This is a genomic window from Cytobacillus oceanisediminis (assembly GCF_004366035.1).
In the GTDB taxonomy this organism is placed as follows: Bacteria; Bacillota; Bacilli; order Bacillales; family Cytobacillaceae; genus Cytobacillus; species Cytobacillus oceanisediminis_C.
In genome coordinates, this window is record NZ_SOEE01000009.1 from 114798 (window position 1) to 171151 (window position 56354).

67 protein-coding genes, 2 pseudogenes and 1 riboswitch (2 of these 70 cut by a window edge) are annotated in these 56354 nt (G+C 41.0%); of the genes and pseudogenes, 13 read left to right on the forward strand and 56 right to left on the reverse strand.

Annotated features, from left to right (window positions below; genetic code table 11):
* Positions 1-532, reverse strand: the 5' portion of a protein-coding gene (gene bla / locus DFO72_RS21685; protein WP_181782375.1) for a class A beta-lactamase. The gene continues 365 nt to the left of window position 1, outside the view; the window shows 532 of its 897 coding nt (coding positions 1-532); its start codon is at positions 530-532; its stop codon lies beyond the left edge, outside the window.
* Positions 533-808: 276 nt separating this feature from the next.
* Between bla and DFO72_RS21690 the strand changes: the two genes are divergently transcribed.
* The 3 genes from DFO72_RS21690 (at position 809) to DFO72_RS21700 (ending at position 4043) form a co-directional block, all read left to right on the forward strand.
* A complete protein-coding gene (locus tag DFO72_RS21690; RefSeq protein WP_113884194.1) occupies positions 809-2590 on the forward strand; it encodes a BlaR1 family beta-lactam sensor/signal transducer in 1782 nt (593 codons plus the stop codon).
* 34 nt (positions 2591-2624) lie between these two features.
* On the forward strand, positions 2625-3011 hold the full coding sequence (gene blaI / locus DFO72_RS21695) for a penicillinase repressor BlaI (protein ID WP_113884195.1): 387 nt from the start codon (positions 2625-2627) through the stop codon (positions 3009-3011).
* A 231-nt stretch (positions 3012-3242) separates the two neighbouring features.
* Positions 3243-3336, forward strand: a riboswitch (glycine riboswitch).
* A 104-nt stretch (positions 3337-3440) separates the two neighbouring features.
* On the forward strand, positions 3441-4043 hold the full coding sequence (locus tag DFO72_RS21700) for a trimeric intracellular cation channel family protein (protein ID WP_113884196.1): 603 nt from the start codon (positions 3441-3443) through the stop codon (positions 4041-4043).
* 41 nt (positions 4044-4084) lie between these two features.
* Here the strand turns inward: DFO72_RS21700 and DFO72_RS21705 are convergent, their stop codons facing one another.
* The 4 genes from DFO72_RS21705 to DFO72_RS21715 form a co-directional block, all read right to left on the reverse strand.
* Entirely contained in the window at positions 4085-5290 is a 1206-nt protein-coding gene (locus DFO72_RS21705; protein ID WP_113884197.1) for an amidohydrolase, read from the reverse strand.
* Between the two features lie 221 nt (positions 5291-5511).
* The gene (locus tag DFO72_RS21710; RefSeq protein ID WP_113884198.1) at positions 5512-6612 is read right to left on the reverse strand and encodes a YkvI family membrane protein; all 1101 of its coding nucleotides are present in this window, start codon (positions 6610-6612) and stop codon (positions 5512-5514) included.
* Positions 6613-6884: 272 nt separating this feature from the next.
* Positions 6885-7043: a hypothetical protein gene (locus DFO72_RS29645; RefSeq protein ID WP_166672536.1), complete on the reverse strand. Its 159-nt coding sequence runs from the start codon at positions 7041-7043 to the stop codon at positions 6885-6887.
* 219 nt (positions 7044-7262) lie between these two features.
* Positions 7263-7841, reverse strand: coding sequence for a LysE family transporter (locus DFO72_RS21715; protein WP_113884199.1), 579 nt, complete (start codon positions 7839-7841; stop codon positions 7263-7265).
* A gap of 122 nt (positions 7842-7963) precedes the next feature.
* Here DFO72_RS21715 and DFO72_RS21720 point away from each other — a divergent pair, with 122 nt between their 5' ends.
* The gene (locus DFO72_RS21720) at positions 7964-8875 is read left to right on the forward strand and encodes a LysR family transcriptional regulator (RefSeq protein WP_113884200.1); all 912 of its coding nucleotides are present in this window, start codon (positions 7964-7966) and stop codon (positions 8873-8875) included.
* Positions 8876-8962: 87 nt separating this feature from the next.
* Here the strand turns inward: DFO72_RS21720 and DFO72_RS21725 are convergent.
* The 3 genes and pseudogenes from DFO72_RS21725 to DFO72_RS21735 all read right to left on the reverse strand — a co-directional run.
* Positions 8963-9325, reverse strand: a pseudogene (locus tag DFO72_RS21725) (DapH/DapD/GlmU-related protein); the annotation flags it as partial.
* A 66-nt stretch (positions 9326-9391) separates the two neighbouring features.
* Positions 9392-10615, reverse strand: coding sequence for an MFS transporter (locus tag DFO72_RS21730; RefSeq protein ID WP_113884201.1), 1224 nt, complete (start codon positions 10613-10615; stop codon positions 9392-9394).
* A gap of 13 nt (positions 10616-10628) precedes the next feature.
* The gene (locus DFO72_RS21735) at positions 10629-11666 is read right to left on the reverse strand and encodes an ROK family transcriptional regulator (RefSeq protein ID WP_113884202.1); all 1038 of its coding nucleotides are present in this window, start codon (positions 11664-11666) and stop codon (positions 10629-10631) included.
* 314 nt (positions 11667-11980) lie between these two features.
* On the opposite strand from DFO72_RS21735, the gene DFO72_RS21740 reads away from it, so the two are divergent.
* Positions 11981-12496: a hypothetical protein gene (locus DFO72_RS21740; RefSeq protein WP_113884203.1), complete on the forward strand. Its 516-nt coding sequence runs from the start codon at positions 11981-11983 to the stop codon at positions 12494-12496.
* A gap of 297 nt (positions 12497-12793) precedes the next feature.
* Here DFO72_RS21740 and DFO72_RS21745 read toward each other — a convergent pair whose 3' ends face one another.
* The 15 genes from DFO72_RS21745 to DFO72_RS21815 all read right to left on the reverse strand — a co-directional run bounded on the left by DFO72_RS21745 (position 12794) and on the right by DFO72_RS21815 (position 30081).
* On the reverse strand, positions 12794-13723 hold the full coding sequence (locus DFO72_RS21745) for a bifunctional helix-turn-helix transcriptional regulator/GNAT family N-acetyltransferase (protein WP_113884313.1): 930 nt from the start codon (positions 13721-13723) through the stop codon (positions 12794-12796).
* Between the two features lie 166 nt (positions 13724-13889).
* Positions 13890-14099, reverse strand: coding sequence for a hypothetical protein (locus DFO72_RS21750; RefSeq protein WP_113884204.1), 210 nt, complete (start codon positions 14097-14099; stop codon positions 13890-13892).
* Between the two features lie 156 nt (positions 14100-14255).
* Positions 14256-14963, reverse strand: a complete 708-nt coding sequence (locus DFO72_RS21755; protein WP_113884205.1) for a DNA alkylation repair protein — start codon at positions 14961-14963, stop codon at positions 14256-14258.
* Positions 14964-15012: 49 nt separating this feature from the next.
* Positions 15013-15708, reverse strand: coding sequence for a peptidase E (locus DFO72_RS21760; RefSeq protein ID WP_113884206.1), 696 nt, complete (start codon positions 15706-15708; stop codon positions 15013-15015).
* A 115-nt stretch (positions 15709-15823) separates the two neighbouring features.
* Positions 15824-17068, reverse strand: coding sequence for an MFS transporter (locus tag DFO72_RS21765; protein WP_113884207.1), 1245 nt, complete (start codon positions 17066-17068; stop codon positions 15824-15826).
* A gap of 383 nt (positions 17069-17451) precedes the next feature.
* On the reverse strand, positions 17452-18555 hold the full coding sequence (xylF, locus tag DFO72_RS21770; RefSeq protein ID WP_113884208.1) for a D-xylose ABC transporter substrate-binding protein: 1104 nt from the start codon (positions 18553-18555) through the stop codon (positions 17452-17454).
* Positions 18552-20093 carry a response regulator gene (locus DFO72_RS21775; RefSeq protein ID WP_113884209.1) on the reverse strand — a complete coding sequence of 514 codons (1542 nt, stop codon included), beginning with the start codon at positions 20091-20093 and terminating at the stop codon, positions 18552-18554. The genes xylF and DFO72_RS21775 overlap by 4 nt, the downstream gene beginning before the upstream one ends.
* Entirely contained in the window at positions 20068-21528 is a 1461-nt protein-coding gene (locus tag DFO72_RS21780; RefSeq protein WP_113884210.1) for a sensor histidine kinase, read from the reverse strand. The genes DFO72_RS21775 and DFO72_RS21780 overlap by 26 nt, the downstream gene beginning before the upstream one ends.
* Positions 21525-22502, reverse strand: a complete 978-nt coding sequence (locus DFO72_RS21785) for a sugar ABC transporter substrate-binding protein (RefSeq protein WP_113884211.1) — start codon at positions 22500-22502, stop codon at positions 21525-21527. The genes DFO72_RS21780 and DFO72_RS21785 overlap by 4 nt, the downstream gene beginning before the upstream one ends.
* A 209-nt stretch (positions 22503-22711) precedes the next feature.
* On the reverse strand, positions 22712-23887 hold the full coding sequence (locus tag DFO72_RS21790) for a sugar ABC transporter permease (protein WP_113884212.1): 1176 nt from the start codon (positions 23885-23887) through the stop codon (positions 22712-22714).
* Between the two features lie 12 nt (positions 23888-23899).
* A complete protein-coding gene (locus tag DFO72_RS21795; RefSeq protein WP_113884213.1) occupies positions 23900-25420 on the reverse strand; it encodes a sugar ABC transporter ATP-binding protein in 1521 nt (506 codons plus the stop codon).
* Positions 25421-25502: 82 nt separating this feature from the next.
* Positions 25503-26615 (reverse strand): sugar ABC transporter substrate-binding protein, encoded by a 1113-nt coding sequence (locus tag DFO72_RS21800; RefSeq protein ID WP_113884214.1) that lies wholly within the window; start codon positions 26613-26615, stop codon positions 25503-25505.
* A gap of 234 nt (positions 26616-26849) precedes the next feature.
* Complete coding sequence (locus DFO72_RS21805) at positions 26850-27623, reverse strand: TerC family protein (protein WP_113884215.1); 774 nt, start codon at positions 27621-27623, stop codon at positions 26850-26852.
* Between the two features lie 133 nt (positions 27624-27756).
* Positions 27757-28614: a manganese catalase family protein gene (locus DFO72_RS21810; protein ID WP_113884216.1), complete on the reverse strand. Its 858-nt coding sequence runs from the start codon at positions 28612-28614 to the stop codon at positions 27757-27759.
* 252 nt (positions 28615-28866) lie between these two features.
* On the reverse strand, positions 28867-30081 hold the full coding sequence (locus DFO72_RS21815) for an erythromycin esterase family protein (protein WP_113884217.1): 1215 nt from the start codon (positions 30079-30081) through the stop codon (positions 28867-28869).
* A 152-nt stretch (positions 30082-30233) separates the two neighbouring features.
* On the opposite strand from DFO72_RS21815, the gene DFO72_RS21820 reads away from it, so the two are divergent.
* Both DFO72_RS21820 and DFO72_RS21825 read left to right on the forward strand, forming a co-directional pair.
* Entirely contained in the window at positions 30234-30557 is a 324-nt protein-coding gene (locus DFO72_RS21820; protein ID WP_113884218.1) for a DMT family transporter, read from the forward strand.
* A gap of 1 nt (position 30558) precedes the next feature.
* Positions 30559-30906 carry a DMT family transporter gene (locus DFO72_RS21825; RefSeq protein ID WP_113884219.1) on the forward strand — a complete coding sequence of 116 codons (348 nt, stop codon included), beginning with the start codon at positions 30559-30561 and terminating at the stop codon, positions 30904-30906.
* Between the two features lie 59 nt (positions 30907-30965).
* On the opposite strand, the gene DFO72_RS21830 is transcribed toward DFO72_RS21825, so the two are convergent.
* The 9 genes from DFO72_RS21830 to DFO72_RS21870 form a co-directional block, all read right to left on the reverse strand.
* Positions 30966-31805, reverse strand: a complete 840-nt coding sequence (locus tag DFO72_RS21830) for a MurR/RpiR family transcriptional regulator (protein WP_113884220.1) — start codon at positions 31803-31805, stop codon at positions 30966-30968.
* A gap of 163 nt (positions 31806-31968) precedes the next feature.
* Complete coding sequence (locus DFO72_RS21835) at positions 31969-32661, reverse strand: N-acetylmannosamine-6-phosphate 2-epimerase (protein ID WP_113884221.1); 693 nt, start codon at positions 32659-32661, stop codon at positions 31969-31971.
* A 24-nt stretch (positions 32662-32685) separates the two neighbouring features.
* Entirely contained in the window at positions 32686-34218 is a 1533-nt protein-coding gene (locus DFO72_RS21840; RefSeq protein WP_113884222.1) for a maltose/glucose-specific PTS transporter subunit IIC, read from the reverse strand.
* Between the two features lie 33 nt (positions 34219-34251).
* Positions 34252-34434, reverse strand: a complete 183-nt coding sequence (locus tag DFO72_RS21845; protein ID WP_113884223.1) for a hypothetical protein — start codon at positions 34432-34434, stop codon at positions 34252-34254.
* 156 nt (positions 34435-34590) lie between these two features.
* Positions 34591-35142 (reverse strand): GNAT family N-acetyltransferase, encoded by a 552-nt coding sequence (locus DFO72_RS21850; RefSeq protein WP_113884224.1) that lies wholly within the window; start codon positions 35140-35142, stop codon positions 34591-34593.
* A gap of 124 nt (positions 35143-35266) precedes the next feature.
* Entirely contained in the window at positions 35267-36385 is a 1119-nt protein-coding gene (locus tag DFO72_RS21855; RefSeq protein ID WP_113884225.1) for a sensor histidine kinase, read from the reverse strand.
* Positions 36375-37058, reverse strand: coding sequence for a response regulator transcription factor (locus DFO72_RS21860; RefSeq protein WP_113884226.1), 684 nt, complete (start codon positions 37056-37058; stop codon positions 36375-36377). Before DFO72_RS21860 ends, DFO72_RS21855 begins: the two co-directional genes overlap by 11 nt.
* A 20-nt stretch (positions 37059-37078) precedes the next feature.
* On the reverse strand, positions 37079-37642 hold the full coding sequence (locus tag DFO72_RS21865; RefSeq protein WP_113884314.1) for a VanZ family protein: 564 nt from the start codon (positions 37640-37642) through the stop codon (positions 37079-37081).
* Positions 37643-37829: 187 nt separating this feature from the next.
* Entirely contained in the window at positions 37830-38021 is a 192-nt protein-coding gene (locus DFO72_RS21870; protein WP_113884227.1) for a hypothetical protein, read from the reverse strand.
* Between the two features lie 159 nt (positions 38022-38180).
* Between DFO72_RS21870 and DFO72_RS21875 the strand changes: the two genes are divergently transcribed.
* Complete coding sequence (locus tag DFO72_RS21875; protein ID WP_113884228.1) at positions 38181-38651, forward strand: SRPBCC domain-containing protein; 471 nt, start codon at positions 38181-38183, stop codon at positions 38649-38651.
* A gap of 44 nt (positions 38652-38695) precedes the next feature.
* Here DFO72_RS21875 and DFO72_RS21880 read toward each other — a convergent pair whose 3' ends face one another.
* The 3 genes from DFO72_RS21880 to DFO72_RS21890 all read right to left on the reverse strand — a co-directional run bounded on the left by DFO72_RS21880 (position 38696) and on the right by DFO72_RS21890 (position 40058).
* Entirely contained in the window at positions 38696-38899 is a 204-nt protein-coding gene (locus tag DFO72_RS21880) for a ChaB family protein (protein ID WP_113884229.1), read from the reverse strand.
* Positions 38900-38996: 97 nt separating this feature from the next.
* Positions 38997-39323, reverse strand: coding sequence for a hypothetical protein (locus tag DFO72_RS21885; RefSeq protein ID WP_113884230.1), 327 nt, complete (start codon positions 39321-39323; stop codon positions 38997-38999).
* A gap of 258 nt (positions 39324-39581) precedes the next feature.
* Positions 39582-40058, reverse strand: a complete 477-nt coding sequence (locus DFO72_RS21890) for an Lrp/AsnC family transcriptional regulator (protein WP_113884231.1) — start codon at positions 40056-40058, stop codon at positions 39582-39584.
* A 208-nt stretch (positions 40059-40266) separates the two neighbouring features.
* Here DFO72_RS21890 and DFO72_RS21895 point away from each other — a divergent pair, with 208 nt between their 5' ends.
* On the forward strand, positions 40267-41196 hold the full coding sequence (locus DFO72_RS21895; RefSeq protein ID WP_113884232.1) for a DMT family transporter: 930 nt from the start codon (positions 40267-40269) through the stop codon (positions 41194-41196).
* 96 nt (positions 41197-41292) lie between these two features.
* Here the strand turns inward: DFO72_RS21895 and DFO72_RS30085 are convergent, their stop codons facing one another.
* From DFO72_RS30085 to DFO72_RS21905, 3 genes are read right to left on the reverse strand one after another with little or no spacing between them, the layout of a single operon-like run.
* Complete coding sequence (locus tag DFO72_RS30085) at positions 41293-42036, reverse strand: BCCT family transporter (protein WP_309472969.1); 744 nt, start codon at positions 42034-42036, stop codon at positions 41293-41295.
* Positions 41927-42547, reverse strand: a complete 621-nt coding sequence (locus tag DFO72_RS30090; protein ID WP_309472970.1) for a BCCT family transporter — start codon at positions 42545-42547, stop codon at positions 41927-41929. Before DFO72_RS30090 ends, DFO72_RS30085 begins: the two co-directional genes overlap by 110 nt.
* The gene (locus tag DFO72_RS21905) at positions 42474-42770 is read right to left on the reverse strand and encodes a hypothetical protein (protein ID WP_243856234.1); all 297 of its coding nucleotides are present in this window, start codon (positions 42768-42770) and stop codon (positions 42474-42476) included. The genes DFO72_RS30090 and DFO72_RS21905 overlap by 74 nt, the downstream gene beginning before the upstream one ends.
* Before the next feature lie 568 nt (positions 42771-43338).
* On the opposite strand from DFO72_RS21905, the gene DFO72_RS21915 reads away from it, so the two are divergent.
* Positions 43339-43779: a cell wall hydrolase gene (locus DFO72_RS21915; protein ID WP_113884233.1), complete on the forward strand. Its 441-nt coding sequence runs from the start codon at positions 43339-43341 to the stop codon at positions 43777-43779.
* 58 nt (positions 43780-43837) lie between these two features.
* Here DFO72_RS21915 and DFO72_RS30095 read toward each other — a convergent pair whose 3' ends face one another.
* The 7 genes from DFO72_RS30095 to spxA all read right to left on the reverse strand — a co-directional run bounded on the left by DFO72_RS30095 (position 43838) and on the right by spxA (position 47555).
* A complete protein-coding gene (locus tag DFO72_RS30095) occupies positions 43838-44065 on the reverse strand; it encodes a hypothetical protein (protein WP_243856235.1) in 228 nt (75 codons plus the stop codon).
* Between the two features lie 222 nt (positions 44066-44287).
* Complete coding sequence (locus DFO72_RS30100) at positions 44288-44572, reverse strand: ABA4-like family protein (protein ID WP_243856236.1); 285 nt, start codon at positions 44570-44572, stop codon at positions 44288-44290.
* A 20-nt stretch (positions 44573-44592) separates the two neighbouring features.
* Positions 44593-44760, reverse strand: a complete 168-nt coding sequence (locus DFO72_RS30105; protein ID WP_243856237.1) for a hypothetical protein — start codon at positions 44758-44760, stop codon at positions 44593-44595.
* A gap of 569 nt (positions 44761-45329) precedes the next feature.
* Positions 45330-45815: a hypothetical protein gene (locus DFO72_RS21930; RefSeq protein WP_113884234.1), complete on the reverse strand. Its 486-nt coding sequence runs from the start codon at positions 45813-45815 to the stop codon at positions 45330-45332.
* Positions 45816-46252: 437 nt separating this feature from the next.
* Positions 46253-46582, reverse strand: coding sequence for an IDEAL domain-containing protein (locus DFO72_RS21940; protein WP_113884236.1), 330 nt, complete (start codon positions 46580-46582; stop codon positions 46253-46255).
* Positions 46583-46666: 84 nt separating this feature from the next.
* Positions 46667-47080: an RrF2 family transcriptional regulator gene (locus DFO72_RS21945; protein WP_113884237.1), complete on the reverse strand. Its 414-nt coding sequence runs from the start codon at positions 47078-47080 to the stop codon at positions 46667-46669.
* Between the two features lie 79 nt (positions 47081-47159).
* Positions 47160-47555 (reverse strand): transcriptional regulator SpxA, encoded by a 396-nt coding sequence (spxA, locus tag DFO72_RS21950; protein ID WP_076260056.1) that lies wholly within the window; start codon positions 47553-47555, stop codon positions 47160-47162.
* A 226-nt stretch (positions 47556-47781) separates the two neighbouring features.
* On the opposite strand from spxA, the gene DFO72_RS21955 reads away from it, so the two are divergent.
* Both DFO72_RS21955 and DFO72_RS30755 read left to right on the forward strand, forming a co-directional pair.
* Positions 47782-49215 carry a PLP-dependent aminotransferase family protein gene (locus DFO72_RS21955; protein ID WP_113884238.1) on the forward strand — a complete coding sequence of 478 codons (1434 nt, stop codon included), beginning with the start codon at positions 47782-47784 and terminating at the stop codon, positions 49213-49215.
* A gap of 174 nt (positions 49216-49389) precedes the next feature.
* Positions 49390-49534: pseudogene (locus DFO72_RS30755) on the forward strand (cupin domain-containing protein); the annotation flags it as partial.
* A 116-nt stretch (positions 49535-49650) separates the two neighbouring features.
* Here the strand turns inward: DFO72_RS30755 and DFO72_RS21960 are convergent.
* The 11 genes from DFO72_RS21960 to DFO72_RS22010 form a co-directional block, all read right to left on the reverse strand.
* Positions 49651-50091 carry a GNAT family N-acetyltransferase gene (locus tag DFO72_RS21960; RefSeq protein ID WP_113884239.1) on the reverse strand — a complete coding sequence of 147 codons (441 nt, stop codon included), beginning with the start codon at positions 50089-50091 and terminating at the stop codon, positions 49651-49653.
* Between the two features lie 107 nt (positions 50092-50198).
* Positions 50199-50939: an ABC transporter permease gene (locus DFO72_RS21965; RefSeq protein ID WP_113884240.1), complete on the reverse strand. Its 741-nt coding sequence runs from the start codon at positions 50937-50939 to the stop codon at positions 50199-50201.
* Positions 50936-51847, reverse strand: coding sequence for an ABC transporter ATP-binding protein (locus tag DFO72_RS21970; protein WP_113884241.1), 912 nt, complete (start codon positions 51845-51847; stop codon positions 50936-50938). The genes DFO72_RS21965 and DFO72_RS21970 overlap by 4 nt, the downstream gene beginning before the upstream one ends.
* Before the next feature lie 213 nt (positions 51848-52060).
* Positions 52061-52858 carry a hypothetical protein gene (locus tag DFO72_RS21975; protein ID WP_113884242.1) on the reverse strand — a complete coding sequence of 266 codons (798 nt, stop codon included), beginning with the start codon at positions 52856-52858 and terminating at the stop codon, positions 52061-52063.
* A gap of 134 nt (positions 52859-52992) precedes the next feature.
* Entirely contained in the window at positions 52993-53406 is a 414-nt protein-coding gene (locus tag DFO72_RS21980; protein WP_113884243.1) for a DUF3021 domain-containing protein, read from the reverse strand.
* Positions 53403-53861 carry a LytTR family DNA-binding domain-containing protein gene (locus DFO72_RS21985; RefSeq protein WP_113884244.1) on the reverse strand — a complete coding sequence of 153 codons (459 nt, stop codon included), beginning with the start codon at positions 53859-53861 and terminating at the stop codon, positions 53403-53405. Before DFO72_RS21985 ends, DFO72_RS21980 begins: the two co-directional genes overlap by 4 nt.
* Positions 53862-54045: 184 nt before the next feature.
* Positions 54046-54483: a YfmQ family protein gene (locus DFO72_RS21990; protein ID WP_113884245.1), complete on the reverse strand. Its 438-nt coding sequence runs from the start codon at positions 54481-54483 to the stop codon at positions 54046-54048.
* Between the two features lie 22 nt (positions 54484-54505).
* Positions 54506-54697, reverse strand: coding sequence for a hypothetical protein (locus DFO72_RS21995; RefSeq protein ID WP_113884246.1), 192 nt, complete (start codon positions 54695-54697; stop codon positions 54506-54508).
* A 165-nt stretch (positions 54698-54862) separates the two neighbouring features.
* Positions 54863-55090, reverse strand: a complete 228-nt coding sequence (locus DFO72_RS22000) for a hypothetical protein (protein ID WP_113884247.1) — start codon at positions 55088-55090, stop codon at positions 54863-54865.
* Between the two features lie 10 nt (positions 55091-55100).
* Positions 55101-55454, reverse strand: coding sequence for a hypothetical protein (locus DFO72_RS22005; RefSeq protein WP_243856238.1), 354 nt, complete (start codon positions 55452-55454; stop codon positions 55101-55103).
* 93 nt (positions 55455-55547) lie between these two features.
* Positions 55548-55916 carry a hypothetical protein gene (locus DFO72_RS22010; RefSeq protein WP_243856239.1) on the reverse strand — a complete coding sequence of 123 codons (369 nt, stop codon included), beginning with the start codon at positions 55914-55916 and terminating at the stop codon, positions 55548-55550.
* Positions 55917-56024: 108 nt separating this feature from the next.
* Here DFO72_RS22010 and DFO72_RS22015 point away from each other — a divergent pair, with 108 nt between their 5' ends.
* Positions 56025-56354, forward strand: partial view of a VanZ family protein gene (locus tag DFO72_RS22015; protein ID WP_113884249.1) — the 5' portion only. The gene runs 147 nt beyond the window's last position; only the first 330 of its 477 coding nucleotides appear in the window; the start codon lies at positions 56025-56027; the stop codon falls past the right edge of the window.

The following is a 56354-nucleotide window of genomic DNA, read 5'->3' on the forward strand; positions in this document are numbered from 1 at the left end:
AATCTGTCTCGAAGCGCTCAGGCTTTGTGACAGTATCCCCCATTTCTTTCAAAGCTGCTTCGAATCCATCGGGGCCACCTAATTCCTCTAAAATTAAGTTGCCTGCGGTATTGTCGCTAAACCGGATTGCCGCTTCACAGAGTTCCCTTAAAGTCATGCCAGTCTTTACATGCTTTTCTGTAACCGGAGAATATGTAACCAGGTCTTCACTTGTGTATGTAACGATTTCATCCATTTCCTCCAGTGATTTTCTCTCCAGCAATATTGCAGCTGCCAACGGCTTGAATGTAGATGCGTAAGCAAATCTCTCATTAGACCTGTAAGCAATAGTCTTTTTCGTTCCTGTGTCATATGCATAAACGCCAAGCCGTGCGTCAAACTCCTTCTCTAGCTGTTTGAATTTTTGGTTGGTATTTACAGAAGTTTTTTTGGAGTTTTCTGCCGCACTGGCCTCTGATGGATGATTGCCATTTGCACATCCAGTCAGGGCAAGAAGCAGAACCAAACTGAATAACCGGACTGCTTTTAACATATTCCTACTAGTAATAGATTGATATCGTTTCCTCAATTTTATTACCTCTTTTCTTATTAATTTTGAACTTATAATTCACCATGTAGACTACAAGTGTAATACAATACTACATTTGTAGTCATCATTTGTCAACCGCTGATAAAAACCCCTGATATTATGGTATTTCACAAGATCCCCCTGATTTGATAAAGTAAAAATAGGATGCTAGAATGGTTGGTATTCATTTTGTCTAAGGGATTAAAACTAGATGTCAAATATTGCGAGGAAGGTCTGAGGATGATCACAAGCTCACAGTCTTTACCTGTTTTTTTGGAATGTCTGCTGGTGTCTTCTTTTACAATCGGAGTCATTCTTCTGTTAAAAAACATTTTAAAAAAACATTTAACAGCACAAGCCCACTATAATCTTTGGTTTCTATTATTGCTTGCTTTACCACTGCCTCTTATTCCAATACAACTCATGACTTTTTCCGATTCATTTTCCTTTTGGAATATCAAGAGCAGCGTCCAACCTCAAACTGCACCAGCTGCGGAGAGTCCTTTAAGGCAAAATAATTGGATGGAAGACATAGCCGTTTCGGTGGAACGCTACGACTTAACATTATTAAATCATGTTCTATTCTATATCTGGATTTCGGTGGTGGCTGTTTTAGCTGTATTTACGCTGATCGCAAGGCTTAAAATCAGTAAAATAAAGAAACATACAAACAGCCTGAGAAATAGCAGGCTTTTATCATTATTCGAACACTGCAAACACAAACTGAAGATTTCCAGAAGTATTATTGTTGGAGAGTCCTCTCTCGTTAAAACCCCAATGACGTTTGGATTTTTTAAGACTTATGTGGTGCTTCCCCGCCATTTTGACAAGTGGCTTTCTGAAAAGGATATAGAATATATCTTTTTGCATGAACTGAACCACTATAAAAATAAAGATGCTGCAGTCAATTATTTAATCGTGATTTTTCAAATACTATATTGGTTTAATCCTCTAGTTTGGCTAGCTTTTAAGAGAATGAGGCTGGATCGGGAAATTGCCTGTGATGCAGCGGTTTTAAATTCTTTGGATGAGCAGGATTTTATGGAATATGGAAACAGCATTATTCATTTTGCCCATAAAGCCTCAAGGGCAGTGACAGTCGATTTGGCAGACCATTTAAACGGGTCAAAGAAACAGATCAAAACGAGAATCGAAAAAATTGCCTGTTTTAAGTCGGAATCAAAACTGCTGAGATGGAAAAGTGCGGCTATACTCATTTTTGCGGGGATATTTATTGCAGGCCAGGCTCCATTTATCTCTGTAATGGCTCATGAAAATAGCAGCTATAAATTTAAGGATGATAACATTATTTATGAGGATTTAGGTAATTATTTTGCAGGATATGATGGAAGCTTTGTATTGTATGATAAAGAAGCAGACCACTATCTTATTCATAATAAAAAACAAAGCACATTAAGGGTTTCACCAAATTCTACTTATAAAGTTTATAGTGCGCTTCTTGGTTTAGAGTCAGGCATCATAACGGATGAAAACTCCTTGGCCAAATGGAACGGACTTAAATATCCTATTGATTCCTGGAATGCGGATCAGGATTTAACTTCGGCAATGAAAAATTCCGTTACATGGTATTTTCAGACGTTAGACCGGCAGGTGCAGTCCGGTACGATTCAAACTTTTCTGGACACAATCAGGTACGGGAATCGCGATCTATCTGGTGGAATAGACGAATATTGGCTGGAATCTTCCCTTAAAATTTCTCCAGTGGAACAAGTTCAGCTGCTTAAAAAATTTTATGCCAACGAATTTGGTTTTAAAGAAAAGAATATCCAAACGGTGAAAGATTCCATTAAACTAGAAGGAAAAGAAGGGTCCCTCCTCTCAGGAAAAACAGGTACAGGCACTGTAAATGGAAAAACCATCAATGGATGGTTCATCGGGTATGTTGAGTCAGGGCAGGACACATATTTTTTTGCAACGAATATACAGAATGAAGATAACTCCAATGGAAGTAAAGCAGCTGAAATTACATTATCCATTTTGAAGAAAAAAGGTATTTATTAATTCTTTCATCTCATTAAAGAAGGAGGGCGGTAATATGACTGATAGGATTCCCAGCATTTCAGAATCCGAGTGGGAAGTCATGACAGTCCTTTGGCACGGCGCACCCAAAACAGCTAATGAAGTCATTCTATCCTTACAAGAGTGCACAGACTGGAAGCCCAAAACAATCCGTACTCTTCTGGACAGGCTTGTCCAGAAGAATGTAGTGGGCGTAAATAAAAACCAGAGAATCTATACCTTTTTCCCGTTATATTCACAGGATGAATGCCAGCAGGCAGAAGCTCAATCCTTTATCAAGCGAATCTATGGCGGAACGGTGAAATCCATGCTAGTCCAATTCATCCAGGAAGACTCCCTGTCTGATGAAGAAATTAACGAACTGCGGACGATTTTGGCAAAGAAACAAAAGAAGGATGAATAACCTTCATGCTAGCCCCTCTTTAATTGCAGGGGTTTTAGCGCCACTTCTTTGACGCACCCAAAAACAGCGAAAGCCCCTGCTTCATTTCCGCTTTAATAAAATGGGCCCACCAATTCCTACAAGCAGAATGATGCACGCCATAGCACAAGGATTTCATGTCCACTTAGACACTTAATGGACTGTCCAAGCCTTTGCACTATACTCTATAATTATAAAAACAAATACTAGCGAATGACTGCTGCGGGAGAGAACGTATTGTACGTCACCGAAGGGGCAAATCTATAGGAAAGATGAATCTCTCAGGTAAGAAGGCTGCAGCCGGACGCTTCTCTGGAGAACGTATCCCGCACCCACGGGGCAGGCCTTCTAATATAGAATAGGTAAACCTCTAAAGGTACAAGGACAGAGATACTTAATTAGGAGGATTGTATGGTTTGGGATGTATTGAACGTAATTGGAACCATTGCATTTGCAATGAGTGGGGCAGTCGTTGCACTGGAAGTAAAATACGACATTATGGGCGCCTATGTTTTAGGATTAATTACAGCATTTGGCGGCGGGGCTATTAGGAACCTTTTGACCGGCATCCCGATCATAGAATTATGGCAGCAAACGACTCTTTTTATCGTTGCCCTTATTACCATCAGTATTGTCATCCTATTGCCAAGCAGCGCAGTTCAGCTTTTGACGAAATGGAGTATTTTTGACTCAATCGGCTTGTCAGCTTTTGCCGTTCAGGGAGCTATGTATGCACAATCAATTGATTTACCCTTATTTGCTGTTATGTTCTCAGCTGCCATAACAGGTGCCGGCGGAGGTATGATCCGCGATGTGCTGGCTCAGCGAAAGCCCATTGTTTTACGTGATGAAGTATATCTTTTATGGGCCATCTTTGCCGGGTTTATCTTAGGCCTGGATTGGTTATCAAAGTCTTACCATTTTTATATTCTTTTTACTGTTACTTTAATTCTGCGAGGAATATCGCATCATTACAGCTGGAGATTGCCTATCAAATCTATTCAAAAACAATAAGAAGTTACAAGCAGAATTTCTTCAAACATAAAAAGCTCACATCAGTGTGAGCTTTTGTTTTCTTTCATATTGATATAATTGCAAACAACATATCCCACTGATTTTGCAGCAACTAACAACGAACCTTCATCTATATCAAATTTAGGGTGATGATTGAAGTAAGGTTCTTCTGTTCCCTTTGGCGTGCATCCAATATAAAAATAACAGCCAGGGACCTTCTCCAAATAATACGCAAAATCATCCGATGGTGCCATTATAGGAAATTCCTTGATCTCGATAATGTCTTTATCCCCGGCCGCTGAAAGCGTATCTGCGACAAACCCTGTCAATTCAGGATCATTATACAGCGGCGGATAGTCGGGTTCATACGTTAGCTCACAGCTTACACCAAATAACTCCTCAAGACCATTTACAATGCGGTGAATTTCTCTATTCATCACATCCTTTGTTTCATCATTGGAATAGCGTACATCCCCCTCAATTTCGATATGATCCTTGATCACATTAAAACTCCCTTTACCGTCAAATGAACCAATTGTCACTACACCGGCATGAAACGGATCCACTCTGCGGCTCACAACTGTTTGGATAGCTGTTACAAAATAAGCTCCTGCAACAATAGCATCGTTGGCCTTATGCGGAGAAGAACCGTGTCCGCCGCTTGCCTGTACTCTCAGTTTAAAATAAGCGCGGCCATTAAAGGAATATCCGCTGTGATAGCCAACAGTTCCAGCAGGGGCGATCGGCAAAACATGTATGCCAAAAATTGCATGGACATCATCGAGAAATCCTTCCTCAACGATGCTTTTTGCTCCGCCTGGAGGCTCTTCTTCCGCATGCTGATGGATTATTTTCACGGTTCCATGGATCTTATCTTTTAATAGGATCAAGCAGTCAGCCAAAACCAAAAGGTATGCTGTATGTGCATCATGGCCGCAGGCATGCATGATACCTTCCTCTTTTGATTTAAACGGAACATCCAGTTCTTCTTTAATAGGAAGCGCATCAAAATCAGCCCGAAGTGCCACGGTCTTTCCCGGCTTTCCGCCTTCAATAGTGACAACAATGCCATATCCATTCCCTGCATTTGTTATAAGATCAACATCTTTCCCTCTGTAAAAATCAGCTATATAGGCTGCCGTTTTTTCCTCTTTAAATGAAAGCTCAGGATTCTGATGTAAATAACGGCGTATCTTAATCATCTCTTCTTCTCGTTCTTCAAGCATTTTCATTAATTCTTCAATCATTAAAATCATCTCCTATCCTACTTTGACCAGAATAGAACCTCACTAAACACAACAGTTTTTTGAGAAACTATTTATATCATACGTATACAGCTGACTTTCTAAAACGGCCGGGACAAGAAGGCTGCCAGGCATTTTAGAACGTGTGTACCATTGTTTTTATTAAAAAAGAAGGAGAGCACTTCAGCGCTCTCCTTCTCCATTATGCTCGGTTTTATCGGCTTTTAACTGTTCACTATTTTTTTAGGATATTCTTCGCCATCTCCGTATCCTTCTTTTTTAATACTTTTCATTCTAAGCGGAGCGTAAAATAATACAGCAATTAGAACTAATCCAAGATAACCTATCAGCGGGTAGAAGTAGCTAACAAGATCAGTAAAACCTATGAAGCTTGCTGCAAATGCTACAATCATGGTTCCCGCGAATAACCTTTTAAAATGTGCGGTATCAACCTTGGAAAATCGGGCCACAAAAGAGAAAAACATGCTTATAGCTGTATTGAAGATCATTGCAAAGAGAACAACCGACATGATCGTACCTAATGCAGGTGAAATATTATTAACAATGGCCAGCATTGGCATATCCATACTGCCAACACTTTCAATCTTAGAGAAAATAGCCAGATGGCTAAGCAGAATAAGAACACCGAGCCCAAAACCTCCAACTAATCCACCTAACGCGGCAGTTTTACGTTTATTTTCAGCTCCACCCATCACAATTGCCATTGAAGCACCTACTGCCGTGTTAAAGGACACATAATTGATGGCAGAAATAAACCAGTTTGGCAGAGTTGTCGGAGTTTCCTTGGCTACATCATTCAAAGCAAGGAATGATCCATCAGCATTTATAAAACTATAGATAGATGTGATGATGACAAACAGGATTAGAAATGGGGTAATCCCACCGATGATAGCAACAACACGGTCAACCTTTAACATTCCCGTTAATAGAACAAGAATCGTCATCACACTTGTCCCAATTATGACAGGCAATCCAAATTGCTGATTTAAGTTTGACCCTGCACCTGCTATCATGACAACACCTACACCAAACAAAGTAAAAATAAGGATATAATCAATAATGAACCCTAGATATCGGCCACTTATCTTATAAATCACATGCTTATGTGAGGAAGTTTTCATGCTGCTCCCTAACCACACCAATATCATGCCGACATAAGCAAATAAAGCGCTTGCAACAATAGCAGCAAAAATACCCATAATGCCAAAACTGGTAAAATACTGAAGAACTTCCTGCCCCGATGCAAATCCAGCACCCACAATTACACCAATAAAAGCGCTTCCAATTTTTAAAATGTCTTTCATATAGTTCCTCCCTGAAGTTGTCTACTATGCTTAGTATATCAATTTAAGAACGAAGTCAATTTGTGAAAATATTAAAAAATCTAACAATTCAATTGTTAAACTCCCCAAATCATTTTCCAGATTTATACTAAAATTTTGACGCAACCTGGTTAGAAACTTCTTTCTATTAAGAGGTAAAAACTGAAGTTCCTCTTTTGCTGGCAAATAAAAAGCGCTAACCGCCTCTGGTCAACACTTTCTATAACTCCTTAATTTAATGATATCCTGGTACTCTATAGCCTATCGCACTGGGGAGGCTTCTTTTCTCCCTCTGCAAAATCGCAGCCATCTGCAACTGATTCCAGCCCGTAGTCTGGATTGCTAATCTCAATTAAATCTTCGTTTTGACCGTTGGTTTGCGTATTCTCAAGTTTTTCTTTATTATCTCTCATGACTTTCCTCCAAAGTATTATTTAACAGTTTTCTCTAATAGGAATAATGTTATTCGTTTCGTGCGGAATCCATAGGGCCAGCTTATTCTCATCGCTGAACTTCAGCGCCTGATTCCTGCAGAAAGTCACCGTATAGAGAAGAATTAACAAACCAGCCATCTGTTGTAAAAAAAAACAGCTTGCTTTTTTTCAGTCACCTAGCTTTAAACAAATTGGGAATCACAGAAAAACAGTAACCGCGGAATAAACCAGCAGCATACACATCACGACCCGAAATAACTTGTCATAATGGATGAAAAACTTTTTAAATACCGAGCCAAACCCTGACCACAAAAGCAATGCTGACCACCCAAGAATAATGGCTAATGTTAAATAAAAAACAATGAATTGAAAAGAATGATAGAAAGGAAGTATAAAACCACTCATGACAGTTAAAAAGAACAAAATGCTTTTTACATTTATGATTTGAAAGATAAAACCTGATAAAAAGGATGATTTCACATCTCTAACTTGCTCCCCGGACCATTTAGGCAGACCTACCTGCCAGGCTAAGCAGAGCAGATATATAGCACCAGCTGTTTTTAAATAAGGCTCTATTACTGGAATTAAAGTATATAGACCTGCTGTGAATACACCGCTCAAGATCCCAAGTACAGCAAACCCTGCCAGGATACCCGCCGTGAACCTCCAGGACCCTGCGAAGCCAAATCTCCTCGCTTCATTCATGATTAAGATATTGCTTGGACCAGGCGTAATGGATGTAATGATTACATACGATAGAAACGCTACTATACTCATAAACTCACCTTCTTTACTCATTTACGCTTTAACAGTTTTTATTGTATGATGACTTTATTTATAAATAAAATTGAAATTAAAAATATCATTATCATTTTTTTCGATACAAGAGGAGAGACGGCATGGAAATCAGACATCTAATAACCTTTCAGTCCATTGCAGAAATAGGCAGTTATACAGGAGCTGCTGCGAAGTTAGGGTATACCCAATCGACCCTAACCGCCCACATACAGTCACTTGAACAGGAGATTGGCGGGGAGATTTTTACTTATAGCAATAGAAAGCTGCAGCTTACTCCTTTAGGCAGGGATTTAATCCCTTTAGCTGAGGATCTTCTTTCTGCTCATGAACAGATTAAAACAATGCGAAGCAGCCGTGAAGTGAGCGGAATATTAAAAGTGGCTGCACCAGAGTCTTTAACCATCTCAAGACTTGGACCTATCATAAGGGAGTTCTCATTAAAATATCCTCATGTCAAGTTAGTCTTAACCAATGGTACATGCGGACAAAACCAAAGTGATTTAATGAGCGGACGGGTAGATGCGGCATTCATGGTTTATCCCGAAATAAAACCTGAAAAATGCATTCACTATCCCTTGTATCAAGAAGAAGTTGTCCTTGTGAGCGGGAATAATGGACCTGACCATTTTGATGAATATAAAAACAGTCAGGCCAGCCCCTTTTATATCACAAATGAAGAAGGCTGCAGCTACCGGTCAATGTTTGAAAGATATCTTATAAAGCATAGCATCCAGCACTTTCAGACCATGGAACTATGGAGCATAGAAGCAATCAAGAAGATGGTCATGAGCGGACTTGGATTTTGCGCTTTGCCTTACATCACTGTTAAAGAAGATATAGAGAACGGAAAGTTAAAACTATTAACGCATTCGGAGGAGTTCGAACCCTTTTATTCTCATATGCTGATTAAAAAGAAAAAGTGGCTATCTCCTGCTGTAGAGGCTTTTACAGATCTGGTATTAAAATCTGTAAATGGACTGGACAAAGAACATTTGAACAAAAACAAAAAATAGAGTCAGATTCCTCCTTACACTGAAACATAAGAAAAGCCAAATCCACAATGGGAAATGGCTTTTCTATTTATGGATGCTAAGGAGTATTTAAAGCTCTATTTGTTTAATTACTTTAGCTGGATTTCCGTCAGCTACCACATTACCGGCACATTTTTCACAGCAACCGCTCCTGATGCGATCACAGCATTATCTCCTGCTATTACACCTGGATTTATTACGGCACTTCCGCCAATCCATACATTGTTTCCAATCGTAATTGGCTTTGCATATTCTCTGCCTGAATTCCGTTCAGAGGATAAAGCGGGTGTGTTGCCGAATAGATTTGCACTCCGGGTGCAAGCATGCAATTATCTCAAAAAAACGGACTTCACAGACATCTAAAATCGTGCAGTCGAAGTTCGCAAAAAAGTTTTCACCTACATGCGTATTATAGCCATAATCCAATCTGATAATTGGCTCCATATATACGTTTTTTCCAGTGGAGTTTTCATTTTAAAGGCCTTCTTTCAAAATTATCTAATTTGTGTGAGAGGCAGCATCTGCTGAGCTTTTAATCTCTTTCTTATTCAGCAGGCGGTTCAGTTTTTCAGAACTTAAGAACATTGCTGCAGCAAGCAGAACAATATATATCGGAAAAATCCCAATTGTTGAATGAGAGGCAATGAAGCCTAGAACAGGCGGCATAAAGGTACTGCCTGTATATGCAACAGCCATTTGATATCCCATGATAGTCTGAGAATGCTTCTTCCCAAAACGCGCCGGTGTTTCGTGCAGCATACACGGAAAAATCGGTGCCAATCCTAATCCAATCAAAATAAAGCCTGCAAGCGCGAAAGCGGATGAAAATGGCAGGAAAAGAAGGATGGCACCAGTAAGTGCAAGAATTTGTCCCAACCGAATAAGAGTACGATTATTCACTTTAAACGTAATGAAGCCAGTAATAAATCGGCCAATTGTAATGCCTGCGAAATAAAAGGAAACCCATTGGGCAGCAGCCGCTGCCGGCAGATCCTTCACACTTACCAGAAAGCTGCTTCCCCAAAGTCCCATAGTGGCTTCAGCACTGCAATAAAACAAGAAGGAAATTAAAGCTAATTTAACTCCTTTGATTTGGAGCGGTTTTACATTTTCCGCATGATCCAATCTCTCTTCTGATTCTTCTGCCTCTTCACTTAGAGCTTTATTATTATTCTTCCCTTTATTCCATAAAGGCAAAGTCAGCAAAAGGATGATTGCCAGTACAAATTGTATTCCTGAAATGGCAAAATACCCCTTGCTCCAGGAGTTTCCCCCTGCAATATACTGGGCCATGATGATCGGGCCAATAGTGGCTCCGACTCCCCAGAAGCTGTGCAGCCAGCTCATATGATGTGCTTTGTAATGTGCAGCAACATAATCGTTTAGTCCTGCATCGATTGCACCTGCCCCCAATCCGAGAGGTATGGCACATAGAAATAGCCAATAAACCGATGGAGCAAAATAAAAGCCAAGTAACGCGGCAGCAGTCATTAACGTACTGAAAAAAGATACCTTCCCAGTTCCAAACCGTTTGAGGATTTTTCCGCTGACTAAACTCGAGATGATTGTACCGCCAGCTATTGTCATAAAAAGCAATCCGGCAGTCTCAAGCGCGGCGCCTAAGTCTGCCTGCATGACAGGCCAGGCCGCCCCTAACACTGAATCTGGCAGTCCCAGGCTAATAAAAGCCAAATATATGATCACCAAAAGGATTGTTGCCATGCTTCAGCCTCACCTATTTTCTGATAAATTTTTCGGGCGAATCAAGCATAAGCGCCAGACCCAGACTCTGCAATCCGTATAAATAGTCCTGTTTCCAATCACTTATTGCCAGAACAGGGAGGTGTTCTGGCGGAATATATTTTGAGCTTGCTGCAGCAATTTTTTCTATTAGGGTCCCCTCCACTTCATCTTTGCAGAAGATGAACGTATGAGGATTAATGATAGCCGTAATCGAGGCTACTAATCTGCTGATAGCATCAACCTGATTATCTCTGGATATCAGCACCTCTTTATGACTGGTTCCATTTTCCAGAGCTTCGCGGAAGTTCCGGTCATCATATTGAGGAACGAATGAGACTTCCCCGGCAAAAAATGTGTTTCCCCGCACAACATCCCCGTTGATCATAAACCCTGCACCAGGACCATTTTGACCGGAATATAAATACACAAGGGATTGATGATTTTTTATCTCCTTAGAATGGTGATATCCAAGAACAGCAGCATTCATGTCGTTCTCAACAACAACTGGAATCGAAAAGAGATTCTCAAAATATCCTTTAATATCGAAATCTTGAAACTGTTCATAGCCGGGCATGTAAAAAATCCGGCCATTCTTAACGGAACCAGGCACCCCAATGGAAAGCGAACGGATTGCCTGATTGGCCATCAATAAGGCTTCAATCGAACTCGTTAATAAATGCATCCCGCTGTCAGTCAATACACTTTGTATGGTTCCTTGTTCCTTCACTTCTCCCGCACAATTAAAAATGGCATAATTCGTCTCTGTCTTCTCTAAGAAAATTGCCAGACCCAGCATATAGTCAGGATTGTATGTATATCTTTTGGCTCTTCTCCCTCCGCTGGATTCATCCAGGCCCGACGACAGAATTTCCCCATCCTTCTCCATCTGTGACAGGAACTTGCTTATCGTCGGGAAACTGATTCCCAATTTATCGCTTAGTTCCACTTTGGTTGCACTTCCTAGGTCTAAAAGCGATCTGCGTATACCAGAAAGAATTAACAGCTTTAAAGATTTTGGAGCGGTCTTCATTATTCTCACCACCTGCCAATCATACTTATTTAAAAGATTTAAAAAGTATCCATTAATAAACTTATTAAAGGCCTTTAATAAGTTTATTAATGGTAATATATCATTTTAATTAACCGAAAACAACCTTCCCTTTATCAGGATGTATTATTTCAGCGGACTGTCTTTACAAGGTTCCTCATTCAGCTTGAATACTAATTTTATAGTACGTTCCTAGGCTCCAAAAAGAATCGAGGAACTCAGCTATTCCTTCCAATATATGACTCCCGGCTATATAATAATACTAAGAACGAATCTTTAAAGGAGCAGATTCAGACATGCAAAAACTTACTTTGGCTGAAGCAGTAAAATTAAAAAGTGTACTGGCTAAACGAATTCACGAGTTAGAAGAAGAAATGGACCGTGTCGCATTTGCTGATCTTGAAAAAGGCAGCAAGCTTCCTGAGATGCCAAGATCTCTCGCCATGGTGGAAAAAGAGATGGATGAAGTCCGTAAAGACATGAGACTGCTGGATAAGCTTGTATATAAAGCCAATATTGAAAATGACATCACCTTTAACAATGAATCATTGCCAATCGTAGAAGCAATTGAGCTTGCCACCCAATATCGGGCAAAGGCCCGCAAATTCAAGGAATATGGCACAGCAGCCAGGGAGGAATTCCTTTATACCGTGTCGGAAAACGTGTCGATGGTGAAAATGGCACTATTTGATCCAGAGCAGTACCGGTTAAAGGGCCTGGAAGCAGAACGCCAGGCGAATCGCCTGTCCAACTTAATCAATAACAAGAATTATTTAATAGAATTAGAGTTTGACAGCGAAAAGTATTTCTAGACCTTGAAGTGGTGAGACTCTGCTTCAAGGCATAGAAGGAACACCCTCCTATTGTGTACAAAGGTACCTTGTAATGGCAATGGCCAACCGATTATCCATGACCCATTACAACTTCATCCGTAACCAATAACCAACCATGGCTACTTGAGGCCGACGGCCATTCATCCGTAATCCCGGTTCCTTCTATGAGCCTCCAATCAATTTGAATGGAGGCTTTTTATTAATCTAATGATCTGAGGGGGACACATTTTCTCTGAAAGAACAGCAAAAGGGACAGTGTACCTGTCCCCGTGTCCCTTAAAGCAGCAGTTCCCACGTTTCTCCAACTAAATCGTGCCCAAAGCTATGATGCTTTTCCTCCTTAACAAGCTGAAATCCCTTTTTCTGATAGATATGCCGCGCTTCTTTAAGAACACTGTTTGTCCATAGAACGAGTTTCTTATATCCTGCTTGTTTGGAAAAGTTTATGCATTCTTCAACCAATTGTGAACCCAGACCCAAGCCTCTCGCCTTTGGGTCTACTATTAATAGACGAAGTTTAGCCGTATCCTCACTTCCTTCAACAACAAAAATAGAGCCAACTGTTTCTCCGTTCATTTCGGCAATCCAGCAGCGTTCCCGCTTAGGATTATAGTTATTAATAAAATCTGCCGCAATTTGAGATACAAGAGCTTCAAATCTCCCATCCCATCCATATTCTTGTGAATACAACAGACCATGCTTGTGTACAACCCACCCCATATCACCAGGTTCATGCTGACGAAGAAAATATGGGCCTGAAAATTTTAGGCTTTCATTCTTGCTTATGAGTCCTTCAACGGTTTTCATAGCGTTAATTAATTGCTGCTGTTCACTTTCCGACAATTTTCCAAGAAGATCCGCTATTTCATTGTATGAACGTTCATTTAGTTTAGAAAAGGCTTTTTCTCCCTCTGGCGTAAGCTTTAAAATGCGCTGTCTGGCATCTTTAGCAGAACGTTCTTTCTTTATAAGCCCTCTCTCTTCAAATCTGGCTAATATTCGACTTAAATAACCTGGATCTAACCCCAGCTCTTGAGTTAAATTTGATGCTTTAGGGTCCTCGTTAGTGGCAATTTCAAACAGGATTCTGGATTCTGTCAGCGAATAGGGGCTATGTAGTAACCCCTCACGCAAAGCTCCTATTTGTCTAGTCATAAAACGGTTAAAATGGCGAACAGCACTGATTCTTTCTTCAAACGAGATCATTGACAAAGAATTCACTCCTTAGAATATAGTTGCCTTTGTCAAATATAATAATCAATTTACTTGCCTTAATCAACTTACTTCCAGAACAAAGAGGAAGCTTTATAAAAGAAAAAGCGCCCATTTCTTTAATTTGAAATTGGCACTTCGTTTATTTCCTGATATTCGTTTAGCGTGATGCTTTAGGCGGCTGGCACACATCACATTTGCGCTGGTGATTATTTTTAAATTTCGTAAATGTTTTTTCAAACTCACTGCCGCATGTACATTTAAAAAGCAGTTTTTGTGAAAAACCATGATATTCCGTCGATAACAGCTTACTATCTGAATTTTTCTCAACAAATTCATTAATTTTACTGATTGTCCATCGTTTATTCATACTATACACCTCCATATTCAATCACTTGGCGGAGGCTTTTCTGCGCATCCGTTCCACTATGAGCACTACTCATAATTCCTAAGTTCCTCATTATAACATGGTCCAGGGACAAAGCAACAGTTTCATTTTTCTATCCATCCCAGTATCACTGATCGTTTAACATCTTACATATTTTCGTTTAAAGCCAAGCTTCCCTCTATCCGCTTCCTTTTGGATATTTTCCGAGGCATGCAGGAAACTGCTCTTTTTCTTGTCCCGCTTCATTTCTACAGGCCCGATGGCTTTTGCGGTCTCAACTGCCTTTTCATGGAGCGGCAAATAAGAAACACCCACTGTATAAACAAAATTATTCATGGCGGATTTTGTACGCTCCGGAGAATCATGGATGGTGTCTTTCACTTTATCAAGCATTTTGGCCAGCTTCTCTTCGGAAAATTCAGCGTCCGGACGATTCCCCAAAAGCCAGCAGTAGCAGCTCCAGCCCCCTGACATCCGCAGCTCTTCCCCGCTTTCGATCCATTTATCGGCAACAGCCTGTGCAATATCTGCTTCAGCTAATGTAACAGCCACCACATAATCGGACAGCATATAAAAATATGCATCATCCATCCAGCGGTCAAAATCCCCTTCGGTCATGGCTTCTGGATCTGCAATAATGCCTGCAAAGTACATGGCATCATAGTTCCCCGTAGCGTATAGCTCCTCTGCCAAAGGCTGATTTCTTTTAATTTTTTTGGCGATTGGTTTCATTGCGCCTGTTGCCACTCCAAAAAGCGGCTCGTGCGCGCCATTTGATATGTACATTTTCTTGGTCCGTTCTTTGCTGAGAGCTTCGAGCTCCTGCATAACCGTCTGTAAATCCATCTTTTAGCACTTCCTTCCATTTTAATAATGTTAACTTCACTTGTGCGCCTCAAGACCCTAAGTATTCTGTTTTCAGCTCAATCTCTTTTACTTCTATATCGAAATAGACCTTATAGGCCCTGGCGGTAGGTCTTGAGCTTACGATTCGGCTGACTTCCTCCTCAATAAAGTGGATAGCCACTCCATCATCCGCTGCAATTCCAGGCTTTATCTTATCAGAAGCCAAAAGCTCATGATAGGCAGGCCTTCTTTCCGCTTCTCCATCGTAATGAGGGCAATTGCTTCCTTTTAAAAAGCCCAGGCATGTTAAGGGCTCCAGTTTATCTCCATAAGAATCTGTAACTCCTTCTTCAAACCAGCAAATGGAGCCCGCGCTGATGCCGGCTAATACGATCCCTTGATCCCATGCCTTTTTTAAAATCTTATCTAATCCCCATTCTTTCCATAAAGCCAATAAATTCTTCGTATTTCCGCCTCCAACATAGATGATGTCTTTTTCCAGTATAAAACCTTCTATATCTCTTGTTGGCGGTTTAAATAATGATAAATGAGAGGGCTGGCACTTCTGTTTTTCGAAAAAGTCATAAAACCATTTAATGCAAATATCGGAATCTCCTGTTGCAGTAGGCACATAACAGACTTTAGGATTTTCTTTACCTGACTGATGTAAAATATATTCATCCAGTAATGGATTCTCGGGCTCCATGGAGAACCCTCCTCCTCCAAGTGCGATAATTTGCCTCATTTTTCTACTCCCCTCAATTGTTGTTACGTATAAATATTCTCCTTCAGTACTGTTGTTCCTTGTTTTCACATAAAAATAGAGCTGTCAATATGACAGCTCTATTTTAAAAGATTCCTTAAGATTCACTCAGCGCAGGCTTCCCCGCTTCCAGAAGCACCTGATCTCGGCCTAAAATGACCGCCAAAAGGATAATCAATGCCCCTGTTCCCACAAGAAGCCATTCGATGGCAATGATATCTGCAATCGGGCCAAATATCAGCATGCCAATCGGCATCATGGAAGTAGAGATCATCCCCATGACACCAAACACTCTGCCTAAATAATTCTCTTCAATTTTTTCCTGCAGCAATACAGTTGTCGGTGTATTGAAGATTGGCATGGCAACCCCGAATAAAGCCATGCACACTAAATAGATCCAGAAAACCGGAACGATGCCAAGTGCCAGGGTGCAAATCCCCATGATAAGACTGGCTAGGGTCATGGTTTTAATTTTATTTGGATATCCTCCCCAGGAAGCAATGATTCCGCCGCCAGCCATCATGCCGACTGAAAAAGCAATTTCAATGGCTGTCAGCTTCCATATATCCCCCCCAAAGGTGCGGGTAACCTGCAGCGGCGTCAAAAAGGCAGCAGGTGCCATCAGCACGAAGAAAACCGCAAAGAATAGGAAGAATTTCTTCAGGAAAGGAGTACTGTTTACATATTGCAGACCTTGTTTAAAGTCGCTGAAGTAGCTCGTTGACTGTTTGACCGCTGCTTTTTCGTGCACAGCGACTTTGACAAATGTCATCAAAGTGACAATGGCAATCGCTGCTGTGATCACATCAATGAAGAAGATGACTTCAAGCGATGCCATCGCCAGCAGCGCAGCGCTGACCATTGGCGAGACAAACATGATGACTGCTTGTATGCTCCCATTTGCTCCATTTACCTTTGTGAGCTTATCCTTCGGAACAATCTGCGGCAGAATCGCCCCGACTGCAGGAGTCTGAATCCCTGTTCCAAGGGCACGAATCGCCGCCATGACAAACAGCAGCCAGATGGATTCATATCCCATTAAAAAGAGGATAGCGAGAATCAGCGTCGAAAATGCGATAAGTCCATCTGCTAAAATAATCAGCATTTTCCGATTGTACCGGTCTGCCCAAACACCTGCAACCGGTGATAAGAAGAAGGTTGGAATAAAGCCGCATATAATGTAGAGCGTCATCATTAAACCAGATTCTGTCGTTAACGTAATATGCCACATAATCGCATATTGAACAAGGGAAGATCCAAATAGCGATATCGTCTGACTGCTTAAGAAGAGAATAATATTCTTCAGCCAATTATCCTGCAGTTTAGGATTTACTGTACTCATGAATTAATCACTCATTTCTATATTTAATAAAAACAAGCTTTGCCTATATTCAGTTGATCAATCCGCTCTAAACATTCTATTTCTGTAGACAGCAAAAAAGAGGAGAAATTCATCTCCTCTTTTAAAAATAACCGTTAAATTCAGGTTTCCTTAAATAGACAGACCAATCCCGTTGCTCAGAACATAGGCAGAGCCTTCAAACGTATTCAATTAACGATTGAAAAGCGGGTTTCTTAATCTCATTGATGCTGTCAAAAGGAAAACCTCCATTTCATTATAATTATATTTATTTTACCAGCGCAGAGCCGTTCATGCAATAGGGACATAGGGAGAGGTTCCATGTCCCAGGCGGCGGGCGGGAACGTGTACATGTCCTCTCGTCCCTACTTATAAACTTCCTCTCTGGAATGAAACCCATCTGCAATAATAGTACGATCCATATTGTATTTATCGACAGCAATCGGCGAAAGAAGGACGGAAGGCACCTCGATTTTGCCATTATTAATTTTTCGGTTTGCTTCTATATGTTCACCCTTCGCCATTCTGACCGCTAGTTCAGCAGCTTCCTTGGTCAGCGTACCGATAGGTTTGTATACTGTCATCGTCTGCGTACCTCTAATGATCCGCTGGGCAGCGGCAAGCTCGGCGTCCTGCCCGGCTACTGGAATTTTCCCTGCCAGCCCTTGCACTGCCAGTGCCTGGATGGCTCCGCCTGCAGTTGCATCGTTTGCTGCGATCACGGCATCTATTTGATTTTGGCTGGCTTTAAGAGCCTCTTCCATATTCACAAATGCATTCGCAGGCGTCCAATCTCTGGACCACTGATCATATACAATCTGTATATCGCCTTTTTCAATTAAAGGCTGAAGCACGTTAAAGACTCCTCGTTTGAATAAATGGGCGTTATGGTCAGTGATTGCTCCGCCAATATACACATACTTCCCTTTAGGAACCAGTTTGGCGATGGCCTTTGCCTGCAGCTCGCCAACCTTTTCATTATCAAAGGATATGTATAAGTCGATATCGGCATTTTTCACAAGCCGGTCATATGAGATGACCTTGATGCCTGCCTCGTGAGCTTTTTTGACGATCGAAGCGGTGGCTTCAGCATTATGGGGAACGACAACCAGCAGGTCGACCTTTTGTTTTATCAATGTTTCTGCCTGTGATATTTGGACCGCATCATCCCCATTCGCAGCCATGATCTCCACTTCGGCTCCAAGCTCTTCTACAGCCTCTTTGAACAGATCTCTATCCTTCAGCCAGCGCTCTTCCAATAAAGTATCCATTGAAAAGCCGATCTTAATGGGTTTCTCCCCATCCTCTTCTCCTTCCACTTCACCTGCAGCAGGAATTGCTTTCCCGGGATTTTTTTCGAGTACTGTTTCCATTTGGCAGGCTGACAGGAGGCAAACCAGCAACAGCACAGCCAGAGTCCGCTTCCATTGAATTCTATCCATCTGTTTTGCCCCTTTTTCTTCCATCATTCTTTTTTGCCCAGAAGGGTTTTACGGAATTCCGTCGGTGACTGGCCACACATCTTTTTGAAAACCTTGCTGAAATAGTTCGGTTCATGATAGCCCACCTCAAAGGTGATTTCTTTCAGACTTTTTCCGTGATCCGCCATCAGCTTCTTTGCTTTTTCAATACGGCATTCAGTCAGGAAGTCGATATAATTTACCCCGAGTTTCTCCTTGAACATTTTACTGATATAGATCGGGCTTAGCTCCACTTTCCTTCCCAACGCTTCAAGAGAAATATCCTCGTGGGAATGTTCGGTAATATATTGCTTCAGCTGGTGGATAGTATCTGCCTCCAGCCTGTCGTAATGCTCCATATACGACTTCTTCATTTGCTTCAGCAATTGATTCGTTTCAGCGCGCAGCTGCCGGAAATCCTGGGTTTGATACGCAAAAAATGGTGCAGGAGCTTCAACCCCGATCTCACTCATTACACGTGAAGCAATCCAGAGCAGCTGCAGCACCCGCTGCTGCGCTTGAATCACCCCTTCCCTTTCTGTTTCACATCGCTGGATCATTTCCATTACACTTAAGCTGATTTGCTGCCATTTGCCAAGCCTGACTTGATCAAAAAACTGTTTCTCCCGCTCTTTGGCCAGCTGTAAATCTTCCCCTGTGCTAAGCACTGGAACATCGGAATAAAATCGGTATTTAACAGGGAGCGTTGAATCCAGGGTGGCAATAAGAGATTCCTGATAGGACTGACGGATTGACTGCAGGGAACCGCAAGCGTTCCCAATCCCGACGAACCAGCCTTCTGATGAGCCTTTTTTCACAAGAGACAAAATTTCGCCGGCTATAAATATAGCCTGTGAACGGAATGATTGCTGTTTTTTCCGAAAAACGATGATTGGAAGCTGGCGGCCATATAGTGCACCTACCCATGCACTGCCTGCTTGCCTGATCTTCTCTTTGACTGAGGTATAGAGGTGTTCTTGTCCATCAGGAAGCAGGATGCTCATGACGAACTGTTCATCCGTTGAGCGAATATCAAGCATTTCAACCAGCATATCCAGATGAACCTCATGGACATGATCGAACAGCAGCTGTGTCACGACATCCGTCTCAATGACCGGAAGAGCCTTTTGCAGCGCGACCTGCTGAAACTGCGTCATTTCACGGAATCTCCGCTCTTCCTCAATCTGTTCAAGCACCTTCCTGACTGTTGCTTCAATTTCCGTGATCTTGCTTGGCTTCAGTAAATAATCCTTGACCCCAAGCTTTATCGCCTGCCGGGCATAATCGAATGTATCGAATGCTGTAATCATAATAAATTTAATATGCGGATCATCTTCGCTGATTTGCTTAATAGCTTCCAGGCCATTCAGCCCTGGCATTTGAATGTCCATAAGGATTAAATCAGGGTTAGATTCTTTAGCCAATTGAACGGCCATCTTCCCATTTTTTGCCTGGCTGATTTCAACGTCAGGAAAAGCTTTCCGGAGAATCACTTCCAGCCCTTCCCGCTCAATTTGTTCATCATCCGCGATCAGGAGTTTTGTCATGCCGCCCCCTCCTATCTTTCGGTATTGTCATCACTACTTTTGTGCCGGCAGCACTGCTCTCAATGTTCATGATATCTTCATAGCCGTAAAAAAGACGCAAACGTCTGACAACATTGGTGAACCCGATGCCTGTTGAGTTTCCACCTTTTTGAATGAACTGCCCTTGAAGAATCTGTTTAATTTTATATTCCTTAATACCTGGACCATCGTCTTCCACTTCTATAATCACACAGTCATTTCCATCCTGAATGCGAAACCAGATATTTCCCCCATCTTCTCTTGGCTCGACTGCATAGTTGACAGCATTCTCGATGATCGGCTGCAGTGTGAGACCCGGAATGTCCACATTCAGACACTTTTCATCTATTGACATTTTCAAATGCAGGCGATCTGTAAATCTGGCTTTTTGAATATCCATGTATTGCTGCAGGACCATCACTTCTTCTCTAAGTGTTACTGGCCTATCAAGCCTTTTTAAGTTATAGCGCAGCAGGCCGGCAACACTAACAAGCAGGTCACTGGTTTCATGAGACCCTTCCAAATAGGCTTTTTTGGAAAGGGTATTTAATGTGTTAAATAAAAAATGAGGGTTAATCTGGCTTTGCAGGTTCAAGAGCTGGCTTTCCTTCAGCAATAACTTGCTTTCCTGCAGCTCATGCTCCAGCTGTGCCTTTTGCTGGATTTCCGAAATCAGGTTATTGATATTAATTCGCATCCGGTCAAAGGTCTTGGCAAGAAAGGCAATTTCATCATTCGAATCAACCTTTATCGGCAAGTGAAATCTGCCCCTCGATAACTCATTAGCTGCCTGGGTCAGCTTTTGTACAGGCTTCGTAATGCTTAAGGAAAAACCATAGGTCAAGAACATTAAAAGGCAGGTTATCATCAGCATCAGCCCAATCCCCAGTTTTTTGATTTCTTCGGATTGTTCAATGATCCCCCGGTAAAACCGTTCATACGTATTCAGTTCACTATCGATCAGCGTCAGCGTCATCTCGGAGATATACATCGATATGCGCGTCGCTTCGGAGAATTCCTTTGCCGAATCCTCTGTCTCCTTTTCATTAAAGAAAAGAAGGGAGCGATCAGTTGTCTCAACCAGGCTGTCAATCAAATTCATATAATTTGTCAAAGCAAAATCATTTTCTGAATTTCGAAGATATGAAACATCCTTTTTTACATGTTCCATTTTTTCCTTGCTGTTGTTTAGTTTGTTCAGATTTTCGGGAATAGGCGTTATGAAGTAGTTATTCAAGTCTGCAATCATCTGCTGGCTTGTCCTTGTAACTTCATTCATCCGAAGGTATCGCTGAAGAATATCGTTATATTGATTCTGAGTTTTCTGATTATAATAGGTGAGTGTGAGCCATATGCCTGCCATAATCAATAGAATTACAGTCGTGAGTGTCCAGATTTTCTTATGAATTTTGTTCATTGCTTTTCCATCGCCTTTAATATCCTGATATCGGTAAGATAGCCATCAGATTTCAGCGGCACTTCTTCATCCCTAAGCCATTTCAAAATCAGCTCTACACTGAGGCTTCCCATCTTCTCAGGAGATTGTTCAATGATTCCATCAAGTTTTCCCTGAGTAAGCAGAGATATTGAATCCGGACCATCGTCAAAAGAGTAGATATAATAAGGTTCTACCTGTGATCGCCTGCCTATTTCCTGAACCATTGCTCCTGCTATATTGGCCTTAATAGCTATAAAACTATCAGTATCCGGATTTTGATTCAGCATGTTCTGAGTCGCAGCGATAATTTCCTCCCTAACATCTGTCGTTTCCGCATAGACTGTCTGGATATTTGGATATTCCTTCAGTACTTCATGAATGCCATCAAGGCGCTGCTGCTGATAAAACTCTTTATGCTTGTCGCCCATTAGAATGACTTTTCCCTTATGGCCCATATCGTCAAGAAGCTGTTCTGCAATTAACTGCCCGGCCAGATATTGATCCGAGCCGACGTACGTTTTTCTCAAACTTTCAGATTTTGGCACGTCGTTGGCCACTGTAATAATCGGGATTCCATAAAAAGCAGCTTTAATCTTTGCTAAATCTGTGAATTCCTGCGTGTCCAGACCCTGAACAATGATGCCGTCCACTTTTGATTGAATGGCTACCTCTAACTTTTTCAAAAATTCCTCTTGATTTTTTCCATAGCTTCCCCAGACTTCCAGGCTTGCCCCATCCTTCCGTGCTTGTTCCTGTGCAGCAATACCTGCCTTATCCCAGAAAGGGGTCTCTAATTCCTGCGTTATCAGGACCAGCCGATATTTCACTTCCTGGCCATCTGATGCAGCAGGGAGATCCCATTTGGATGTAAACGCTTTCTCGGATAGCGTAAATGTAAAATAACCAAGGACGATACATGTAAGACAAAATACTAGAATACCCGTTTTACGCAAGGCTGTATCTCCGTTTCCTAAGTATGAATAGCTAAATAATTTTAATCATATCACCTTTTTAAGGCTTATAGAAGAGAGAGAAAGAGAGGGTTGTCTGTTGTTAACATGAGGATAATCGGTGCTTTAGGGATGCTGCCCAACTGCATCATAAGGGCACCCTCTTGCCGGATGCCCCATTTTCAAAACGGCTAATACAGGAAACTGGTAATCTACCCTCTCTTCTTCCGGGTCATGACATCAAAGATCACAGCACCTGCCAATACGCCTCCGCGGATCATGTACTGGAGGGAAACCCCTACCCCGAGCAGATTCATCCCGCTTGATAAAGAGGCCATGACTACAGCACCGATAATGGCACCGGTGATTTTGCCCACGCCCCCTGCAGAAGAAACTCCGCCGACGTAAGCAGCTGCAATGGCATCGAGTTCAAATAATGTCCCAGCTGTAGTTGTCGCTGACTGAAGGCGCGAGGTGAATAATATGCCGGAAAGGGCTGCCAGCATCCCCATTGAACCAAATACTATATACGTAATTTTATTTACATTGATTCCACTCAGATGTGCCGCTTCCGGATTGCTTCCGACAGCATATATATGTCTGCCAAGCACGGTTTTCGTTGTCAGGAAGTGATAGATGACAACCACTAAAAGCATAATGACAACCGTCCAGGAAAATCCGTTGTAGCCTGCCAGGATCCAGGTAATATAAGAAATGATAGCCGAAACAAAAACTAATTTGACAATAAAAATCCCTTTTGACACGACCTCGAATTGATAGTTGATCTTGTTTTTCCGCGTGGAAATTTCACTGTATATATACAGCAATATGGCCAGTACACCCAGAATTAGTGTAAGGAGATGCAGCCCATTCACTTGCACAATCGAAGGAATGAATCCGTTTCCGATGGCGTTAAATCCATCATCCTTGACGATAATAGTCCCGGTTTTCTCTGTTACCTGAAGAAGTGCACCTCTAAAGATCAGCATTCCTGCAAGAGTAGCTACGAAGGATGGGATACCGAACTTTGCAACTAGAAGGCCATTGAATAGTCCGACAAAAATACCCAGCACCAGGATAATCGGAATGGTGATATAAAAAGGTACTCCCATTCCCGTCAGGAGAATTGCAGCAATGGCCCCCAAAAATCCAGCGACGAACCCGACTGAGAGGTCAATGTGCCGGATCACGATAACCAGCGTCATCCCCACTGCCAGGACAGCGATATATCCCGTTGAATCCAGCAGATTGCTTATATTTCGCGAAGACATAAACAGCCCGTCAGTCATAATAGTGAAGGTGAGCATAATAACGAATAAGGCAATGTACATGCCATAGTCACGGATATTATCTTTAAACAGCGTCTTCGCTTCGTTAATAAATTCCATTAGTTTAACCTCCTATTGCGTGGCGAGCTGCATGATGCTTTCCTGGTTTGCTTCTTCAATCGACAGCTCGCCTTTAATTTCGCCTTCCGCCATGACATAGACACGATCACTCATCCCAAGAACTTCACCCAGTTCTGAAGAAATCATAATAATGCTCATGCCTTCCTCAATCAATTGATTCATAATCGTATAAATCTCGAACTTAGCCCCAACATCAATGCCCCGAGTCGGCTCGTCCAGGATCAGTAATTTTGGCCCGACGAATAGCCATTTGCCCAGGGACACTTTCTGCTGATTCCCCCCGCTCAAATTGCCGACAGCCTGTTCAAGGGAAGATGCTTTGATATACATGGACTTTTTATATTCCGTTGTTTCCTTTACTTCTTCGTTATCATTAATCACTCCATTTACAGCAACCCGTTTGAGGTTTGCCGCAGAAATGTTGTTTTTAATATCCTGTATTAAAAACAGGCCGTCCCCTTTTCGGTCTTCCGTTACGTACGCAATCCCTGACCTGATGGCGTCACTCGGATGCTTCAGCGTTTTTGGAACGCCATCCACCAATAGTTCGCCTTGTAGTTTATAGAATTTTGGATTTCCGAAAATACTCAGAGCAAGTTCAGTCCTGCCTGACCCCATCAAGCCCGCAACCCCGACAATCTCTCCTTTTTTGACATGAAAATTAACATCTTTTACAACCTGCCTGCCCAAGTGCACAGCATACGCAGACCAGCTGCGAAGCTCAAGAACAGGATCGCCAAATGTTTTGTTCGGCCTCTTTGGATAAATATCTTCTATCTCCCTGCCGACCATGTTTTTTATAATGACATTTTCAGAGATTTCCCCTTTTGCAGCGTCCAGGGTACAAATGGTTTGGCCATCACGAAGCACAGTCGCTTTATCTGCAATCGAGATGACTTCTTTCAGCTTATGGGAGATCATGATGCAGGTAATTCCCTGCTCTTTCAGCTCGCCTAACAGATCCAGCAGATTTTCGCTGTCATCCTCATTAAGTGCTGCAGTCGGCTCATCCAGGATAAGCAGTTTCACATCCTTGCTTAAAGCTTTGGCAATTTCGACTAATTGCTGTTTTCCAACGCTCAGGTCTTTTACGAGTGTTTCAGGGTTCACATCGAGCTTAACCTTATCCAGCATTTTTTTAGCTTCAGCAATGGTCCGGTTCCAATCGACGATTCCGCCCTGCTTAATTTCATTGCCCGCAAAGATATTTTCATAGACTGTGAGATCCGGAAACAAGGCAAGTTCCTGATAGATAATGACGATTCCTGCTTTTACACTGTCACTGATCTTATTGAATTGCTGTACACTGCCCTCAAATACAATATCACCCTCATATGTGCCATAAGGATATACGCCGCTGAGCGCCTTCATCAGAGTGGATTTACCCGCTCCGTTTTCACCGATCAAGCAGTGGATCTCACCTTTCTTCACCTTGAAATTGACATTGCTGAGCGCTTTGACACCTGTGAATTCCTTGGAAATCCCGTGCATTTCTAAAATATTTTCGCTCATTATGCTCCCCCCTAGCCAAACAGCTATTCAGAAGGAGAAATAGTGATAGACGCATCTATCACTATTTCTCGCCCTTTATTGATTAAAGTCCTGTAAATTCATCTGCTTTATAGTATTCAGAATCAATCAGTTCTTTTTTCACGTTATCTTTGTCAACAACGATTACATCTGTTTGCTTTGCTTTTACTTCAACCTTGCCGTTGTCGTAAGAACCAGTTGTCTCAGGGTCTTTGTCTTCAAGGATATCGATCGCCATGCCCATTGCATCTTTTACGAGAGTACGAACATCCTTGAATACTGTCATGGATTGCTTTTCATCAATAACGTATTGAATGGAAGCTTTCTCAGCATCCTGACCTGTTACAAGATAGCTGGATACTGCACTGTCAGTTCCAAAAACATCTGCAATGGAACGGGCAGTTCCGTCGTTCGGAGCAAGAATTGCCACATTGCCCTTCATATCGTCAGAAGCAGCTGTTAAATGTGTTTGTGCCTTGTTCTTCGCTTCGTTTGGATCCCAGTTCGTTGTCACCTGGCCAATGATTTTGCTTAGCTGGTCACGGGACAGATCAGCTGTCTCTTTCAAAGCTTCGGCTTCGCTTGAGTTAGCAATCTTGAATGTGCCATCTGCAATCTTAGGCTGAAGTACACTCCATGCTCCCTGGAAGAATAAGAAAGCATTATTATCAGAAGCAGCGCCTGCATATAGATACAGAGGCACGTTCTTGCCCTTTACGCTGTCTGCCAGGTATTGTGCCTGTGCAGCTCCTACAGCAAGGCTGTCAAAAGTTACATAATAATCAATTGCATCTGTATTGGTAATTAAACGGTCATAAGAAATGACTTTTACGCCATCCTTCTTTGCAGCTTCAACCGCTGCAGCAGCTGCATCGCCATCTTGCGGACAGATAATCAGCACATCAATACCTTTGTTCAGCAATGTCTCTACATTTTCTTTTTCCTTAGCCGAAGATCCCTGGCTAAACAAAATCTCAGTTGTATATTCCGTTCCTTTTAACGCATCTTTAAATCTTTGCTCATCCTGAACCCATCTGGGCTCATCTTTCGTTGGCAAAACGATTCCGACACTTACTTCACTGCTGCCGCCGCCAGTGCCCTGGCTGCATCCTGCTGCAATAAACGCAAACATCATAACCGTCAGCATAAGAGAAATGACTTTCCACTTTCTTTTCATTCTTTTTCCCCCTTTATAATGGATAAAAATTACCTGCCTACAGGAAAAATTATAACTTTATCACCAGTTCATGAAAGCGTTATCACTAGCACTCTTTTAATATCACCTGTAATTTTTTATACTTAATCCGTTCTCAATTTTTTTGTTTTTCCATAATAAAAAAAGACAGCCGCAATAGCTGCATTTTTATGTCCATAAAAAAATGCGTTAATCCAAAGATCAACGCATTTCTCTTTATAAAACTTCACCCTCAGTTTCCTTCTTACCCGGTGCAAACCAGCCAAACAGGGCAATGGCCACCAATACGCCATAAAAGACCAGTGTCCAGCCTGTACTGTGAGGAAAATGATGATCAAGGACACCGATATCCTCATGGGCAAGTGTAATAACAGCAAGCTTGACACCAACCCAGGCGACAATCGCATAAGCGGTTGTTTCCAATGCAGGGCGTTTACCAAGGAGCTTAACAAACCAGGTAGCCGCGAACTTAATCAGGATCAATCCGGCAATCCCGCCCAGCACCACTACAATAAACTGTCCGCCATCCATGCCGCCGAAATCGTTAAGCGGTGAATCCGGCAGACCTAGTGCCAGCGCAACAGCAGCAAGAATTGAATCGATGGCAAAGGCAAGATCGGCTAATGCAATCTTCCCTACTGTTGGCCAAAATCCTTTCCCGGCCGCTTCTTCCTTTACATCCTCACGAATATTTTCATTTTCTTTTCCGAACCTGGCCTTAATCACATGTTTTAAACCAAGGTACAATAGATAGGCCGCCCCAATCGCCTGGATCTGCCAGACGTTTGCAATAAAGGAAATGGCAAAAAGCGCACCAAACCGGAAAACAAAAGCCATAATGATTCCATAATTAATCGCCCTTTTCTTCTGATCTTCGGGTAAATGCTTCGCTATGACAGCTAAGACAAGAGCATTGTCAGCCGACAGCAAACCTTCCAGTCCTATTAATATCAATAATGCCCATGCATACTCGAGCCAAATGGACTCCATCCGCGACACTCCTTTTCTGCAACAAAATGCTCTTCATTGATTCGATAACTATAGATTCCCCAAAAATGCTGGAGGAAACCTTAAAAATATATAATAAAATGGCGTCCTATATTCAGGACGCCAGAAGAAAAAACTAATTATTCAAATCAAAAAGCCCCGGCGCATGCTCATTCGGCATATCAGGCATTTCAGGAACAGGATAGCCTTTAGGCGGTTCTACCACGGCAAGATCTCCGCCATTTCTGCTTGGAGTGGTCCCCTGGAAAACCTCACCGATCCGGGTATCATCAAGCCTGAAATTAAACTGGGCATTGTGGAAGCCCATTTCCACATATTTTCGGCATTCAGGGTATTTATTTAAATCGTAATTTGGAATCGGGAATATTTTGCCCCAATTCACTCCTAACGTTTCAAGTGCTTTTGCGAATGCATTTTGATGGGCATTATCCCGGACAATCAGGAAGGCAATCGTCTCTCTTAGCGTCTTATTGCTGCTCATCTCGTAAATCCTTGATTTCTGTAGAACACCTGTCGATTCAAGAACCACATTATTCAGAAGGTTTGCCACCAGGTTGCCGTGGTCATATACCCAAGAGCCATTCCACGGGTTGCCGCCAGCATCAACAGGAAGAGAAGCCTTTGCCCCCATAATAAAATGATGAGGGTTAGCGCCTCCTTGAATCACATCATCCAATGGAGCCCCATCTTCAGCCTGGTTGCCTGGCATACTTCCCCCAGCATCATTTAGAAGCTGATTAATCGTAGTTTGAACGAGTTCGACATGGCTTAGCTCTTCCAAAAACACACCTCTGATCAGATCACGATATTGCTTCGCTTTCCCTCTGAAATTGGCGCTCTGGAATGAAAACTGCATCAGCGTCCTCATTTCGCCAAACTGACCGCCCAACGCTTCCTGCAGCACTTTCGCCGCATGCGGATCCGGCTTATCCGGCACAATCATATTAATTAAATTTTCTTTATAAAAGTACATGTTCATCAATCTCCTTATTCCGGCACTCTTTATTAGAATGCCTTGCCTTAGGCAGGCTATTCATCAAAGAAAGCAGATTGATCCAAGACTCATTTATTTGGATAGATAAATTAATTAAAAAGCAATGACCCTGAAAAAAAAACACTGTAAGCGAGCTTGCAAAAGCTGAATAAATTACCTTTTACATAACTTCACTTGCCAGGTTAACCAGTACCATTATGGCCACGACAACTTGCATATAGATTAAAAACTTCATACATTACTCTGATCACGCTTAAAATAAATAGGCGGCTTAACCTTCCTGCAAAACATAATGCCGTCATAGTGCTTTTGCGGATGGATGGAAATGGGCAACAGCCCCATCATGCCAGCTTCGAGAAGCTGCCACCTCCGATTCAGCCAGTTCCGCTGTGGAAGCCCCTTTTCACATAAAGGAATAAAACTGTCATGCCCACAGGCCTCCATAAGCAAACTTTCTAACTGCTTATTTGACACATTAATAGGAAAGTTCACTCTAAGCAGGGAGGCAAGCTCACCTTCCCCGGCATAAAAACCTATGGAGTAAACTTGATCCCCATAGCATTTCGATAGCTGCTGCCCGACGTTCGTGATACCAAACAGCTTAGAAGTCACTGTTTTGCTTTTTCTAATATGAAAATTATGAGCCCATACAATGACCTTTTCACCCTTGTAACACTCTTCCATTAACCACTGCAGATTTCCTGACATATGCCTTCCCCGTGTGACGCCAGAAGCAATCCAGCTTTTTGTATTGATTTCCAGCCACTTCAGCCGATTTTCGAGTCCCTTCCCAATAATGTGAAAGATCTTTTCTTTTTCCGGATTATCTTCTTTCCATCTGCTCTCAAACAGCTCTAGACTTGACTGATATAAATTCATACACACTTCTATCTGTTCTCTAATCTGCTTACGTATTTTCGTTCGTCCCCTTATCTCCTCATCAATGTTGAAAAATACTGTTTCTGCCTGATGAATGGAAGCATATAGTTCTGCATCTGTATGAATCTTAAGCCATTCCAGCATGTTTTGCGATATCAGCTGGTATGCAGGCTGAATATCCATACCGGCGAGATGCAGACCTTTCGCCCAGGATTCCAGAAATAAAGGCAGCATTTCTTCATTATGATAAATATCCAGCAGTCCATGCTGGATTTGTTCCCTGGCAGGCAGATCTTTCAGCAGCTTCCTGCAAAATACCGCTTCAAGCAGACCGCTCTCCACTACAATCACATTATATCCATGTGCTTTATGCAAATACTTAATCATATTTATTTTGCTCGTGTAAAAATCCCCAACTCCATGGCTGCTCTCTCCCAGCAGCACAATCCTTTTCCCCTCAACGTATGGATCCATACAGGTGAAATCTGAAGGATCCGTTATCTCACTGCTCTTGCTGGCTATTTGATCTATCCAAAGTGACTTTGTTTTTCGTGTTATAAAATTCATTAACAAGCCTCCATCATAGGCGGGGTATATCCATGAATACGATTTGGAAATAAATTGGTTTCACTTTTTCTTTTATTCATCTACTTGGCAAAAGGAACCTTCGAAAGGGCAAAATGAATTGAATCCATTCGGAGAAGAAACGGGGAGGCTTTATGAATGCTTATTTACTTTTAGCATTAGCCATTGTAAGTGAGGTGTTTGGCAGTTCCATGCTCAAAGCAGCAAACGGATTTAAAAAGCTTCTGCCATCTCTTGGGGTAATCATTGGATACAGCATCGCTTTTTACGCGCTATCTTTATCGTTAAAAACGCTGCCGCTCGGAGTGGCCTATGCCATCTGGGCTGGCCTCGGGACCGTGCTGACAGCCTTGATCGGGATTACCGTCTATAAAGAGAATGTAAATGGCAAGAAAATCCTTGGATTGGCCTTAATAGTTGGAGGAGTAATCTTATTGAACAGCGGTGGAGGCTATTAATATGAGGGGTTACATTTATTTAACAATCTCAATCGCCGGGGAGATTTTTGCCACCACCATGCTCAAGTTGTCAGATGGATTTACCGTGCTGCTTCCATCTGCAGGAGTCATGTTTGGCTATGCACTTTCATTTTATTGCTTATCTTTATGTCTTAATACCGTTCCATTAAGTCTGGCTTATGCCATTTGGTCAGGAGCAGGAACAGCGTTAACTGCGTTAATCGGCGCCATCCTATGGGGGGAAGCATTCAGCAGCCTCAAGATACTGGGAATCATACTGATTATCGGAGGAATAATCGCATTGAATTCTTCCAGCAATGCAGAAACTGCAAAAGAGCCATCACGCTAGGGCTCTTTTTTTGATTTCATCATGTATGGCGAGATTGAGCAGAGGCCGCACTCCCTTTATTAAATATTCTTTAAGGCCCTCAGCGTCTTATCCCGAATCTTAACACGGTTCATATAATCCTTTGCAACAAGTTCTGTGTACAATAAATCAAAGAGCAGAAAAAGAGGGAGCGTTGGAGAAATGTTCTGGCCCATATGCATACTGCTTTTACTCATAACCAGAAGGGATAAATCTGCTAACTGGGAAAGTTCAGATGTTTTATCACTTGTGATGGCAAGCACTGACGCACCTTGCCGCTTGGCAATTTTAACCGCATCAATGACTTCTTTTGTTTTCCCTGAAACCGAAATGCCAATGACAAGATTTCCGTCTGAGCTTAACGCAGCATCCATCACGGCTTGATGAGGGTCTGTAATCGACTCAACCTGGATTCCAATTCTGAAAAACTTCCATTTGAACTCCTGCGCTGCAATTCCTGAGTTGCCGATGCCGTATACATGCACTTTCTTTGCATCCGTTAAAAGTGAAACGGCCTGCTGAATATCTAAATAAGTCATTTTCCGAAAAGTCGTTTCGATAATCTCCAAGTGATTTTGATAGAGATTGGAAAAATAATCAATCTCCTTGATATCACTGGACACAGCCGGTTTGTTTCTTAAATCGATATATCTTTTTAATTCATGCTTAAATTCATTAAAACCTGAAAAAGAGATTTTCTGACAAAAACGGGTGATAGTAGCTGGGGAAATATGAATTTTTTTAGCGATTTGATTAATCGACATTTGGCTGATTTCATCAGGATTTTCGATTATATACTTTGCCAATTCCGACTCAGAGCTTGTGAACTTTTCCATGGTGCAGGCTATGCCATGCAGAAGATTCTCACCGAGATATTCCATACTCTTTCTCCTCTATTAGATAATCCATAGATACATTATACAAGATACTTTCCTTACTTTTAGATTATTTGCTAAAAACTATGAAATACCCTTAACTAGCAGCACAAAATCAAAAAGCTGAAAACAACCCAGTCGGCAGCCTGGGCTATTTTCAGCTAATCTTTTATTTTTGCATAGCGTCTACAAATCTTTTCGTAATGATCTGCGGTCTTGTAATCGCACCGCCTACCACAACTGAGTGAACTTGAATATTCAGCACAGAGCGTGCGATTTCCGGGGTTGATACATTCCCTTCAGCTATTACCTTTGCATGCTTCACATCTTTGACGATTTGTTTGATCACGGCGTAGTCATGATCATCAATTTTCAGTCCTTTAGTTTCTTCTGTATATCCGTATAATGTTGGTGCCACTATATCAAATCCCAGCTTATCGGCAAAAACAGCTTCTTCCACTGAAGAAACATCTGCCATCAGCAAAATCTGTGGATACTTTGACCTTATCTCCTTATAAAACGATTCTAAATCCCTGCCATCCGGCCGGATCCGATTAGTTGCATCTGTTGCAATGATTTCGGCACCCGTCTCAGCTAAGGCATCGATTTCTTTCATGGTTGGTGTAATAAAGACAGGATGGTCCTTGTATACCTGTTTGATGATACCGATCACAGGAAGATCGACCAGTTCTTTAATTTCCCTAATATCAGGGACGGAGTTTGCCCGAATGCCAGCGGCTCCTCCCTCCTTTGCAGCCAATGCCATGCGTCCCATAATGAACGGACTATGAAGCGGTTCTCCATCTAAAGCCTGACAGGATACGATTAGTCCATTTTTGATCTGTTCCAGCACTTGATGCATTTAAAAACACGTCCTTATTATTTATTACTGACCTAAATACTCTTCTACTTCGTTTTTAACAATGGTGACTTGAGGTCCATAAATAATTTGAACACCCGTTCCTTTTTTCACAATTCCTTTTGATCCAGTCTGTTTAATGACATCATCTTTTACCAGGGAATCATCTTTAACAGTTACCCGCAGACGAGTCGCACAGCAATCAACAATATCAATATTATTTGTTCCGCCTAATCCTTCTACAATTGTTTTGGCACGGTCTGTAGCTGAAACTTGCTCTGCTGCCTGTTCTTCATCTTCACGTCCAAGAACTTTGAAGTTCTTTTTTCTGATTAGGAATTTAAACGTAAAGTAGTATAGGAAGAACCATGGAATACCTACCATCAATACATATGGCCAATTTGTTTTATCAGCACCTTGAAGAATTCCAAATAAAATGAAATCAATAAATCCCCCTGAGAAGGTTTGACCGACCGTAATATTGAAAATGTCTGCCATCATAAAAGCTAAACCATCGAAAATCGCATGCACTAAATAAAGAAGAGGTGCCACGAACAGGAAGCTAAATTCAAGAGGTTCTGTGATACCAGTCAGGAATGATGTTAACGCTGCTGATAGCAAAATACCTGCTACCACTTTTCTGTTTTTCTTTTTAGAGCAATGGTAGATGGCCAATGCGGCTCCCGGCAGGCCAAACATCATTGTAATAAAACGGCCTGACATGAATCTGGATACCCCTTCGTAATATTGTTCAGTCGATGGGTCACCCAATTGTGCAAAAAAGATATTTTGTGTACCGCTGACTAATTTTCCGCCAATCTCCAGTGTTCCGCCGAGAGCGGTTTGCCAGAAAGGAAGGTAAAAAATATGGTGCAAGCCAAGCGGTCCAAGCATACGTAAAATAAATCCATAGAAAAGGGTTCCGATTTCCCCGGTGCCTGTAACCACTGACCCAAGCCCATTGATTAACGCCTGGAAATAAGGCCATATCACAAATAGAATCGCTCCTACAAAAATCGAAGCAAATGAAACGACTATAGGAATAAAGCGAGAACCCCCAAAGAATCCTAACACTTGAGGCAGCTGAATTTTATTGTATTTATTATGCAGGGCAGCTGCTGTAATCCCGATGATAATTCCGCCAAATACACCAGTTTCCAAAGTCTGAATCCCGACAGCCAGACCTTGACCTGCTCCTGCCAGGTTATCCTTGGCCAGGTCTCCGGTTAACGAAAGCAGTGCACTGATAGTACTGTTCATAACAAAATAACCGATCATGGCTGCTAAACCAGCCGTTGCTTTATCTGAACGGGCTAAACCGATCGCTACCCCTACCGCAAATATGATCGGCAAGTTGGCAAATACGATTGAACCTGCCGCACTCATGATCGTAAAAATGGCTTGCAGCCAGCTGATATCTAAAAATGGATAAGCTGAAACCGTATTCGGGTTAGACAGCGCTCCGCCAATTCCTAATAATAAACCTGCTGCCGGCAAAACAGCTATTGGCAGCATAAACGATTTACCAAATTGCTGTGCCTTTTCAAAAGCTTTTTTCATTGATACTGACCCCCTTTATCTTGATGAGAAGCTTTACTGCTTTAACCTTCTATCCGTATCATATATTCGCAGCTGCAGCAGTTCAATGGAATTGAAACCGTTTTCAACCCTTTTCATCATTCTGCCGCCAACGCTGAAAATACGTTCAATTGCAAAAGTGCCCAAAAAAACATATAGTGAAATTCGGATGCCAGTAACAGGAGAAATAGTTAACAATTAAGTTTTATTCCGTTAAATTTTCATTTACAATACTAGACCAGCCAGAAAATATCTGGCTGGTCTTTTGAAATTGAAATATCGCTAACAGGGCCTTCTTTTTAAGGAGAGTGACAATTAGCCATTAACCTGCAAAAGGAGTTGTCTACTAAACAGCTAGGCAAGATTATTAAAAGAATTAACCTTGATTCGCCAAATCATATGATGAGCCCCTTCTCCCCAATAATCCTTTAACAAATAATCCGGTTCTCCAAATTTTCTTCTCCAGACTTTTTGTGAATGTTTATATCCTGAATCTAAACAGAATTCTTCTACCCCTTTATTCCTTAAGGTCAAATACATTGATGCTAACAATTGATTGCCTATGCCTTTTTTCTGATAGTCAGGATGTACAAAGACTGTACCCACTTCATAAAAGCCATTAAGTGCCTGATCCGAACCTCTGATTATTAGCTCACTGGCTGGACCGTATTCTATTGAACCAACGATTTTATCGCCAAGTAAAGCGATTAGAAAATACCGTTCCTTACCGCCGCTTTTCATATCCATATTCAAATAGTTTTTCTTGGCTATAATTTCTTTTTCCATGTCTTCCAGCAAATCACCAATACCTTCTTTAAGAAACGTATCGGTTATTACCACTCTAAAGAAACTATTTAGCACTCTTACATCCTCTGCTTTTGGCCTTCTTATCATGATACTATTCACTATTAACTCCCTTTCGCGGCTATGGCTTACCAGGCCAGCCGGCCAATATTTCCTGCATATTCTCCGATCAGGCCGCAGTCAGCCATTTAAAAAATGCGTTAATCGAGGATTAACACACTTTTGCTCACTTACTTCTATACTTCTTGAATAATCTTATCGTAAAAGCCGTTTTCCCTGGTGCACTCTCCACATCTATGTACCCGCTATGAAGATCGACGATGCTTTTGGAAATCGCCAGTCCCAAACCCGAACCACCTGTATACTGGGATCGTGACTTTTCAACGCGGTAAAAGCGATCAAAGATATGCGGAATATCAATGCGCGGTATGGCCTGGCCATAGTTAGCAATTTCAATCTCAATCATGTCTTTTCTATCATGTATCGCAGCATCCAGATACCTGCCGTCACTTCCATAGCGGATTGCATTTTGGATAAGGTTTTCGAATACACGGGCCAGCTTTACCCCATCCCCCTCTACAACAGGATCATTAACAGATGAAAATAATCGGAACTCCATTCCTGCTGCTTCCAATTGCACCTTTGTCTGTACGGCCAGCTGATTAAGCATTTCCTCGATATTAATAACTTCCTTATGCAGCTTGATCTGCTGGTTCTGCATATAAGTGAATTCAAAGATATCATTAATTAACGCATATAAGCTTGATGTCTTATCATGAATGATTTGAACATAGTGGCGAAGCTCGACCTCATTACTGTACCGGTCATTATTAATAAGATCCAGATATCCTATAATGGACGTAAGCGGGGACCTTAAGTCGTGAGCTACACTCGTTACAAGCTCATTTTTTAGCTGCTCTGTTCTTTTGACTTCCTTAATTGCTTCCTCCGATTTTTCAATTATCTTTTGTATGCCATCTGCGAGTGCCTGAAATTCAGGCTGCACGCAAAAACCTTCTGAAGCATACTCCTGCCTCACCCATTGCTGAACATCCTCTGTCACTTTAATAAGATTAATGGCAAGATATCGTTTCCGCTCAAACTGATAAAATATCAGCAAAAATAACCCGGTGGCCAAAAGATAGAAAACAAGGAAGATGAATTCACGAAAATAGGATAGGATGAAAAACAGGCTCTCAAAAAATCTGGTATTGTCCTCTAAAAACCATACTGCCGGCAGGAGAACAGCTCCTATAACCACCGCCAGGAAAAGTGACAGCAGGATATACATCATGACTTTCCACTTAGGCAGATATCGCAGCAGATTCATAATATTATTTTTCAATTTTATACCCCACTCCCCAAACGGTCTGAATGATCGATTCACCCGGCACGGCCGCTTCCAGTTTTTCGCGAAGATTGCTGATATGAACCATGACAGTCTTGTTTGAGCCTTCACCAGGTTCATTCCAGACCTTTTCAAAAATTTCCTCCGATGCATACACACGGCCGCGATTCTTAGCCAGCAAATATAAAATCTCAAATTCACGCGCTGTTAGTTTTATTTCGCTTCCCTCAGCGGTAACGCCATGGCTCCGCTTTTCAATGGCGAGAGATCCGATATATAATACATCATCATCTTTTCCGGTTGTTTTATAATTTGCCCGGCGGAGCAATGCTTTTACTCTCGCTGCCAGCTCCAAGGGATTAAACGGCTTAATCATATAGTCATCGGCACCAGTCATTAAACCCATGATTTTGTCCATATCCTCTGCCTTGGCGCTGACCATCAGGATCGGCACCTGATTGTTTTTTCTGACATATTTGCAAAATTCAAGTCCATCCATCTTCGGCATCATGATATCTAAAACAATCAGGTCAGGAGAAGCCTGTTCCAGTTTCTTAAGTGCTTCTATGCCATCCCCGGCTTTATCAATGATATAGCCATCATTCTTCAGATATACTTCTATCAAATCAGCAATTTGCCGATCATCATCAACGATCAGGATTCTTGTCATTGCCTGTTTCCTCCCATCAGCTAAAGCTGAAACTGTTTGAGAATACTATTTAAAGGAGATACCTTAAACATGCGCTTAACAATCAGATATCCAATAACTGCTCCAAGAGTATTCGCAAGCAAATCATTGATATCCGTGCTTCTTCCGCTTCCCAGTGTTACCCGTATGATCAGCTGCAGAAGCTCAAAGGAAGCACTCAGCAGAAATCCAAGCTTTGCAGCTTTCTTAGCACTGCCTTTCGACTTTATTATAAACGGTAAATACATGCCAAAAGGAATCAGCATAATAATATTTAACAAAAACGTTTTCAGATCAATTGTCAAAATGGGAATAAAATTGATTGCCTTATACCACGGCGTCCGATTTGCATAAATCCCTATATTCACATCAATTGGGAAAAACACCAGGTGCAGGACGCAAAGCAAGTAGATTCCCAAGGATATCAGAACGGCAATTTGTAACGGCCTTACCTTTTCCTTACGGCACCTCGTCCAGATCCAGAGCCCCATTAATCCCAGTAAAGCGGCTGGCAGAAGTACATACCATGATGGAATTGAAAACATTATCGACATTGTTTCTTTCAATTTAACTTCCTCCTTATCTTTCAATAAACACAGTATAGGAAGAAATTCTAAAGAGTTTTTAAAGAAGAGATTAAGAATCAGTAAAAAAGTTAGTGAATAAATAAAACCCGCCCTGATTGGCGGGTTCTGTATTATGGAATTTAAAACAATCTTTAAATTTTGCATACAGATGGTAAAAAACAAATGACTAATCGCATCCTCCGCCATCTCCACCAAAGCCGCCTCCAAAACTATCACAGTTATGTGAACTGCTATAGTCTCCTGTATGGTGATAGGAAGAATGACTTTTACCGCTGGCATAAGAACGATTCGATGGTCTGGAACCACCAATAACGATCATGATAATAAGAAGTAAACCAATTATAATGACTCCTGACATTTCCATCACCCCTTAATTTTATATACGGATGATGGTTTGTTTAGTTTCAGAAAATTTAAATAAGTTAATCGATGCATTTATGAGTTTAACAACAGGAAATTATTGCCGAAAAAACTATTATGATGCCTTTGAATAACTAGAAAGAAAGAGGATTTTAAGATGAAAGAAATGCTGGTTTACAGATATGAAGATGTTATCCATGCCCCGATTGACTTGGTTTTCAAATACGTAGATGATGATGAAAAAATAAAGCTATGGAATACTATGCTTATCGAAAACATTTATGACAATAAGGAAAATAAACCGGTCCCAGAGCCTGGCACCAAGTTTGTCACTGTTCAGAAACTGGATAAAAAAATCATCAAAATCGATTCCGAATTGATTGAATATGAAGCTCCTCATAAAGTTGTTATGCACTCTCATTCCAAAGAAGGCTTAAGCATTTCAAAGTATCTCTTATCAAGAGAACATGACGGAACGCGATTGATTGTGGAAGCAAGTCTTGTTCCAAGCAACTTCTTCTATAAGCTGACAACCAAACTTTTAGGATGGACAGCTAAATTTGTATTTGAAGAGCAATACCAGAACTTGAAGAGATATGTGGAGAATGAAGCGGTTGAGGATGAATAAAAAAGGTGCCCTGAAAACGGGACACCTTTTTCTGTAAAAGCTTTTTACTCTTCCTTCTTCACCCATTTATCATCATTATTCTTCTCATATTTCTTCTTCACTGCACTCCAGGCAACCTTAAAGGCCGTTTCTTCCTCGTTATATTCTTCACTTGCAGAATTAAACGCTTCCTTAAAAATTTCCTGAGCGTGATGCGGAAGATTATCCTTGACGGAATCAGGCAGATCGCTTAGTTTATCATAAGGCATTTTTGCTTCCTCCCCTGCACATGTACTTATATGTATTTTTCCTGATTAATTGCACCTTAAACACTGCCCTTGGAAATACATGCTGCCCGTCATCCAATTACTCGGAAGGATTATTAATCAGTTCATCATAATACTCCTGCGGATTAGAAATATGGTTATCAATGAAAAACTTAGCCTGATCTTTGAACATATCAATGTAAGACTCTCTGCTAATGGCTAAATCCCCTAAATCAGCAGTGTCTCCTTGAACTTGTACTGTATCTGCCTTTACGTCAACAACAACGGTCATATATATTTTATTCTTGTAAAGAACAGTTCCCGTCACTCGTTGTTTCACTAAGTCGACAAGAGGAAATTCATGGCGTACACCTGTTGGTTTAAACAGTGTAAAGCCTGCATTAGGTTTATCTTTATGATCATTCATGATTCCACCTCATCATTTCTTCTACTGAAGGCTGATAGCTGTGCATAAAAAACGGAATAGTATCAATAATTTCCATGGATTAAATCCAATCATTCACATAAGCCACTAATCCGATCACAGAACCAATTACAGCGCAAAAAGCACATAATAACGTATTTCGGGCTGCACGAGCTTTTTTGTCAAATTAATCCCTCCTGACCTTGGTTCCTGCTTTCTACATTAATTATTGGAAGAGGTTTCAAGTTTTCGTTAAAGACGCTACTCCTGTATCGGCAGCACCGTCGAATCCTTAATCTCCCTAAGTGCCAGGCTGGTCTGAATCTTCGTGATTCCCAATTCATTCAGCTTCCTGATAAACATCTCCAGCCCCTTGCGATCCCTGCAGGCTACTTTCAATAGATAATCATACTCCCCTGTTAAACAATGACATTCTAAAACTTCCTTCATGGATTCCAGCGTTTTTTCAAGAGATTCCAGTTTTTCAGCCTGGTGCATGTTGGTGCTCATGAACACGAAGCATAATAAATCAAAGCCCAGCTTCTCATGGCTTAAAATAGCCACATGCTTTTGGATATACCCTTCCGCTTCCAAACGCTTAATCCTTGCGTGTACAGCTGGAGCAGACAGATTCACCCTTTTCGACAGTTCCAGATTGCTAATCCGCGAGTCCTTTTGGAGCAAATCCAATATTTTTATATCCAGGTGATCTAATACCTTGCTTACAATCGATTCCACTATCCATCAGCCCTTTTCAATTATTCCAAAACACTGATCAAATCACTACTCAGGATGAATTTTCTATACTATTAATCTAATATACTTTTAATTATTTCGAATTAATCCTATTATACAAAATTATCTTTTGTTTTAATTAATAAATGTTAAAATTATTCATATAAACAATGTCATTGTGCACAATGGCTCTGAAAAGGAGCTAAATGACGTGAACTATTATCTTCTCCTTCTGTTAACAAGTTTTCTCTGGGGCGGAAATTTTATTGTAGGAAAAACGCTCGTGGATCACGCATCTCCTATTACCTTAACCATATTAAGATGGGCCATCGCCATTATCTGTCTCGTTCCTCTTGTCTGGCATAAAGAGAAACGGCTGCTGCCTCCGAAAAATGCCATCCTGCCATTATTGCTAATGGGCATCACGGGAGTAGCCTTGTTCCAGGCACTGCAATTCATGGCACTGGAAAAAACATCGGCCACCAGCGTTGGCTTAATCTCTACATTAAATATGTTTTCCATTGCTGCATTCTCTTTCATTTTTCTAAAAGAAAAAATAAACATACTGCAGCTCATGTCCATGTTCGTTTCATTGTTTGGCGTACTGCTGGTCCTTTCAAAAGGAAGCCTGGAGATGCTGGTCTCACTGCAGTTTAATAATGGGGATCTTTATATGATGGCCGCAGTGGGCATGTGGGGAATCTATTCGGTCTGCAGCAAATGGGCCATGTCTTTCGTTACACCCATGATGTCCATCTTATACTCAGGCATATTTGGCCTTCTTGTGCTTTTGCCGTTCAATACTGCTGGTTTCACCGTTACAGATGTCAGCGCTTCATTTCTTTTATCCATTTTGTATACGGGTCTGATTTCAACAGTCCTATGCATGGTGCTCTGGAACATCGGGGTCAACCAGCTGGGACCAAGCACTTCCGGCCTGTTCCTAAACTTTAATCCGATTTTCACAGCCATCTTAGCTTTTATCTTCTTAGGAGAGGTCATGAACTGGATACAAGCGGTCGGAAGCATCATTGTCATTGCGGGTTGTTTCTTATTCTCTGCACTTAAAAGCAGGCCTGGAATAACAACAATGAGAATACCAGCACCAGTATTTTTAAATAAGCCGGTTAAGGAGAGATAAAACGCAGCGCCTGTCCCTTTAAAGGGAGCAGGCACATTGCATTCCTTCTAATCTTTTGTGCAATCAGGGACAGTGTACCTGTCCTATTGTCCCCGATTATGCCTTTTTAGCAGCGGCTTTCTTTCTTATACTTTTAACGATAGGCTCATCTTTTAAGCCCTTATAAGTGGAGTAGCACATGACAAGCATGAGAATGGCTAACGGGATAGATGTAGCAACCAGGGCTGACTGTAAGCCGGATAGACCGCCTGTCATAATTAATACAGCAGACACCCCAGCAATTACAATCCCCCATATGACTTTTGTTGAGTGAGATGGATTAGGGTTTCCATTTTCACTGATCATCCCTAATACAAAAACAGCAGAATTCGCAGAAGTTATAAAGAAAACAAGTACAAGTACCATAGCTAAAATACTTAAAAAGACATTCATTGGAAAATAATTGAAAAACTTAAATAAAGCAGAGGTTACATCGGTGGAAACCGCCGTTGCAATCGCTGTTTCGCCCATATTCTGAATAAGATCAATGGCGGATCCGCCCATCACGGCGAACCAGAAGAATGCTCCTGCAACAGGGATAAAGATGGCCCCGATCATAAACTCTTTGATGGTTCTGCCCTTTGAAATTCTGGCTACGAAACTGCCGACAAGCGGAGCCCAGGCGATCCACCAGCCAAAATAAAACAGTGTCCAGCTAGCAATCCATGTTCCATCACTATAGGGCTCAGTCCTAAACGACATCCCTATAAAATTCTGGGCGTAATCCCCTATTCCTTGAAAAAAGATCTTTAAGATGGATTGGGTTGGTCCAAGAAACAATATGAATGCCAATAGGCGCAAATGCCAGCAGCATATTAAGGTTGGACAAATGCTTCATCGCTCCCTGAAGACCTGAAACAGTGGAGCCGACATAAATAAAACTTACAACGAGAATAATAGCAACTTGGGTATAAAAGCTTACCGGAATACCCCACAAATAATTCATACCGCTATTCACTTGAAGCGTTCCAAATCCCAGCGATGTAGCTATGCCAATGACAATGGAAAGAATGACAACGACATCAATCAGTTTGCCAAAAGGGCCCCTGATTTTGTCGCCTATTAATGGATAAAAAACAGAACTCAGTGATGCCGGCAGCTTTTTGCGGAATTGGAAAAAAGCTAAGGAGACTCCTACAACTGCATAACACGCCCATGCAGATACCCCCCAATGCAGGTAAACAAATTGCATTGCCAGCTTTGCGGATTCTTCTGAAGATCCTTTCCCAAAGGGAGAATCAATATAGATGTAAATATATTTTGGATGGGGAAGAAATTGAAAAATTTTTCTTTTGCAGTTGATTGTAGTAATGGAGGGTTTCCTCTTTAATTGCTTCTAATGTATCTTCAGACAAATCTCCTTTGTTAAAAGTAACAAAGGAGATTTTTCCATCGTCTGTTTTAAAGTTTTTTAGATTACTCTCTTCAGTTGAAACTGCTTTTTGGGAAGTTGCCGGATCTGAATCAGAGCGGCTGCAGCCGGTTATCAAAAACAGCAGGAATACAAAACAGCTGATTTTTATTGACCTGCTCAATTTATCTCCACCTTTCTAAATATTAGTGAGGTATTGAATGTGTTATCAAATAAAAAACCATTAATATACTAAACCCGCATAGCAAAATTAAAATCGCATAAAAAACCTTCCTCCATAATCCGCCTATGAAGTAGACACTTACTAAAAAATAATAGATTAGTGCACTTCCCAAAATAAACAGGAGAAATTCTTTGGTTTCTTCCTTTGAAGGCAGTGGCGCCCCCGAAAATAAATAGGCCTAAAACATATAATAATTTTTTCAGGCTTACTGCACCTTTATCATTTTGAGTTTTCAAGATAACCACCCCTAAGTAATGGTACGGATTTCCATATAAAAAGTTTCATCAAACGCCCTTTTTTCGCATGTTTCAAACGGAGACAGCATATAAATTAGGTAGCTTATTTAAAAAGAACTCGAAGCAGTTAAGCCACACTAACTGTTTAAATATCCGTAATAAGGGGGTGCTGAACGCAATGCGGTTTGCACCCCTAATTAATATTTCTTCCTTTGAACCCGTTATCATGTTTACAGGATTTCTTAATACAATTCTTTTAGAGGTGATAAAAAGTGCCAAGAGTACAATATACCGACAGTGACGTGGCTTTAATGGCAAGAATGATGAGGGCGGAAGCCGAAGGTGAAGGAAAACTGGGGATGCTTATGGTCGGAAATGTTATAGTCAATCGAAGAAAGGCTAATTGTCTCGATTTTGTCGGCCTCAGGACAATACCTCAAGTGATATTTCAAGTGCAGGGAGGAAATTATTCTTTTGAAGCCGTACAGAAAGGAAATGTTTTTTACAACAGGGCCAGAAGTGTAGAGAAACGATTGGCCAAACAAACCTTAGACTTTTGGAGGCAGCATCCTTCTAAGTTTGCTCTCTGGTATTTCAATCCGTATGCTCCATGTCCGCCAACATGGTACGATCAGCCTTTCTCTGGGCAATTTAAACAGCATTGCTATTATGAACCCCAAGCTAATACATGTGAAAGTGTTTATAGATGGTGACCATACCCCCACGTTTTGTGGGGGTCATTTGAGCTTTCATCCGTTTTCATTAGGCGAATCAGAACAGAGATTTAATCCACTTATGTCCCGGTTCATGTGTCTCTAAAACGGTTCGAAGCCAATGTTTTTTCTCAGCATCGAGGTAATCATTTATTGCTATAAAGTCTAAATGATCTTTATCTCTTGTGTTTTTAGCTTTGAATAATAATACAATTTCCGGATTTAAATAAGGAATACCAGTTTTTGAATAGCTCCAAACTGAATTGATGGGCAGAGAAATGCGCATATCCCTTCTAAACCTCCATACCTGATCTTCCCTTTCATTTAAGAGAATTTCTATTCTACCACCATTTAAGTTATTAGAAGCGTGTATTTCATGTACCGGCAGCTCTAAATGCTCATTTTGCCAAGAATGGACTTCGCCTTTAATTACCTTTTTAAAGTCCCATTCTTTCAGATATTTCTTTAGGTATAACTGGTCCTTACGGAATATCGCGATCTCAATATCCTAATGATTTCTTGTTTCCCGGCCAACGAAAAGGTCAATAGCCCCCCCGCCTGCAACGAACCAGGGTTTCGTAAAGCCTGTCATTAATGAAGCAATATCCCGGCATTGATCAAATGACATAAAATCCCCCTCTTTTTTACAATCTGCCCTTTCAAGAGTATCCGCATAATTATCATCTATAACCAGCATCGGTTCCTTTATGGATTCCAGGATCCTTTCTATACTGACAGACTCCTTTTCCAGTTCTTCGCTAACAATTCTATACACTGTACTAACCGCGTCCATCCTTTCTGTTTCTTCCTAACTCATACGATATGATTGATTTTTAGAAACTTATCCGTCATGCCATTTATAAACCCATCAACACGAAACAAGCTATATTGAAGCAAGTTCCAATCAGGTCCATCATCCCCCATATCAAAAACAGATATGGCAGACAAATAGGAATTGATACTTCTGCTCTCTCCTTTCACAACCCTCCACGAATTAAACAACTCGTCTTTCCATTTATCTTCTTTCTCAATAGGTATCTAAACAAATTTCTCAAGCCAGTAAGCCGAATTTTCGCCTATTGCAGCTATAGCCTCAAGTTTTCATAATTCCTTTCCTAGCTTTGTTTTATATAGTGCCTGTATCCGAGATTTATATAAATGCTATAAACAAAAGCTGACATCAATAATATAAATAACATTCTCTTAAAGTATTTTTTCATATTTGTCTTATTCATCAAATCACCCTCTGATCTATCGTTCCAAAAAATAAAAAGCCGCCCTTCTGGCAGCTGACTAACTAGCAAAATTGATTAACACTGCTCCCCAATAAAGACAACTCATAGTAAGAAAAACGAATGCAAATGTGGATATCGCTTTTGGCAATTTACCGTGTGTATAAATGAATGCACACCCAATTACAATGTGAATAATAGCAAAAAGAATTAAGATCATTTTTTCCACCTCTTTACTAAGGGTATTAATAAAAATTGAAAGCAATAAAAATAGCCGCCTTTTTCAGAAGAACTACTTATCAAAACAATCGGTAATTCTTACCATTTCAATATGGAGGCATCTATAACATACACGCCACCCATAAACACAATCCAAACAAAAACAGGCAACCCTAATGATTTCAAAGCATATCTCCAGCTGCCGAATTGTTTGCGGCGTAAAATATAATCCGTAATAAAAAATAACACAGCAGCTGCTAAACTCACTCCAAACAGAATTGATCCAAAAAGCAAATGCAGGATTAATGAAATGTATAATTCCAGTTTCCTGTTGGTACGGTTCGAAATAAAAAAGGCTAATAAGTCACTAACTGCAGAAGTTAATGTGCCATAAACCAAAATAACCGGGAAGCTGTATAAAAGATAGAAGGGAATGGATAGTATAGTTCCCTGAAAGTATTCACCAGCCGAACTAGCTTCTCCAACAAACGGATCCGTTAGAATCAGACCTAACACAACCGCGAACAGTGACCCTGAAATCGATGCAGCTATTATTTTTCTTGCAAACATTTGACTGACGCCCATCTTATAGCCGCTCCTTTTTCATACATACCATCCCTGCTCATTCTTCTTAACCAGATTGATCAACAATATGTAAAACGGAAAAACAGCTAGCTGCAGCTCCGTTCCAAAAATCTGCTGTTAATATGAATTTTTAATAATACCTACCTGTACATATTCGAAACCAATATCCATCTTCCTCCAAATAAATTGGAAATTTTTATAGATTTTTTTATATCACTTTCTAATATATTACTTTTAGATTCACTTCTTGATATTGTTCCTATGACCTGCAGACAAGGAAGCACCCAATACGGTTATTTTCATGCAGAACCAAAGCTGACAGAAATAATAAGGAATCGCATGGACAGCCAGAATGCACAAATCTGTAAGGCAATATAAAAAAAAGTGCCTGAATCTGCCTGCTTATAAGCAGACGGACACAGGCACTTCCCCAGATTTTATTTAATATCCTTCACAAGTTCTCTCATCGAGTTAAGCTTCGAGGTCAATTCAAAAAACCATTCTTCATCTCCAGTGGAAAGCGCAAGGTCAATCAGGAAATGGATCTGTTCTTTATTGGCTACTTTTGCTGCCGGCATCTTCTTAACCTGTTTGCTAAGCAGGGGAATGATTTTACCTTCAATGGTTTTATTATCACTTGAAATAACTTTTGTCTTAATAATTCCTTCTTCAAGGGTTTCGATATAGCCAACGATTAATTCCCCTTCATGGGATTTTCCTTTAATCCAATCTCCCGCTTTTAAAATGGCATTATTGTTGGACATCATATTTATTCACCTACTTAAATTAGATTTTAAAACTGTAATATTTTTAATTACATTTTAACGAATGGAAAGCTTGTTAGCTCCCAATTAATTTTCTTTATAAATCAAATCAACAATATCCTTTAATGTATAGTGCTTTAAATATTCACCTAAATGTTCCTCTGCACCTAGAAAGATATTGATCAGAACTCTTTGCATATTTGCACCAACTACACACGCTTCATTTGAATCCGGACACTTGGGCTGCAGTGCCCCTTCAGAAGTAATCTTATAAATATCCCAAAGATTCACTTCGCTTAAATCCCGGGCAAAAATAAATCCGCCGCCCGTTCCCTCTTTTGATTTAATAAATCCATGTTTTTTTAATAAACTCAGGACTTTTCGGATGCGGACCGGATGGACACCTGCACTTTCAGAAATCGCATCGCTCGTTGACATGCGATCCAGCTGCAGGGCGAGATAAGTTAGACTGTGAATGGCAAGAGTAAAATCGCTATTCATGGCCGGCCTCCTATATTTTCTCATACTGTACTGTAATACTAAGTGTTACAGATTGACTTGTCAAGAATTTACAGTCTGGTTAATTTGCCAATCTTTGCAGTTCATTGTATGAAAACGTGCGAAACTTCCGTGGAAGGAAGCTGCGAATTTCGTCCTCGTTAAAGCCGACCTGGAGTCTTTTTTCATCCAGAATAATCGGTCTGCGAAGCATTTGCGGATTATCGATAATCAATTGATATAACTCTTTTAGCGGCATGGAATCGATATTCACGTTTAACTCCTGGTACGCTTTTGATTTAGTTGAAATAATCTCCTCAGTCCCATTTTCTGTAAGGCGCAGAATCGATTTAATTTCATCCACTGTAAGCGGATCTGTTACAATGTTCCGTTCAACATACTCTATTTGATGCTCCTCAAGCCATGCCCGGGCTTTCCGGCAGGAACCGCAGCTTGATGATAAGAATAAATTCACCATTTAAAAAACACTCCCTCTATTGTATTCATCTTTATAAAAATGTAATAATAAAAATTACAGTTAATACGCAACTTAAGATGCATTCATTTATGCTACAGGATATACTGTAATAATAATATTTACAGTTGTAAAAGTCAACATGAACTTTTACTCAATCCTGCAGCCGATATTTTTTTTAAGAGCTGATATAATATTACATAAATCATTTTACAAGAGGATGTTTCAATTGGATTGGAAACCTGATAGAAAATCAAAAACACCTATTTATAAGCAGCTGGCGATGTATATAGAAAACGGAATAGCAGATGGCACATTCCCTCCTGACAAACCGCTGCCTTCAGAAAGAGGATTAGCAAAACAGTTTGATATCAATAGAAGCACGGTTGTTGCTGCATATGATGAACTGGAGTCAAACGGGATCGTTGAACGAAATCGGGGAAGCGGTACGATGGTCAGCAAAGATATTTGGGGAATAGCCAAAAGACGTATTCCAAGCTGGAACCGGTATATTGAAGCAGGCTCCTTTTTGCCCAATTTGCCAGTGACACAAAGGATCCATAAAGAACTGGCAGAGACAAAACTGATCAACCTGGCCAGCGGTGAACTCTCCCAGGACCTCTTTCCTTTGGCTTCGCTAAGAGAGATTACTTCCAATCGCTCTTTTATCGGGACACTGGGGTACGATCACCATCAGGGAAATGAAATCCTGAGAAAAACACTGACTGACCATGTAAAAAAGTTCCGGGACATCGAGACCAGCCCTTCTTCCATACTTATTACATCCGGTGCCCAACAGGCCCTGCACCTTGTCGTCCAATGCCTCTTAAAACCCGGGGACTCTGTTGCCATCGAGGATCCCTCTTATCACTACAGCCTGCCAATCTTTAAATCAGCCGGAGTCAAAACTTATTATTTAAAAACAGGCAAGGATGGAGTAAATCCTGATGATATTATAGCCTTATATAAAAAGCATCGAATTAAGATGATCTTTTTAAATCCTATTTTTCAGAACCCAACAGGCACATTGCTTCCTGAAGACAGGCGCAGAAAAATTCTTGAATTGTCCTCTGAATACGGGATTCCGGTGGTAGAAGATGATCCTTACAGCCTAACATCCTTTACCGGCCAAAAAATGAATACACTCAAATCCCTGGATTACAACGGCATTGTTTTATATATAAGCTCTCTGACCAAAATTGTCGCTTCCGGGCTCAGAATCGGCTGGATCATTGGCCCCAGATCAGTAATTGAGAGGTTATCTGATGCTAAGCAGCAGGTGGATTTCGGTCATGGAAGCTATTCGCAATGGGTTGCGAATGATTTTATTGAGTCCGCAGGCTTTGAGTCACATTTAAAATTTCTAGCCAGGCAATTGGAGCAGCGGAGAAACTCAATTGTTTCAAGCCTGGATCATTTCCTGAAAGACCAAGTGGAATTCAGCACTCCGCAAGGTGGAATCCATCTTTGGTGCCGGATCAAAAAAGATCACAATGAAAATCAGCTGCTTGAGGAATCAATTAAACGGGGTGTCATCTATGTTCCCGGAACAACCATGGGATCTGAGAATGGATTCGTGCGTTTTACGTTTGGCAGGGAAAATGAAGAGAACATCCATGAAGGGATTAAGCGGTTTGCTGAGGCTCTGAATAATCTCGAATAATGAAAAAACGCCTGATTTTCAGGCGTTTTTTCATTATAAATAGGTAATGCAGAATTCCCCCGATAATACAAACATAGAGAAAACTAGCGGAACCCCAAATCTTTATTTTGACACAAGCGATAATGTTTTTTCGAAAGAGACCCTGTGCAGCTTCTTCGTATCAGGATCAACAAATTGCGCCTGACTCCTCCAGAAGTTTTTCAGATGGCCTATGGTGTGGATTCCAGTAAAATAGCAGATGCCCTGTCATCAATTAAAGAGTGTGGTAATTGGGCCCCCTGAAAAAAGAGAGCCCTCAAAACTTAATACAAATTACTAGAATCCAGATAATACAAAGAGAAAAAAAAATAAAATATCCATAAATATTAACCATAATTCTATTGATACTTAAATGGATCCAAGGGTATGGAAAATCCATGCCTTTTTAAGATTCCATTAAATACTCAATTCATAATGATAAAATTGCTCATCCCGCTTAAACCCGATTTTTTCATAGAGTCTTTGAGCAGAAAAATTATCAGGAGCCGTACTGAGGCTGATACTTACCGCACCTGTATCAGCAACTAGCTCTTTCGCTTTGTCTATGAGTTTTTCCCCTATTCCCTGTTTCCTTGCCTCTTCATCCACATACAAATCATTCAGGATCCAGGCTCTTTTCATAGATATAGATGAAAAAGTTGGGTAAAGCTGAGTAAATCCAAGATACTTTCCTTCCTTCTTCACTACATATATGACAGAATCCTTCTTATCTAAGCGTTCTTTTACGTAATCGCCTGCTGCCACCAAATCGGGTGTTTGTTTGTAAAATACTCGATATAAATTAAATAATGCGGAAACTCCCTCCAGATCCTCCATTGATGCTTGATAGATTTCCATGTTCATAACCACCTTTATAACTATAATTAAGTAATTATATAAATATTAACAAATATTTGTAAACTCAATATGTTCATGTAATGAAAAATACCCCAATCTATTAGGGCTTACTTCCCGCTCCACCGAAAGAACCGCACAGCAAGCACAACAGACACGATAGCAATCCCAATCAAAACAGCTGTCTCAAATCCATATTCAGTTATTGGCGCTTCGGTCCATGTCCCCCTCAGCAATTGAATCACATAATAAAGCGGAAGGATTTTAGCTGCGTATTGAAGGACTGATGGCATCATCTCAAGAGGAAAGGTCGCACCTGAGAGGAACAGCATCAGGTTCAGGAATAAGGAACTGATGGCTGCTGCAGACTGTGCATTTTTAGCTAAGGATGTCAGGAATAAAGCAAACGGAAAAAAGGCCAGGATGCTGATCAGCAAAGAAAGCAGCGTACTACCAATATAAGCTGGCAGAGTCAGGTCATACAGAAGCATCCCAAAGATCATAAGAAGCAATGCAGATATAGCAAAGATAACGGTCCCTTGAAAGGTATGGGCGGCGAGGATTTTCCATGGCTGAAGCGGAGTTGACTGATACCTCCTTAAAACACCCGTTTCCCGGTAATTGGTTAAAACGGTTCCCAGTGTGAAAAAGGAAGTGGTTACTATGTTGACACCGATCCATGAAGGAACAAAGTATTCCGCAAAAGCCTTTTGGCTCATGTTATCACCTACAAACATGGAACCGAACAGCCAAATCATGACAACTGGAAACAGGAACGTCCAGAACATGCTTAACCGGTCCCTAAAAAACATTTTCGTTTCAAGGCTGGCGAGCTTTACAATTGCATTCATCCGATTTTCTCCTTTTCTAAATACTGGACAAATAAATCATCGAGTGAGCCCTTCTCAAACTTAAAGTCAGCCAGAAGTATCCCCTTTTCCTGGCAGTGAGCGAAAATGTGATAAGCTGTTGTCTGCTGATCATCGCAGTACACTTTAAATTCGTCCAGATTATTTTCCACTCGTTCAACACCAGGAAGGGATTTTAAATATTCCCGGCTAAGTCCGGCACTCGTAAAGGCAAGGCAGTCAGCAGCCCCTTCATTCAACAATTCATGCGGTGTATTCAGTGCTTTCAATTGGCCGCTGTAGATCATTGCCACCCGATCACAAAGTTGCTCAGCTTCTTCCATATAATGCGTGGTCACGACAATGGTGCTGCCCCGGTCCCTTAACAGCCGGATCAATGACCACATTTCCCGCCTTGCTGAAGGGTCCAGCCCCATGCTCGGTTCATCGAGAAAAAGAATTTCTGGTTCATGCAGGGTGGCTAAGGCGAGGGTCACCCGCTGTTTCCAGCCGCCGGATAGGTCATCAAACTTTACGCTCATTTTTTCGCTTAAACCAAGCAAGTCTATTAAATAATCTTTTTGCGTCGGTCCTTCGTAAAAAGAAGAAAAGAGTTCCAGCGCTTCTTTTACTTTCATATTCTTCTGAATAGAAGTGGCTTGAAACTGCACACCGATTTTTTTGTTTAATTCACGCAGCTGTTTGCTTGGAACAAGACCAAGCACTTCGACCTCCCCTCCGCTCGGGACAGAAATCCCCTCAAGTATTTCAAGTGTTGTCGTTTTCCCTGCTCCGTTCGGTCCTATAATTCCGAAGATTTCCCCTTTATAAACGGTAAAGGAAAGATTCTTTACTGCCCGGGTGGCACCAAAATTTTTAGATAAATTTTTTACAGAAATGACACTTTCCATCCGGATCCTCCTTTAATCTTTATATAATCAGTATAGGGGTGCCATTTCCAATTGTCACCAATTGAAAGGCGACACGCAGGATGAGTATGATAAGATGCACAAATCGGCTTCCGACCTGCAAATTTCATGATTCTATATGCTGAATTTCAGTCAGTATGACTGTTTCAAAAAAATAATGCCTGCACTACTTATGATAGTGAACAGGCATCTTTTCTACTTGATGGAAGCTGCAATTTCCAGTGTTCTTAGTGCTCCTTCAGCTTTCTCGATCTTATAGACAGTTCGGTCCTCCTGCCAGACGAGAATTTGATCGCGGGAATGCTCATTCATTGTGTCAAATTTGCCGGTTCCATACATTTTAGGAGCCGGCAGCGTGCTGCTTTCTAAGAATTCAACTATTTTTTTGGAGTCAGTCAGGAGATTATCAGGATCTTCTGTTCGTGCCCGTAATGAAAATGCCCATCTTCCCTCATTCCAGCTAAGGTATACGGAACCGGCCCCTGCATCCTGGTAGCCTGTGATGGAATATCCAAGATCAACCGGTTTTCCGCCGATCTCCTCAAAATTCTGGTATGAAATTTGTTCCAAGGCAGCTTCATTGCTGTCATAATTCTGCCCAGACAGAACCGCAAGAATAGAAGCGTCACTCAACTGATCCAATTTAGCATTGTTTATTGGGATTACATCTTTTGTCTGGAAGAAAATAATTTGGTAAGAGTCCTGATCAGAGACGGTCTTGGCTGTTAAATGATATCCCTCGTTCAAGTTCAGCGTATCAGGCAGTTTTATTGGAACATCAGTGCTTAATTGCTTTTCTGTTTCAGCTATTACTTCCTCTGAAGTTAATGCTTGCTTTTGAGCGGTTTCGGGATTTTCAGTCTCCGTGTTTTCAGTTTCCTGATTGCTGCTCTGGACTTTTCCATCGTCTGTTTGTTCTGTCATGTCAGGTTCACTGGTGCAGGCTGAAAGAATAATAAGTAATGCCGCAGTACTAATTGCCTTAATCTTCATGTATCCTCACCTCATAATTTTTTTCCCTTATGTCTATTTACAAAACTCCCAGGATATTCTCCTCGTTTATTGGCAGAGCCGCCTGTATGACCATTTTGCACTTAAAATTCGTAATTGCTCACCACGGCCGTTTCTCATTCGAGGCACTCCAGATCCTTATTCAGCTTCTTCGATTCGTTTTTAAAGTATAGATAAAAGCAGATCCAGCATAACGCGTAAACCAATAGTGAGATTGCAAGATAGATGAAAAAGTTCTTTACTCCGATCGGAATCCAGCCAATCCAAAGCCCAAGTGTGAAATAAACAATCGTTACGGTAAGATAGTGCAGGGCTGTCTGCATGGGCAGGCGAAGTGAGCGGATTTCAAAATAAAGCGGAGTAACCGTAAACAGCCAGCCGCTTAAAATAAAGCCAAATGCATTTATGATAAATTTTTGCCCATCTAGCGCAGATTGACCGCCGAAATAAATTAAGGCTATAGTTGCCGCTGTAGAAATGAATCCCCCAAAGAATATGCCGATCATGCTTCTGTACAAAAATTTCCTCACTTCGTCTCCCTCCTGTTCATTCTTAAAATTTCCTTTATCCGTCCGACATAATGGCGGGAAGCATACTCCTTCTCCCCCGATTTAAAGTGAACACAGAGTGTCCCGTTAAAGGATGGCTCAAAATGGCTCATGGCGTAAAGGTTCGCTATGACAGACTTGGATATCCTGATAAACCGGTGGGAAGGAAGGGATTGTTCAAGTTCATAAAGTTTTTCCTTTACTTTAAAAATCCCTTCTGGGGTGGCGGCTGTTACTGTGTCGCCTTCTGAACGGAAATATTGAACTTCATCAGGCTTCAATAAGTGCTGATTCTCTCCATCCTTTCCGACAATCAGGCCGGTTTCATTCTTTTTGAGGTACTCGAGGATTTCCTGGATGGCCGGGGTGATTTCTTTGCAATGGATGGTCACCGATGTTTCTTCGTTGCGAGGGTCCATGTCAAGCACAATTTTCATGAAGGGCGCTCCTCCTTTCCATCAGTTTCATTACATTTAGTATAGATGTCTAATTTCCAATTGTCATCGGAATTAAGGCAACACGCATGATAAGCACGACAAGCTGCAGTTAATTACATCCCTCCTGCCGACACAAAAAAGCCTAAATCACTAAGGATCCAGGCGTCTATTTGATGTTCTTATTTTAACTGGCCTTGATTGCCAGAGAACTGCTTTGCAGGCTATCAGAAATCAGGCTGTATGCGATGACCTTTTTTCTGCGCTGTTTGACCACATCAATGCGGTCCTTATAGCTAAATACGAACAGCGTGTCATCTCTTTCCAGAAACTCGATAACTATAGGTGTTCCACTGATCTCAGGGTGTAAAAAAAGCTGTTCGTCCCCAGGGTGGATATAATGTTTCTTAATAAATACTCCTTCATTGAACTGATTGATAAACTGAAGTTTCTCCTCATCTTCCAGCCTATTATCACCAATTGTGACTGTAACCTCTTTTTCATCAAGCTTGGAATGAGTTTCAAATTTCCGGATCAGCCAATTAACCGTGCCGGTCGGCATACAGGTCAGCACGATTTTCAGCAAACTAACGAGAATAATTGGAACCACTACTGCCCATGTCATCTTTCTTCATCTCCATCTGTATTTAGATCCGCCAAATATAAACTCCAAGAGAAGCTAATCCGATAAAAATAATAACCACATATATTAGGGTTAAATTGGTTGTGTTCCGTTTTGTTGAACTTCCATAGTTATCATCCGCCTTGCCTGTCAGCAGCAATGTCGAAACCACAGCAAAAATTAAGATAATTAGAACCAGCCCTAGCATTATTCCCATGCTGCGCACCTCTTCTTATACATTATAAAAACTTATATAACTAAATAATACCGTAAACCAGCCAATAGATAACCATCCAATTCGATATAAAATTAACCATCCACTTTTACCAAAAAAAATGCCGCTCCCAGCTTCTAATAGGCACGGCAAAATATAATTGAATCCCTACTGAGGCATAGAAAAGGACGTTGAACCATTTTCTTCATCCTCTAATTTTTTATGAATCTGCTTAACCACTTCCAACGCTCTTTCATAAGAGTCATATTCACCCAGGACCCTGCTCCAATATACAAAGAAACTCCTGCTGATTATTCCTTCCACTGTTTTACCTTTAACGATTACCTCTTTCACATTGACTAAACTTCTTTTATCTTGCGTCAAAACCCACAGCATTCATTTCCTCCTAACTGCTCCTCTTTAAATCTATAAAACCCGCCTTTTCATCTGCTTTTCCTCTTTCCTTCCATACAATAAAAAAAAGAAGTTCGTCTTTCTGGTCATAATAACCGCAGTCACTGCACGCCCAATAATAGTTTCCTTTATTATCGAAATCCGGATAGCCCCCTTCATAATCATCCGGGAAAATTCTATAATCTGCACGCTCAACGGTCCCTGACCCTTTATAGCGGATCTTTATGGAGTGACTTCCTTCAAGTGCAGCCAGCTTAGCATTAATCACAACTGACCAATCCCCGTTTTCACCCGTATAACGAACTGTTTTGTTTTTTAACATTACTTCATAAATCGTAAAAATCAAAACTATAACCACACACAGCCATATTAGCTTCTTTTTCAAAATAAACAACTCTGTATAAGAGATGTCCTTATCTACCTAAATATGACTATTAATCTATTGAGGCAATTTCATAAAATATTCTCTCAATTCATCTGGCAGCTCTTCTACGGCAAGTACTTTTAACTTTTCAGTGCCTGGTGATGTCATGATTACAAGGGTCTTGCTCTCATATTCCAATAGTGTAAACTGGCTTATTCGATCAGGCGATGTATCCGCTCTATTTATGTATTCAAAATCCTCTTCCTTGAAGTTGTTTTCATATCCCTCCAGAACAATTTTTTGAGCCTCTTCAAAGTTTTCTGCAAAGGCAATCTCCTGATACAGCTCAAGTGAATTCTTTGGAACCAAAAAGAATTCATAATAGGTTATTGCACTTATAATAATGAATGCCATAGCCATCAGTCTAATCCAACCCTTTTTCATAAACATCCCCCCATGTTTTATTATAATAGCTGGCAGTTAAGTCTTTTGAATAAAATCTGGAAAAATTATGTTATTATTATCAAAGACTATTTTTAAGCGGGGATTATAATGAAAAAGCTAATGAGATTTATCATGGTAATAAGCTTTCTTTCTTACTTAGGTGCCTTAACAGTATTACTCTTCTTTATATCGAGAGGATTTTGGTCAGACATGCCGTTAATGGAATATATGAAACTTTCCTCAAACTTTGTGCCCTTTAAAACAATTATTGGGTATGTACTAGCTATTTCCAATGGAAGCATGAATTTAATCATTCCTATAAAAAACCTTGCCGGCAATATGGCTGCATTTTTGCCAATGGGAATTTTTCTGCCCTATTTTATTAGAGCGCTAAACAAACTTAAATCATTTGCAGTTACCATGGCTGTTATGATTCTT

Excerpts from the sequence above, each read along its gene's own strand:
- DFO72_RS21690 (WP_113884194.1), top strand. The coding sequence starts at position 809 with ATGATCACAAGCTCACAGTCTTTACCTGTTTTTTTGGAATGTCTGCTG.
- blaI (WP_113884195.1), top strand. The coding sequence starts at position 2,625 with ATGACTGATAGGATTCCCAGCATTTCAGAATCCGAGTGGGAAGTCATG.
- DFO72_RS21700 (WP_113884196.1), top strand. The coding sequence starts at position 3,441 with ATGGTTTGGGATGTATTGAACGTAATTGGAACCATTGCATTTGCAATG.
- DFO72_RS21705 (WP_113884197.1), bottom strand. The coding sequence starts at position 5,290 with ATGATTGAAGAATTAATGAAAATGCTTGAAGAACGAGAAGAAGAGATG.
- DFO72_RS21710 (WP_113884198.1), bottom strand. The coding sequence starts at position 6,612 with ATGAAAGACATTTTAAAAATTGGAAGCGCTTTTATTGGTGTAATTGTG.
- DFO72_RS29645 (WP_166672536.1), bottom strand. The coding sequence starts at position 7,043 with ATGAGAGATAATAAAGAAAAACTTGAGAATACGCAAACCAACGGTCAA.
- DFO72_RS21715 (WP_113884199.1), bottom strand. The coding sequence starts at position 7,841 with ATGAGTATAGTAGCGTTTCTATCGTATGTAATCATTACATCCATTACG.
- DFO72_RS21720 (WP_113884200.1), top strand. The coding sequence starts at position 7,964 with ATGGAAATCAGACATCTAATAACCTTTCAGTCCATTGCAGAAATAGGC.
- DFO72_RS21730 (WP_113884201.1), bottom strand. The coding sequence starts at position 10,615 with ATGGCAACAATCCTTTTGGTGATCATATATTTGGCTTTTATTAGCCTG.
- DFO72_RS21735 (WP_113884202.1), bottom strand. The coding sequence starts at position 11,666 with ATGAAGACCGCTCCAAAATCTTTAAAGCTGTTAATTCTTTCTGGTATA.
- DFO72_RS21740 (WP_113884203.1), top strand. The coding sequence starts at position 11,981 with ATGCAAAAACTTACTTTGGCTGAAGCAGTAAAATTAAAAAGTGTACTG.
- DFO72_RS21745 (WP_113884313.1), bottom strand. The coding sequence starts at position 13,723 with ATGATCTCGTTTGAAGAAAGAATCAGTGCTGTTCGCCATTTTAACCGT.
- DFO72_RS21750 (WP_113884204.1), bottom strand. The coding sequence starts at position 14,099 with ATGAATAAACGATGGACAATCAGTAAAATTAATGAATTTGTTGAGAAA.
- DFO72_RS21755 (WP_113884205.1), bottom strand. The coding sequence starts at position 14,963 with ATGGATTTACAGACGGTTATGCAGGAGCTCGAAGCTCTCAGCAAAGAA.
- DFO72_RS21760 (WP_113884206.1), bottom strand. The coding sequence starts at position 15,708 with ATGAGGCAAATTATCGCACTTGGAGGAGGAGGGTTCTCCATGGAGCCC.
- DFO72_RS21765 (WP_113884207.1), bottom strand. The coding sequence starts at position 17,068 with ATGAGTACAGTAAATCCTAAACTGCAGGATAATTGGCTGAAGAATATT.
- xylF (WP_113884208.1), bottom strand. The coding sequence starts at position 18,555 with ATGATGGAAGAAAAAGGGGCAAAACAGATGGATAGAATTCAATGGAAG.
- DFO72_RS21775 (WP_113884209.1), bottom strand. The coding sequence starts at position 20,093 with ATGACAAAACTCCTGATCGCGGATGATGAACAAATTGAGCGGGAAGGG.
- DFO72_RS21780 (WP_113884210.1), bottom strand. The coding sequence starts at position 21,528 with ATGAACAAAATTCATAAGAAAATCTGGACACTCACGACTGTAATTCTA.
- DFO72_RS21790 (WP_113884212.1), bottom strand. The coding sequence starts at position 23,887 with ATGGAATTTATTAACGAAGCGAAGACGCTGTTTAAAGATAATATCCGT.
- DFO72_RS21795 (WP_113884213.1), bottom strand. The coding sequence starts at position 25,420 with ATGAGCGAAAATATTTTAGAAATGCACGGGATTTCCAAGGAATTCACA.
- DFO72_RS21800 (WP_113884214.1), bottom strand. The coding sequence starts at position 26,615 with ATGAAAAGAAAGTGGAAAGTCATTTCTCTTATGCTGACGGTTATGATG.
- DFO72_RS21805 (WP_113884215.1), bottom strand. The coding sequence starts at position 27,623 with ATGGAGTCCATTTGGCTCGAGTATGCATGGGCATTATTGATATTAATA.
- DFO72_RS21810 (WP_113884216.1), bottom strand. The coding sequence starts at position 28,614 with ATGTACTTTTATAAAGAAAATTTAATTAATATGATTGTGCCGGATAAG.
- DFO72_RS21815 (WP_113884217.1), bottom strand. The coding sequence starts at position 30,081 with ATGAATTTTATAACACGAAAAACAAAGTCACTTTGGATAGATCAAATA.
- DFO72_RS21820 (WP_113884218.1), top strand. The coding sequence starts at position 30,234 with ATGAATGCTTATTTACTTTTAGCATTAGCCATTGTAAGTGAGGTGTTT.
- DFO72_RS21825 (WP_113884219.1), top strand. The coding sequence starts at position 30,559 with ATGAGGGGTTACATTTATTTAACAATCTCAATCGCCGGGGAGATTTTT.
- DFO72_RS21830 (WP_113884220.1), bottom strand. The coding sequence starts at position 31,805 with ATGGAATATCTCGGTGAGAATCTTCTGCATGGCATAGCCTGCACCATG.
- DFO72_RS21835 (WP_113884221.1), bottom strand. The coding sequence starts at position 32,661 with ATGCATCAAGTGCTGGAACAGATCAAAAATGGACTAATCGTATCCTGT.
- DFO72_RS21840 (WP_113884222.1), bottom strand. The coding sequence starts at position 34,218 with ATGAAAAAAGCTTTTGAAAAGGCACAGCAATTTGGTAAATCGTTTATG.
- DFO72_RS21860 (WP_113884226.1), bottom strand. The coding sequence starts at position 37,058 with ATGACAAGAATCCTGATCGTTGATGATGATCGGCAAATTGCTGATTTG.
- DFO72_RS21870 (WP_113884227.1), bottom strand. The coding sequence starts at position 38,021 with ATGTCAGGAGTCATTATAATTGGTTTACTTCTTATTATCATGATCGTT.
- DFO72_RS21875 (WP_113884228.1), top strand. The coding sequence starts at position 38,181 with ATGAAAGAAATGCTGGTTTACAGATATGAAGATGTTATCCATGCCCCG.
- DFO72_RS21880 (WP_113884229.1), bottom strand. The coding sequence starts at position 38,899 with ATGCCTTATGATAAACTAAGCGATCTGCCTGATTCCGTCAAGGATAAT.
- DFO72_RS21885 (WP_113884230.1), bottom strand. The coding sequence starts at position 39,323 with ATGAATGATCATAAAGATAAACCTAATGCAGGCTTTACACTGTTTAAA.
- DFO72_RS30095 (WP_243856235.1), bottom strand. The coding sequence starts at position 44,065 with ATGCGCATTTCTCTGCCCATCAATTCAGTTTGGAGCTATTCAAAAACT.
- DFO72_RS30100 (WP_243856236.1), bottom strand. The coding sequence starts at position 44,572 with ATGGACGCGGTTAGTACAGTGTATAGAATTGTTAGCGAAGAACTGGAA.
- DFO72_RS21930 (WP_113884234.1), bottom strand. The coding sequence starts at position 45,815 with ATGGGCGTCAGTCAAATGTTTGCAAGAAAAATAATAGCTGCATCGATT.
- DFO72_RS21940 (WP_113884236.1), bottom strand. The coding sequence starts at position 46,582 with ATGATGTCCAACAATAATGCCATTTTAAAAGCGGGAGATTGGATTAAA.
- DFO72_RS21945 (WP_113884237.1), bottom strand. The coding sequence starts at position 47,080 with ATGAATAGCGATTTTACTCTTGCCATTCACAGTCTAACTTATCTCGCC.
- spxA (WP_076260056.1), bottom strand. The coding sequence starts at position 47,555 with ATGGTGAATTTATTCTTATCATCAAGCTGCGGTTCCTGCCGGAAAGCC.
- DFO72_RS21960 (WP_113884239.1), bottom strand. The coding sequence starts at position 50,091 with ATGGAAATCTATCAAGCATCAATGGAGGATCTGGAGGGAGTTTCCGCA.
- DFO72_RS21965 (WP_113884240.1), bottom strand. The coding sequence starts at position 50,939 with ATGAATGCAATTGTAAAGCTCGCCAGCCTTGAAACGAAAATGTTTTTT.
- DFO72_RS21970 (WP_113884241.1), bottom strand. The coding sequence starts at position 51,847 with ATGGAAAGTGTCATTTCTGTAAAAAATTTATCTAAAAATTTTGGTGCC.
- DFO72_RS21975 (WP_113884242.1), bottom strand. The coding sequence starts at position 52,858 with ATGAAGATTAAGGCAATTAGTACTGCGGCATTACTTATTATTCTTTCA.
- DFO72_RS21985 (WP_113884244.1), bottom strand. The coding sequence starts at position 53,861 with ATGAAAATTGTGCTTGACATGGACCCTCGCAACGAAGAAACATCGGTG.
- DFO72_RS21990 (WP_113884245.1), bottom strand. The coding sequence starts at position 54,483 with ATGACATGGGCAGTAGTGGTTCCAATTATTCTCGTTAGTTTGCTGAAA.
- DFO72_RS21995 (WP_113884246.1), bottom strand. The coding sequence starts at position 54,697 with ATGGGAATAATGCTAGGGCTGGTTCTAATTATCTTAATTTTTGCTGTG.
- DFO72_RS22000 (WP_113884247.1), bottom strand. The coding sequence starts at position 55,090 with ATGCTGTGGGTTTTGACGCAAGATAAAAGAAGTTTAGTCAATGTGAAA.
- DFO72_RS22010 (WP_243856239.1), bottom strand. The coding sequence starts at position 55,916 with ATGAAAAAGGGTTGGATTAGACTGATGGCTATGGCATTCATTATTATA.